Annotated in this window: 49 protein-coding genes; 44 read left to right on the top strand and 5 right to left on the bottom strand. The window is 66.9% G+C overall.

Features of this window, described 5'->3' with window-relative positions; all coding sequences use genetic code 11:
- The 5 genes from AOZ53_RS06990 to AOZ53_RS06970 all read left to right on the top strand — a co-directional run.
- Window positions 1–1395: toprim domain-containing protein (locus tag AOZ53_RS06990; RefSeq protein WP_054487353.1), on the top strand; the 1395-nt coding region annotated here is incomplete at its 5' end.
- The gene (locus tag AOZ53_RS06985) at window positions 1395–2006 is read left to right on the top strand and encodes a YcxB family protein (RefSeq protein ID WP_054487351.1); all 612 of its coding nucleotides are present in this window, start codon (window positions 1395–1397) and stop codon (window positions 2004–2006) included. The genes AOZ53_RS06990 and AOZ53_RS06985, both read left to right, overlap by 1 nt.
- A 35-nt stretch (window positions 2007–2041) precedes the next feature.
- On the top strand, window positions 2042–4363 hold the full coding sequence (gene parC / locus AOZ53_RS06980; protein ID WP_054434238.1) for a DNA topoisomerase IV subunit A: 2322 nt from the start codon (window positions 2042–2044) through the stop codon (window positions 4361–4363).
- Window positions 4364–4504: 141 nt separating this feature from the next.
- A complete protein-coding gene (locus AOZ53_RS06975) occupies window positions 4505–5128 on the top strand; it encodes a TetR/AcrR family transcriptional regulator (RefSeq protein WP_054434240.1) in 624 nt (207 codons plus the stop codon).
- Window positions 5125–6375, top strand: a complete 1251-nt coding sequence (locus tag AOZ53_RS06970) for a DUF418 domain-containing protein (RefSeq protein ID WP_054487349.1) — start codon at window positions 5125–5127, stop codon at window positions 6373–6375. The genes AOZ53_RS06975 and AOZ53_RS06970 overlap by 4 nt, the downstream gene beginning before the upstream one ends.
- 16 nt (window positions 6376–6391) lie before the next feature.
- On the opposite strand, the gene AOZ53_RS06965 is transcribed toward AOZ53_RS06970, so the two are convergent.
- Both AOZ53_RS06965 and AOZ53_RS06960 read right to left on the bottom strand, forming a co-directional pair.
- Window positions 6392–7732, bottom strand: a complete 1341-nt coding sequence (locus tag AOZ53_RS06965; protein WP_054487347.1) for an aspartate aminotransferase family protein — start codon at window positions 7730–7732, stop codon at window positions 6392–6394.
- 58 nt (window positions 7733–7790) lie between these two features.
- A complete protein-coding gene (locus AOZ53_RS06960; RefSeq protein WP_054434245.1) occupies window positions 7791–8732 on the bottom strand; it encodes a MurR/RpiR family transcriptional regulator in 942 nt (313 codons plus the stop codon).
- A gap of 255 nt (window positions 8733–8987) precedes the next feature.
- Between AOZ53_RS06960 and AOZ53_RS06955 the strand changes: the two genes are divergently transcribed.
- The 6 genes from AOZ53_RS06955 (at window position 8988) to AOZ53_RS06930 (ending at window position 13864) form a co-directional block, all read left to right on the top strand.
- The gene (locus AOZ53_RS06955) at window positions 8988–9536 is read left to right on the top strand and encodes a MarR family winged helix-turn-helix transcriptional regulator (protein ID WP_006387826.1); all 549 of its coding nucleotides are present in this window, start codon (window positions 8988–8990) and stop codon (window positions 9534–9536) included.
- On the top strand, window positions 9533–10096 hold the full coding sequence (gene ectA / locus AOZ53_RS06950; protein ID WP_054434247.1) for a diaminobutyrate acetyltransferase: 564 nt from the start codon (window positions 9533–9535) through the stop codon (window positions 10094–10096). The genes AOZ53_RS06955 and ectA overlap by 4 nt, the downstream gene beginning before the upstream one ends.
- A 120-nt stretch (window positions 10097–10216) precedes the next feature.
- Window positions 10217–11524, top strand: coding sequence for a diaminobutyrate--2-oxoglutarate transaminase (gene ectB / locus AOZ53_RS06945; RefSeq protein ID WP_054474651.1), 1308 nt, complete (start codon window positions 10217–10219; stop codon window positions 11522–11524).
- Window positions 11521–11925, top strand: a complete 405-nt coding sequence (locus AOZ53_RS06940; RefSeq protein WP_006387829.1) for an ectoine synthase — start codon at window positions 11521–11523, stop codon at window positions 11923–11925. The genes ectB and AOZ53_RS06940 overlap by 4 nt, the downstream gene beginning before the upstream one ends.
- A gap of 15 nt (window positions 11926–11940) precedes the next feature.
- Window positions 11941–12867 (top strand): ectoine hydroxylase, encoded by a 927-nt coding sequence (gene thpD / locus AOZ53_RS06935; protein ID WP_054434250.1) that lies wholly within the window; start codon window positions 11941–11943, stop codon window positions 12865–12867.
- 124 nt (window positions 12868–12991) lie between these two features.
- A complete protein-coding gene (locus AOZ53_RS06930; RefSeq protein ID WP_054474650.1) occupies window positions 12992–13864 on the top strand; it encodes an MOSC domain-containing protein in 873 nt (290 codons plus the stop codon).
- 52 nt (window positions 13865–13916) lie between these two features.
- Here the strand turns inward: AOZ53_RS06930 and sugE are convergent, their stop codons facing one another.
- On the bottom strand, window positions 13917–14234 hold the full coding sequence (gene sugE, locus AOZ53_RS06925) for a quaternary ammonium compound efflux SMR transporter SugE (protein WP_054434254.1): 318 nt from the start codon (window positions 14232–14234) through the stop codon (window positions 13917–13919).
- Window positions 14235–14502: 268 nt separating this feature from the next.
- On the opposite strand from sugE, the gene panD reads away from it, so the two are divergent.
- The 7 genes from panD to AOZ53_RS06890 all read left to right on the top strand — a co-directional run bounded on the left by panD (window position 14503) and on the right by AOZ53_RS06890 (window position 22367).
- Entirely contained in the window at window positions 14503–14871 is a 369-nt protein-coding gene (panD, locus tag AOZ53_RS06920) for an aspartate 1-decarboxylase (protein WP_006393954.1), read from the top strand.
- A 55-nt stretch (window positions 14872–14926) separates the two neighbouring features.
- On the top strand, window positions 14927–15973 hold the full coding sequence (locus AOZ53_RS06915; protein WP_054487345.1) for a CDP-6-deoxy-delta-3,4-glucoseen reductase: 1047 nt from the start codon (window positions 14927–14929) through the stop codon (window positions 15971–15973).
- Window positions 15974–16168: 195 nt separating this feature from the next.
- Window positions 16169–17425 carry a D-amino acid dehydrogenase gene (locus AOZ53_RS06910; protein WP_006393956.1) on the top strand — a complete coding sequence of 419 codons (1257 nt, stop codon included), beginning with the start codon at window positions 16169–16171 and terminating at the stop codon, window positions 17423–17425.
- A gap of 4 nt (window positions 17426–17429) precedes the next feature.
- A complete protein-coding gene (locus AOZ53_RS06905) occupies window positions 17430–18770 on the top strand; it encodes an extracellular solute-binding protein (protein ID WP_054434257.1) in 1341 nt (446 codons plus the stop codon).
- A 245-nt stretch (window positions 18771–19015) separates the two neighbouring features.
- On the top strand, window positions 19016–19453 hold the full coding sequence (locus AOZ53_RS06900; protein ID WP_054487396.1) for a TrbG/VirB9 family P-type conjugative transfer protein: 438 nt from the start codon (window positions 19016–19018) through the stop codon (window positions 19451–19453).
- Window positions 19454–19486: 33 nt separating this feature from the next.
- Window positions 19487–22111, top strand: coding sequence for an alanine--tRNA ligase (gene alaS / locus AOZ53_RS06895; RefSeq protein WP_054487343.1), 2625 nt, complete (start codon window positions 19487–19489; stop codon window positions 22109–22111).
- The gene (locus tag AOZ53_RS06890; RefSeq protein ID WP_054478963.1) at window positions 22098–22367 is read left to right on the top strand and encodes a sulfurtransferase TusA family protein; all 270 of its coding nucleotides are present in this window, start codon (window positions 22098–22100) and stop codon (window positions 22365–22367) included. The genes alaS and AOZ53_RS06890 overlap by 14 nt, the downstream gene beginning before the upstream one ends.
- Window positions 22368–22450: 83 nt before the next feature.
- Here AOZ53_RS06890 and AOZ53_RS06885 read toward each other — a convergent pair whose 3' ends face one another.
- A complete protein-coding gene (locus tag AOZ53_RS06885) occupies window positions 22451–23032 on the bottom strand; it encodes a hypothetical protein (protein WP_054434262.1) in 582 nt (193 codons plus the stop codon).
- 491 nt (window positions 23033–23523) lie between these two features.
- On the opposite strand from AOZ53_RS06885, the gene rpsP reads away from it, so the two are divergent.
- The 8 genes from rpsP to AOZ53_RS06845 all read left to right on the top strand — a co-directional run bounded on the left by rpsP (window position 23524) and on the right by AOZ53_RS06845 (window position 29859).
- Window positions 23524–23784 carry a 30S ribosomal protein S16 gene (rpsP, locus tag AOZ53_RS06880; protein ID WP_006387841.1) on the top strand — a complete coding sequence of 87 codons (261 nt, stop codon included), beginning with the start codon at window positions 23524–23526 and terminating at the stop codon, window positions 23782–23784.
- Between the two features lie 67 nt (window positions 23785–23851).
- Entirely contained in the window at window positions 23852–24469 is a 618-nt protein-coding gene (gene rimM / locus AOZ53_RS06875) for a ribosome maturation factor RimM (protein ID WP_054434264.1), read from the top strand.
- The gene (gene trmD / locus AOZ53_RS06870; protein WP_054434266.1) at window positions 24469–25287 is read left to right on the top strand and encodes a tRNA (guanosine(37)-N1)-methyltransferase TrmD; all 819 of its coding nucleotides are present in this window, start codon (window positions 24469–24471) and stop codon (window positions 25285–25287) included. The genes rimM and trmD overlap by 1 nt, the downstream gene beginning before the upstream one ends.
- A 254-nt stretch (window positions 25288–25541) precedes the next feature.
- Window positions 25542–26216: a helix-turn-helix domain-containing protein gene (locus AOZ53_RS06865; protein ID WP_054434268.1), complete on the top strand. Its 675-nt coding sequence runs from the start codon at window positions 25542–25544 to the stop codon at window positions 26214–26216.
- A gap of 90 nt (window positions 26217–26306) precedes the next feature.
- The gene (locus tag AOZ53_RS06860) at window positions 26307–27059 is read left to right on the top strand and encodes an ABC transporter substrate-binding protein (protein ID WP_049075200.1); all 753 of its coding nucleotides are present in this window, start codon (window positions 26307–26309) and stop codon (window positions 27057–27059) included.
- A 119-nt stretch (window positions 27060–27178) separates the two neighbouring features.
- Window positions 27179–27832, top strand: a complete 654-nt coding sequence (locus tag AOZ53_RS06855; RefSeq protein ID WP_054417795.1) for an amino acid ABC transporter permease — start codon at window positions 27179–27181, stop codon at window positions 27830–27832.
- Window positions 27829–28560, top strand: coding sequence for an amino acid ABC transporter ATP-binding protein (locus AOZ53_RS06850; RefSeq protein ID WP_054434270.1), 732 nt, complete (start codon window positions 27829–27831; stop codon window positions 28558–28560). The genes AOZ53_RS06855 and AOZ53_RS06850 overlap by 4 nt, the downstream gene beginning before the upstream one ends.
- 9 nt (window positions 28561–28569) lie before the next feature.
- Window positions 28570–29859 carry an NAD(P)/FAD-dependent oxidoreductase gene (locus AOZ53_RS06845; RefSeq protein WP_054487342.1) on the top strand — a complete coding sequence of 430 codons (1290 nt, stop codon included), beginning with the start codon at window positions 28570–28572 and terminating at the stop codon, window positions 29857–29859.
- Between the two features lie 100 nt (window positions 29860–29959).
- Here AOZ53_RS06845 and AOZ53_RS06840 read toward each other — a convergent pair whose 3' ends face one another.
- Window positions 29960–32854 carry a valine--tRNA ligase gene (locus AOZ53_RS06840; protein ID WP_054434274.1) on the bottom strand — a complete coding sequence of 965 codons (2895 nt, stop codon included), beginning with the start codon at window positions 32852–32854 and terminating at the stop codon, window positions 29960–29962.
- A gap of 435 nt (window positions 32855–33289) precedes the next feature.
- On the opposite strand from AOZ53_RS06840, the gene ndk reads away from it, so the two are divergent.
- The 18 genes from ndk (at window position 33290) to dnaG (ending at window position 52251) form a co-directional block, all read left to right on the top strand.
- Window positions 33290–33715, top strand: coding sequence for a nucleoside-diphosphate kinase (ndk, locus tag AOZ53_RS06835; protein ID WP_006393972.1), 426 nt, complete (start codon window positions 33290–33292; stop codon window positions 33713–33715).
- Between the two features lie 40 nt (window positions 33716–33755).
- Window positions 33756–34910 (top strand): dual-specificity RNA methyltransferase RlmN, encoded by a 1155-nt coding sequence (rlmN, locus tag AOZ53_RS06830; protein WP_054434278.1) that lies wholly within the window; start codon window positions 33756–33758, stop codon window positions 34908–34910.
- Window positions 34907–35407 (top strand): helix-turn-helix domain-containing protein, encoded by a 501-nt coding sequence (locus AOZ53_RS06825; protein WP_054434280.1) that lies wholly within the window; start codon window positions 34907–34909, stop codon window positions 35405–35407. Before rlmN ends, AOZ53_RS06825 begins: the two co-directional genes overlap by 4 nt.
- A gap of 15 nt (window positions 35408–35422) precedes the next feature.
- A complete protein-coding gene (gene ispG / locus AOZ53_RS06820) occupies window positions 35423–36709 on the top strand; it encodes a flavodoxin-dependent (E)-4-hydroxy-3-methylbut-2-enyl-diphosphate synthase (protein ID WP_054434282.1) in 1287 nt (428 codons plus the stop codon).
- Between the two features lie 55 nt (window positions 36710–36764).
- Entirely contained in the window at window positions 36765–38054 is a 1290-nt protein-coding gene (hisS, locus tag AOZ53_RS06815; RefSeq protein ID WP_156333298.1) for a histidine--tRNA ligase, read from the top strand.
- A gap of 3 nt (window positions 38055–38057) precedes the next feature.
- Window positions 38058–38696: a YfgM family protein gene (locus tag AOZ53_RS06810; RefSeq protein WP_006393977.1), complete on the top strand. Its 639-nt coding sequence runs from the start codon at window positions 38058–38060 to the stop codon at window positions 38694–38696.
- Between the two features lie 5 nt (window positions 38697–38701).
- Entirely contained in the window at window positions 38702–39859 is a 1158-nt protein-coding gene (gene bamB, locus AOZ53_RS06805) for an outer membrane protein assembly factor BamB (protein ID WP_054434285.1), read from the top strand.
- Window positions 39860–39884: 25 nt separating this feature from the next.
- Window positions 39885–41240, top strand: coding sequence for a ribosome biogenesis GTPase Der (gene der, locus AOZ53_RS06800; RefSeq protein WP_054434286.1), 1356 nt, complete (start codon window positions 39885–39887; stop codon window positions 41238–41240).
- A 3-nt stretch (window positions 41241–41243) separates the two neighbouring features.
- The gene (gene hisC / locus AOZ53_RS06795; protein WP_054434289.1) at window positions 41244–42311 is read left to right on the top strand and encodes a histidinol-phosphate transaminase; all 1068 of its coding nucleotides are present in this window, start codon (window positions 41244–41246) and stop codon (window positions 42309–42311) included.
- Window positions 42312–42472: 161 nt separating this feature from the next.
- Window positions 42473–42709 (top strand): RNA chaperone Hfq, encoded by a 237-nt coding sequence (gene hfq, locus AOZ53_RS06790; protein ID WP_006218585.1) that lies wholly within the window; start codon window positions 42473–42475, stop codon window positions 42707–42709.
- A gap of 84 nt (window positions 42710–42793) precedes the next feature.
- Window positions 42794–43900, top strand: a complete 1107-nt coding sequence (gene hflX / locus AOZ53_RS06785) for a GTPase HflX (RefSeq protein WP_006387860.1) — start codon at window positions 42794–42796, stop codon at window positions 43898–43900.
- Window positions 43866–45170 (top strand): FtsH protease activity modulator HflK, encoded by a 1305-nt coding sequence (gene hflK, locus AOZ53_RS06780; RefSeq protein WP_054434315.1) that lies wholly within the window; start codon window positions 43866–43868, stop codon window positions 45168–45170. Before hflX ends, hflK begins: the two co-directional genes overlap by 35 nt.
- A gap of 18 nt (window positions 45171–45188) precedes the next feature.
- Window positions 45189–46091, top strand: coding sequence for a protease modulator HflC (gene hflC, locus AOZ53_RS06775; protein ID WP_054434291.1), 903 nt, complete (start codon window positions 45189–45191; stop codon window positions 46089–46091).
- 258 nt (window positions 46092–46349) lie between these two features.
- A complete protein-coding gene (locus AOZ53_RS06770) occupies window positions 46350–47507 on the top strand; it encodes an ATP phosphoribosyltransferase regulatory subunit (protein ID WP_054434294.1) in 1158 nt (385 codons plus the stop codon).
- 76 nt (window positions 47508–47583) lie between these two features.
- A complete protein-coding gene (locus AOZ53_RS06765; RefSeq protein WP_054434296.1) occupies window positions 47584–48879 on the top strand; it encodes an adenylosuccinate synthase in 1296 nt (431 codons plus the stop codon).
- Between the two features lie 83 nt (window positions 48880–48962).
- A complete protein-coding gene (locus AOZ53_RS06760; RefSeq protein WP_054434298.1) occupies window positions 48963–49505 on the top strand; it encodes a phosphoribosyltransferase in 543 nt (180 codons plus the stop codon).
- Window positions 49506–49946: 441 nt separating this feature from the next.
- Window positions 49947–50159 carry a 30S ribosomal protein S21 gene (rpsU, locus tag AOZ53_RS06755; RefSeq protein ID WP_006218592.1) on the top strand — a complete coding sequence of 71 codons (213 nt, stop codon included), beginning with the start codon at window positions 49947–49949 and terminating at the stop codon, window positions 50157–50159.
- A 19-nt stretch (window positions 50160–50178) separates the two neighbouring features.
- Window positions 50179–52251 (top strand): DNA primase, encoded by a 2073-nt coding sequence (gene dnaG, locus AOZ53_RS06750; protein WP_054434300.1) that lies wholly within the window; start codon window positions 50179–50181, stop codon window positions 52249–52251.
- The last annotated feature ends 552 nt before the right edge of the window (window positions 52252–52803 follow it).

The following is a 52803-nucleotide window of genomic DNA, read 5'->3' as shown; positions in this document are numbered from 1 at the left end:
CACCTGCTGCGCAGCAAGGCCGTGCTGCTGCCGGGCGTGAAGGTTTCGCTGGTCAACGAAAAGACCGGCGACACCAAGACCTGGCAGTACCAGGACGGCCTGCGTGGCTACCTGTCCGAAGCCCTGGCCGGCGCCGAACTGATGGTGCCGTTCTTCGAGGGCGAGCAATACGCCGGCGCCGACCATGAAACCTTCGCCGAAGGCGAGGGCGCCCAATGGGTGGTGGCCTGGACCGAGGACGGCAACGCCGTGCGCGAGTCGTATGTGAACCTGATTCCGACGCCGGCCGGCGGCACCCACGAATCGGGCCTGCGCGAAGGCCTGTTCGGCGCGGTCAAGGGTTTCGCCGAACTGCACAGCCTGCTGCCCAAGGGCGTGAAGCTGCTGCCCGAGGACGTGTTCGCCCGCGCCAGCTTCGTGCTGTCGGCCAAGGTGCTGGATCCGCAATTCCAGGGCCAGATCAAGGAGCGCCTGAACAGCCGCGACGCGGTGCGCCTGGTGGGCGGTTTCTCCAAGAGCGCGCTCGACCTGTGGCTGCACAGCAATGTCGAATACGGCAAGAAGCTGGCCGAGCTGGCCATCCGCCAGGCGCAGGCGCGCCAGCGCTCGGCCCAGAAGGTCGAGAAGCGCAAGAGCTCCGGCGTGGCGGTGCTGCCCGGCAAGCTGACCGACTGCGAATCCAGCGACGCCACCCGCACCGAGGTCTTCCTGGTCGAGGGCGACTCGGCCGGCGGCTCGGCCAAGATGGGCCGCGACAAGGAATTCCAGGCCATCCTGCCGCTGCGCGGCAAGGTGCTGAACTCCTGGGAGGTCGATCGCGACCGCCTGTTCGCCAACAACGAAATCCACGACATCTCGGTTGCCATCGGCGTCGATCCGCACGGCCCGGGCGATTCGCCCGACCTGTCGGGGCTGCGCTACGGCCGCATCTGCATCCTGTCGGACGCCGACGTCGACGGCTCGCACATCCAGGTGCTGCTGCTGACGCTGTTCTACAAGCACTTCCCCAAGCTGGTCGAGGCCGGCAACGTCTACGTCGCCAAGCCGCCGCTGTTCCGCCTGGACGTGCCGGCGCAGGGCAAGCGCCCGGCGCGCAAGATCTACTGCCTGGACGAGGGCGAGCTGGAAGCCGCGCAGGACAAGCTGCGCAAGGAAGGCTCGCGCGAAAGCGCCTGGTCGGTCAGCCGCTTCAAGGGCCTGGGCGAAATGAACCCCGAGCAGCTGTGGGAAACCACCATGAATCCGGACACGCGCCGGCTGCTGCCGGTGGGCTATGGCGACCAGACGCCTGAAGACACCACCCGCATGTTCGACATGCTGATGGGCAAGGGCGAGTCCTCGCAACGCCGCGCCTGGATCGAAGAGAAGGGCAACCTGGCGGAGCTGGACATCTGATGACGCCGTCCGCGTCCCCGTCGCCGGCCGCCGCCATGGCGGTCGACCTCACCGCCGACGACTACGCCGAGTTCGCGGCGTACGTGTACAAGCGGCCGGAACTGCGGCGCCGCCGCTATCTGTCGCACCTGCGCTTCGCGGTGCTGATGGTGGTGGTGCTGCTGGGCTACCTGGTTTGGCAGACCTGGGACGGGCACGGCCCCAACTGGAGCCTGCTGCTGCCGGTGTACTTCGAGGGGCTGGCGGTGGGCCTGGGCATCCTGGCGCTGCTGGCGCTGGCCTACGAGTTCGTGCTGCCGGGGCTGGTGCGCATGAACACGCGCCGCATGCTGGCCAAGCGGCCCGACGGCCTGTTCCTGGGGCGTCACCAGCTGGTCTTCGGCGCCGGAGGCATCGACGACCGTGTCGCCGACGCCTCCGGCCGCATCGACTGGAACGACGTGCGGCGGGTCGAGGAAACGCCGCAGCATCTGTATGTCATCCTGGGGACGCTGCAAGGCGTGATCATTCCCAAGCGCGGGCAGGACGCCGCCACGCTGGACGCGGTGCGCGCCCAGTTGCGCGAGCACGTGGCCGATGCCCAGCTGCTGGGCGCCGCGGCTCCCCGATGACGCCGTTTCAATGAATCTATCTACCTGAAACCATCATGACCGACAGCAATCAACACGGTTTGTTCGACGCCGCGCCCGACGAGGGCGGCGATGCCGCCATCACCCTGGCGCGCTATGCCGAACAGGCCTATCTGGACTATGCCGTGTCCGTGGTGCGGGGCCGGGCCCTGCCCGACGTCGGCGACGGGCAGAAGCCCGTGCAGCGCCGCATCCTGTTCGCGATGCAGGCCATGGGGCTTGCGGCCGGCGCCAAGCCGGTGAAGTCCGCGCGCGTCGTCGGCGACGTGCTGGGCAAATACCACCCGCACGGCGACCAGGCCGCCTATGACGCCATGGTGCGCATGGCGCAGGACTTCTCCCTGCGCTACCCGCTCATCGACGGCCAGGGCAACTTCGGTTCGCGCGACGGCGACAACGCCGCCGCCATGCGCTACACCGAAGCGCGCCTGACGCCGATCGCCAAGCTGCTGCTGGACGAGCTCGACGAAGGCACGGTCGATTTCGTGCCCAACTACGACGGCAGCCAGCAGGAGCCGCAGATGCTGCCGGCGCGCCTGCCGGTGATGCTGCTGAACGGCGCGTCCGGCATCGCGGTCGGCATGGCCACCGAAATCCCGCCGCACAACCTGCGCGAAGTGGCGCAGGCCTGCGTGGCGCTGATCAAGCAGCCGCAACTGCCGGACGCCGAGCTGTTCGGCATGATCCCCGGTCCGGACTTCGCCGGCGGCGGCCAGATCATCACGCCGGCCGCCGACATCGCCCAGATCTACGCGGGCGGGCGCGGCTCGCTCAAGGTGCGGGCGCGCTGGCAGTTCGAGGAAATGGCGCGCGGCCAGTGGCAGCTGGTGGTCACCGAGCTGCCGCCGGGCACCTCGTGCCAGAAGGTGCTCGAAGAGATCGAGGAAATCACCAACCCCAAGGTCAAGAGCGGCAAGAAGAGCCTGACGCCCGAGCAGACGCAGGCCAAGGCCGTGATGCTGAACCTGCTGGACGCGGTGCGCGACGAATCCGGCAAGGACGCCGCCGTGCGCCTGGTGTTCGAGCCCAAGACCTCGCGCGTCGACCGCGACGAATTCGTCAACACCCTGCTGGCGCAGACCAGCATGGAAAGCAGCGCCTCGGTCAACCTGGTCTGCATCGGCACCGACGGCCGTCCGCGCCAGAAGGGCCTGCGCGACGTGCTGGTCGAGTGGCTGGCGTTCCGCACCCACACCGTGCTGCGCCGCACCCGGTTCCGTTTGGACAAGGTGATAGACCGCATCCACGTGCTGGAAGGCCGCATGGTGGTCTACCTGAAGGTGGACGAGGTCATCCAGACCATCCGCGAATCCGACGAGCCGCGCGTGGCCCTGATGGAGCGTTTCAACCTGTCCGAGCGGCAGGCCGAGGACATCCTCGAAATGCGCCTGCGCCAGCTGGCGCGCCTGGAAGGCTTCAAGATCGAGCAGGAGCTCGCGGACAAGCGCAAGGAGCAGGTCTCGTTGCAGGAACTGCTGGACAATCCCAACACCCTCAAGCGCCTGCTCATCAAGGAAATCGAGGCCGACGCCAAGCAGTATGGCGACGATCGCCGCACCCTGATCGAGACCGCCGAGCGCGCCGTGCTCGAAACCAAGGTGCTGGACGAGCCGGTCACCGTGGTCGTGTCGCAGAAGGGCTGGCTGCGCGCCCGTCAGGGCCACGGCCACGACGCCTCGCAATTCGGCTTCAAGCAGGGCGACGACCTCTATGGCGCGTTTGAATGCCGCACCACCGACACGCTGATCGCCATGGGCGACAACGGCCGCGTCTATTCGGTGCCGGTGTCCGGCCTGCCTTCGGCGCGCGGCGACGGCCAGCCGGTCACCACCATGATCGACCTGGAAAGCGGCACCCGCATCGTCCACACCATCGCGGCCGCGGCCGACAGCCGCTGGCTGCTGGCCACGCGCGGCGGTTATGGCTTTGCCGCCAAGCTGTCGGACATGACCAGCCGCCAGCGCGCCGGCAAGCAGTTCATCACGCTGGAGGCGGGCGACGAGCTGCTGCGCCCGGTGCCGCTGTTCGAGGGCGCCACGCAACTGGCGCTGCTGTCGCAGAAGGGCAAGTTCCTGGTGTTCGGGCTGGACGAACTCAAGTCGCTGTCCGGCGGCGGACGCGGCACCATCCTGATGGGGCTGGATGGCGCCGACAAGCTCGACCAGACCGTGCCGATCGGCGCGCTCGGCCTGCGCGCGGCCGGCATCTACCGCAACAAGCACACCGAGGACATCCTGGTGGGCGCGGCGCTGGCGGTGTACGTCGGCAAGCGCGCGCGCAAGGGGCGGGCGCTGGACGTGCGGCCCAAGCAGCCGCTGCTGTCGCCGGTGCTGGGCTGATCGCGGTCCGGTTGACGATACCGATGAACGGCGGACCTCGCGGGGTCCGCCGTTTTGTTTCCGGGGTTGGACTTGACCAACGCCGGGGGCGCGATATTTAATAGATAGATCAATCAGTCTATTAATTTTCCCCGCTGCACCATGCGCAAAATCGACCCCGCCCGACAGCAGGAGCGGCGCCGCCAGATCCTGGCCGCCGCCGCCGAGTGCTTCGCCGAAAACGGCTTTCATGCCACCTCGACCGCGCAGATCTGCGCGCGCGCGGCGATGAGCCCCGGCAACCTGTTCCACTATTACGCCAGCAAGGCCGAGATCATCGAGGCGCTGATCGCGTCCGACACCGACACGCTGCGCGAACACCGCCAGGCCGGCGGCGGCGCCGGCGATGCGCGCGCCGCCCTGGTCGGCTGGGTCGACCAGAACCTGGCACAGTACCGCGATCCGGGCTTTGTCCGCCTGGGCATGGAGATCCTGGCCGAGGCGGTGCGCAATCCGCGGGTGCACGCGCTGGTCATGGCCAACGAAAGCGAACGCAAGGCGTCGCTGACGGCGCTGCTGGCGGCGGTCTGGCAGGGCCTGCCGCCGGACGCCATGCCGCGGCCCGTGGCGGAAATGGCCGACCTGCTGTTGTTGCTGCTGGACGGCATCTACAGCCGGTCGGTGGTGGATCCGCGGTTCGACGCGGCCGCCGGCGGGCGGCTGCTCGACGCGGCGTTGCAGGGCTGCCTGCCGCCCGCGCCCGGCGCGGCGGGAGCGCGGCCATGAACGCCGCCGAAAACGCCTTCGTCGGCGCCGCCACGGCCGCGCCGCCGCGCCTGGCCCAGGTCGACGCGCTGCGCGGCTTCGCGCTGTTCGGCATCCTGGTCGTCAACATCGGCGTGTTCGCTTCGCCGTTCTACGCCAACGGCATCACCGACCCCGCCTATTCGGGACCGTGGGACGTGGCGGTGCGCTGGCTGGTGGCGTGGCTGTTCGAGACCAAGTTCTACCTGCTGTTCTCGTTCCTGTTCGGCTATAGCTTCACCTTGCAGATGAGCGCGGCCGAACGCGGCGGCGCCGCCTTCGGGCCGCGCTTCCTGCGGCGCCTGGCCGGCCTGGCGCTGCTGGGGCTGGCGCACGCGGTGCTGTTCTACCAGGGCGACATCCTGCTGACTTATGCCTTGCTGGGGTTGGCGCTGATGGCCTGCCGCCGCATGGAGCCGGGCCGCGCCTTGCGCCGCGCGCTCTGGCTGATCGGGCTGGCCTCGCTGGCGTGGGCCCTGCTGGCGGCGTTGAGCCTGCTGGACCCCGTCGGCACCGTCGAGTTGAGCCGCGCCGCCAGCGTGGTCTCCGCGGCCGATTCGCAGGCCGCCATCGACGCCTATCACGGCACGATCGCCAGCACCATCGCCCGCCACTGGTACGAACTTACCAGCAGCATCTGGGGCGTGATCCTGCTGGTGCAGGGACCGTTCGTCTTCGCCATGTTCCTGGTTGGCTATGCGCTGGGCCGGCGTCAGGCGCTGGCCGATCCGTGGTGCCAGCCGCGGGCGCTGTGGCTGCTGTGCGCGCTGGGAGCGTTGCCCGGGCTGGCCGGGTCCGCCGCCTATGCGACCACCGCCTTGCCGTCGATGTCCCCGTTGTGGGAAACCCCGGGCCTGGCCATGGATCTGTTCACGGCGCCGCTGTTGAGCATGTCGTACGCCGCGGCCTTGCTGTTGGCGATGCGCACGCGGCCGGGCGCCGCGCTGGCGCGCACGCTGGCGCCGGCCGGCCGCATGGCCCTGAGCAACTACCTGATGCAATCGGCGCTGTGCGCCTTCCTCTTCACCGGCTGGGGCCTGCGCCTGACGGGCAGCGTGTCGCCGGGCGCGGCGCTGGTGATCGCCGTGGCGATCTTCCTGGCGCAGTTGCCGTTGTCGGCGTGGTGGTTGCGCCGCCACGCCTACGGCCCGGTCGAATGGCTGCTGCGCGCCCTGACCATCGGCGCCTGGCCCGCGTGGCGCCGTCCGTCGCCGGGGCAGGCCGGCTAGCGCCGGCCGCGGCGGTTCAGCGGCCGCTGTCGGCGATGGCGGCGTCGATGGCGCCGGCCAGGCGGTCGGTCAACTGGTCCAGCTCGTCGTCCGTGATGATGAAGGGCGGGGCCAGCAGCACGTGGTCGCCCTGGCGGCCATCGATGGTGCCGCCCATCGGATAGACCATCAGGCCGCGCGCCATGGCTTCGCGCTTGATGCGCGCATGCAGCGACAGGGCCGGGTCGAAGGTCGCCTTGCTGGCGCGGTCCTGCACCAGCTCCACGCCCATGAACAGCCCGCGGCCGCGGATATCGCCGACGTGCGGATGGTCGCCCAGCGCCTGCCGCAGGCGCTGGCGCAGCCCGTCGCCCTGGGCGCGCACGCGCGCCAGCAGGTTGTCGCGCTTGATCACCTGCTGCACCGCCAGCGAGGCCGCGCACGCGGTGGCGTGGCCCAGGTAGGTGTGGCCGTGCTGGAAGAAGCCGCTGCCTTGCTGCATCGCCTGCACGATGCGTTCCTGCGCCATGACCGCGCCGATCGGCTGGTAGCCGCCGCCCAGGCCCTTGGCGATGGTGATCAGGTCGGGTGTGATGCCTTCCTGCTCGACGGCGTACACGGTGCCGGTGCGGCCCATGCCGCACATGACCTCGTCGGCGATCAGCAGCACGCCGTGGCGGTCGCAGACCTCGCGGATGCGGCGGAAGTAGCCCGGCACCGCGGTCACCGCGCCCGAGGTCGCGCCCACCACCGGCTCGGCGACGAAGGCCATCACGCTGTCGGGGCCGAGGCGCTGGAAGGTCTGCTCCAGTTCCTGCGCCAGGCGTTCGGCGTATTGCTCATCGGTTTCGCCAGCCGCCTGGTCGCGGTAGGCATAGCAGGGTGACACGTGCGCCACGTCGATCAGCAGCGGCGCGAACTGCGCCCGGCGCCAGGCGTTGCCGCCCACCGCCAGCGCGCCCAGGGTGTTGCCGTGATAGCTCTGGCGCCGCGCCACGATGTGGCGGCGCTGCGGCTGGCCGATCTCGACGTAGTACTGGCGCGCCATCTTCAGCGCGGCCTCGATCGCCTCCGAGCCGCCCGAGACGAAGTACGCATGCGAAGTGCCGGCCGGCGCGTCGGCGACCAGCGTCGCGGCCAGTTGCTCGGCGACCTCGGTGGTGAAGAAGCTGGTGTGGGCATACGCCAGCGCGTCGATCTGCGCGTGCATCGCCGCCTGCACGTCCGGATGGTTGTGCCCCAGGCACGAGACCGCGGCGCCGCCGGAGCCATCCAGGTAGGCGCGGCCCGCCTGGTCGTAGAGCCAGGCGCCCTGGCCGCGGACCGCGACCGGGGGCGTGCTGCGCAGGGAGCGGTGGAGAACGTGGGTACTGGTCATGGCGTGGAACTCCGCGGAAGGCGTGGGGAAGGGGAAAGGGCGATTCAACCGGGGTGATTCATTCGGATCGCGGCGCGCGGCCGCGCTTGGGCGGCGCGTCCTGCCAGTAGGCGCCGTCCGCCTGCAGGCGGGCATCGATTTCGGCCAAGCGCTGCAGCACCTCGTCGCCGCCGCGGGCCGCCAGCCGCGCGATCAGGTGTTCGGCCAGTCCCAGCAGGCCCGCGGTGCTGTGGAAGAACGATCCGGGGCCGCGCAGCGCCGGCGCGTCCGGGCCGGGCTCGTCGGCGCGGGCGAAGCGCAGCACGTGGCCGGCCGTCCGCGCCACGGGATTGTCGGCGCTGTCGGTCAGCGCCAGCACGGTGACGCCGCGCGCGGCGATCTGACGGGTCAGGCGCACCGTGGCCGTGGGGTAGGGGGCTTGCGACACCACCACCAGCGCATCGCCTGGCTGCAGGCTGTCGGCGTCTTCGGCCGCGGCCCCGCCCAGGCCGTCGATCAACAGGCCGTTGCGGCGTATGAGGTGGTAGGCGTAGCGCATCTGGAAGGCGATGCCGAAGGCCGAGCGCGTGCCCAGGAAGCCGACCTGGCGGGCGCGCAGCAGCGCGTCGACGGCCGCGTCGAAGGCGGCGGCGTCATTGGCCTGCCAGATCGAGGCCAGCGCCGCGGTCTGCAGGTCGGTGAGCGCGTCGTGTCCGTCGCCGCCGGCCTGGCGCGCGTGCGAGGCCTGCAAGCGCGCGGCGCGCTGCCGCAGGCCGTCCTCGGCGCCGCCGGCCAGCGCGCGCTGGAACGGGGCGCGGAACGCCTCGTAGCTGTCATGGCCGGCGGCGCGGGCCAGCCGCAGCATGGTGGCGGGCGACACGCCCACCGCCTGCGCCTGGCGCCGCATCGACCACAGCCCCACTTCGGCCGGATGGGCCAATACCCAATGCGCGGCGCGCTGCAGTTCGGCGGGCAACGTCGCGCTGAGATGGCGCAGGTGGTCTTGCAGGGGAGCGATCACGGTGGCGGAGCGGGCAAGTCATTTTCTATAAAACAAATGCTACATCTATATTGAATGGAAAAACAGTTGTTTTATTTGCGGATCGTAGGGCAACTCCGACATATCGTAACGACGCCGCCCTCCTGGGAAGCCCCTGGCGACATGACGGCGGATAGCGCGGAAATGATTACAAAATGGCCGGTGATCGGGTTTGACACAGGGATAGGTCACCCATATCATTCGTATAGAAATCAATTTAGCTGAACTAATTCAGTCATGAATAAACAGACCGTAACCGACCCCGCGCAGCAATATGACCTGCGCATCCTGCGGGCACTGCGCCGGATCACGCGATCCATCGCGTTGCATTCGCGCCAGCTGTCCGCCGTGAGCCACATCACCGCGCCGCAGCTGATGTGCCTGCGCACGGTCATCGCCAACGGTCCGCTGACGGCCACGGCGATCAGCCGCGAGATCCATGTCAGCCCCAGCACGGTCGTCGGCATTCTCGACCGCCTGGAAGACAAGGGCCTGATCCGCCGCGAGCGCGGCCGCGAAGACCGCCGCATCGTCTTCGTGACCGCCACCGACGCCGGCCGCGAGGTCGCGCAGCAGGCGCCGTCGCCGCTGCAAAAGCATCTGGCCGACGCGCTCAACGCGTTGCCGGAGCTGGAGCAGGCCACCATCACCCTGTCGCTGGAGCGCATCGTGGCGCTCATGGAAGAAGAGAGCGGGGTCGCGACGGAAACCCAGGGCGACGTATCGTCGCCCATCCTCGAGGTGCCCACGGGTGGCGCGCCTCCCGAATCAGGATTGGTTGTATGAGAGCAAACGAACTGAACGACACCACTACGAACTCAAGTGCCGTGGCGCCGGCGGCGGGCAGCAAAACGCATCTGTTGCGTGAGCCCCGCCGCAAGGACGGCGCCGCGATCCACCAGCTCATTGCCGAGTGCCCGCCACTCGACCTCAATTCCCTATACGCGTACCTGCTCCTGTGCGAGCACAACCGCGGCACCTGCGTCCTGGCCGAAAGCGCCGGAGGACGCATCGATGGATTTATCTCCGCTTACGTGCTTGCCGACCGGCCCGACGTGTTGTTCGTCTGGCAGGTCGCCGTGCACACCCGCGCACGCGGCCAACGGTTAGGCCGCGCCATGCTTCGGGCGCTCTTGCAACGCGAGGGGCTCGCGCATGTTCGTCATCTTGAAACCACGGTGGCGCCTGACAACCAGGCATCGCGCCGCACCTTTGCCGGCCTCGCCGGCGAGCTGGGCGCCCACGTCTCCGAGCAGCCGTTCTTCGACCGGCAGCTTTTCGGCGGCGCGGACCATGACGACGAGATGTTGTTGAGGATAGGCCCGTTCACCTTGCCCGCCCCGTAGGCGGCAACGCGGTCCTGTCGAAAACCGGGATGGCTTTGACGCATCCGGATGCGCCCGGCGCGCATGCGGAAGGGATCTGGCCGTCTGTCAACTTATGAGATGAAAGGGAGGATTAATCACATGGACTTGAAAATCTTCGACCGGATGGAGTCGGAAGTACGGGGCTATATCCGGTCGTTTCCCGTGATATTCAGCCAGGCCAGGGGATCGACGCTGGTGGATGAGGACGGTGGCGAATACATCGACTTCTTCAGCGGCGCCGGCACGTTGAACTACGGCCACAACAATCCCATCCTCAAGGAAAAGCTGCTCGAGTACGTGCAGGCCGACGGCGTGGTGCATGGCCTGGACATGGCCACCAGCGCCAAGAAAAGCTTCCTCGAGGCGGTCGACCGCGTGCTGCTCAAGCCGCGCAACTGGCAATACACCCTGCAGTTCACCGGCCCCACCGGCACCAACGCGGTCGAGGCGGCGCTCAAGATCGCGCGCCAGGTGAAGGGGCGCCCCAATGTGATTTCCTTCACGCATGGCTTTCACGGCGTCAGCGGCGGCTCGCTGGCGGTGACCGCCAACATGAAGTTCCGCGATGCCTCCGGCTACCCGCTGGCCAACACCACCTTCATGCCCTATGACGGCTACTTCGGCCCGGACGTGGACACCATGGCCTACCTGGAGCGCATGCTGGAAGATCCCAGCAGCGGCATGGACAAGCCCGCCGCCGTCATCGTCGAGACGGTGCAGGGCGAGGGCGGCGTCAACGTCGCCACGCTGCGCTGGCTCAAGGAACTGGACAAGCTCTGCAAGCGCCACGACATGCTACTGATCGTGGACGACATCCAGGTCGGCTGCGGCCGCACCGGCACCTTCTTCAGCTTCGAGGCCGCGGGCATCCGCCCTGACATCATCACGCTGTCCAAGTCGCTGTCGGGCTTCGGCCTGCCGATGTCGCTGGTGCTGATGAAGCCCGAGCTCGACGTCTGGAAACCCGGCGCCCACAGCGGCACCTTCCGCGGCAACAACCTGGCGTTCGTCACCGCCACCCAGGCGCTGGAAACCTACTGGGCCAACACCGCGTTCACCGCCGAGATCCAGCGCAAGGAGCGCCTGGTGCGCGACTGGCTGGAAAACCTGGTGCACAGCTATCCCAACGCCGGCCTGTCGGTGCGCGGCCGCGGCCTGATCCAGGGCCTGGTCAGCAACGCCGCCCCGGCGCTGTCCAACCGCATCGCCGCCAACGCCTTCAAGCGCGGCGTGGTCATCGAGACCTCGGGCGCGCACGACGAAGTGCTCAAGCTGCTGCCGGCCCTGACCATCGAGGAAGACCTGCTGTCCAAGGGCCTGGACGTGATCGAGGCGAGCGTGGCCGACGCGCTGGCCGAAGAGGGGCAGTCCGCCCGCATCCTGAAATTTGGAGGAAAACGTCAATGATCGTACGCAATGTCAAAGATGTGATCGGCACCGCCGACGAAGTCCGCACCGACACCTGGGTCAGCCGCCGCGTGCTGCTCAAGAAGGACGGGATGGGCTTTTCCTTCCACGAGACCACCATCTTCCCGGGCGGCCGTACCCACATCCACTACAAGAATCACCTGGAAGCGGTGTGGTGCATCGAGGGCGACGGCTCCATCGAGACGATTGCCGACGGCAAGAAGTACGAACTGGGCCCCGGCGTGGTCTACGCCCTGAACGAGCATGACGAGCACTGGCTGTGCGGCGGCAAGGAGCCGCTGCGCGTCATCTGCGTCTTCAACCCGCCGCTGACCGGCCAGGAAGTGCACGACAAAGAGGGCGTCTACGCCCTGCCTGAAGCCGAAGCCCAAGCGGCCTGATACAAGGAGGTTCGCATGATCTCACCTGCGCAGGATCCGTACGCCTCCCGTACGGATCGAAGTTCCGCCATCATTTCCCGCCAGGATCCGGTGGTCTATGAAGAAGGCAACTACGCCAACGCCCTGAGCGGCGAGCAGATCGGCAGCTACGAGCGCGATGGCTTCCTGCTGCTGGAGGACCTGTTCTCCGACGCCGAAGTGCGGGCGCTGTCGGCCGAGGTCGAGCGCATGACGCGCGACCCGTCGATCATCCGCCGCGAAGAGTCGATCACCGAGCCCGGCAGCAACGCCGTGCGCTCCATTTTCATGGTGCACGTGCTGAACCCCGTGCTGGCGCGCCTGGTGCGTGATCCGCGGCTGGTCAACGTGGCGCGCCAGATCCTGGGGTCCGAGGTCTACATCCACCAGTCCCGCGCCAACATGAAGCCCGGCTTCAAGGGCAAGGAGTTCTACTGGCACTCGGATTTCGAGACCTGGCACGTGGAAGACGGCATGCCGTCGATGCGCGCGCTGAGCTGCTCGGTGCTGCTGACCGAGAACAATGACTGCAACGGCCCGCTGATGCTGGTGCCGGGGTCGCACCGACAGTTCATCTCGTGCGTCGGCGAAACGCCCAACGACCACTACAAGCAGTCGCTCAAGAAGCAGGAGTACGGCGTGCCGGATCCGGTCAGCCTGCAACTGCTGGTCGAGCAGGGCGGCATCCGCACCATGACCGCCAAGGCGGGCTCGGTGGTGTTCTTCGACTGCAACACCATGCACGGCTCCAACAGCAACATCTCGCCGTGGCCGCGCGCCAATGTGTTCATGGTCTACAACAGCATGGAAAACACGCTGGAGCCGCCCAAGTACGGCCTGACCCCGCGTCCCGAGCACATCGCCACGCGCAAGGCGTTCAAGGCGGTGACGCCGCTGGATACGCTCAAGCTGGTCGGCGGCTGACGCGTCACGGCGGGGGCGGTGTGGCGCCGTCCCTCGCACGCCACTCAAGCCCAGGCCCCCGGCCTGGGCTTTTCGCTGGCCATCCGCTATGCTCTGGCTCCCCGCCACGCCCGCATCCGCCGCCATGTCCGCCCGCATCCTCAGCCTGCATATCTACCCGGTCAAATCCTGCGCCGGCATCGACCTGGCCGAATCGCCGGTGGACCGCGCCGGGCTGGCGCACGATCGCCGCTGGATGCTGGTGTCGGCCGACGGCCAGTTCATGACGCAGCGCCAGTGGTCCGCCATGGCGCTGATCCGCACGGCGCTCTCCGCCGACGCGCTGCGTCTGTCGGCGCCCGGCATGCCCGACCTGGAGGTGCCGCTGGATGGATCGGCCCTGCAGCCGGGCGTGGAGACGGTCGGCGTCTGGAAGGACACGCTCGACGCGCGCCGCGAAAGCGAGGCCGCGGCGCAATGGTGTTCCGATTTTCTCAAGACGCCTTGCCGCCTGTACAAGGTGGATGCCGCGGCGGCGCGGCCCGCCAAGCCCGAATGGGTGGACAAGTGGACCGCCGGCCATCCCGACCTGGCCGACGTGTTCGGGGGCGATCATTTCTTCGGCTTCGCCGACGGCTTTCCGCTGCTGGTGGCGAACCAGGCCTCGCTGGACGACCTGAACGCCCGCCTGCGGGCCAAGGGCGTGGCGCCGGTGCCGATGGACCGTTTCCGGCCCAACATCGTGGTGCAGGGCGAGTGGGAGGCCTTCGAGGAAGACCACACCGCCATGATCACGACCGGCGCGGTCAGCATGGCGTTCGTCAAGCCGTGCACGCGCTGCTCGATTCCCGACATCGACCAGCGCACCGCCGTGCAGCACGACGAGCCCGGCCGCACGCTGGCGGGCTACCGCAATCTGGATATCGGCGTGGTGTTCGGCCAGAACGCCATTGTCGACGCGCCGGCCGGCGCGCGCCTGAAGGTGGGCGACGGGGTCGAGATCGAACTGGATTTCTAGCCCGCCGCGCCCCGGCGCGAGGCCGGGGCCGTGGGAATCAGGCGTCCAACCCTCAGGCCGACGACAGCTTCAGGCCGACCAGGCCCAGCACGATCAGCGTGACGCTGGCGATGCGCAGCCAGCTGATGGATTCCCCGAACAGGATGATGCCGGCCACGAAGGCGCCGACGGTGCCGATGCCGACCCACACCGCGTAGGCGGTGCCCAGCGGCAGCGTCTTCATGGCCAGCGCCAGCAGCCAGAAGCTGATGAGCATGCCGCCCACCGTCACCAGGGACGGCATCAGGCGCGTGAAGCCATGGGTGTATTTGAGGCCGACGGCCCAGACGATTTCGAACAGGCCGGCCAGCACAAGGATGATCCAGGTCATGACGACTCCTACTTGAGAGGGGTCGTCCCCGGATTGATGCGTTGCCGGCAATGGCCAATGCCGCCGTTGCCGATGGCAAATGCCGCCATGTGGCGGCGGACGCAGCAACGGGCCGTCCCGTCGCGGCAAAAATTATAGAATACCGGCTTCCGACGGCAAAACCGGGTGTCGTCGGGCTGCATGCCCGCAGGTGCGCGCCATCCGCGGGTGTTTTCACATTTATCGCATCACTTCGCGTTCCGGCACGCGAAACCAGGATATTCCCATCATGCAACGCATCATGCTGCGGGCAAAGCTGCACCGCGTCACGGTCACCGAAGCCGACCTCCACTACGAGGGTTCTTGCGGCATCGACGAAGACCTGCTGGACGCTGCCGGCATGCGCGAGTTCGAACGCATCGAGCTCTACAACATCAACAATGGCGAACGCTTCGATACCTACATCATCAAGGCGGCCCGCGGCAGCGGCATCATCTCGCTCAATGGCGCGGCCGCGCGCCGGGCGCAGGTCGGCGACCTGATGATCATCTGCACCTACGGTCCGATGTCGGAAGAGCAATCCGCCACCCACAAGCCGCAGGTCGTGCTGGTGGACGACGCCAACCGCGTCAAGGAAATCCGCAAGTTCCCGGCCTGAGGCCGGGCCGGGCGGCGCGCCGCGTGGCGCGCCGTCAACCCTGATCCGTTTCATCATGAGCTTCCAGGTCATCATTCAACCCAGCAAGCATCAATTCCCGGTCGAGCCCGGCCAGACCGTGCTCGACGGCGCCCTGGCCGCGGGCATCGTGCTGCCCTACAGCTGCCGCAACGGCGCCTGCTCCACTTGCAAGGGCAAAGTGGTGTCCGGGGAGTTCGACGCCGGCCAGTACCCCGCGCAGATCCTCTCGCCCGAGGAACTGGCCGACGGCTACACCCTGTTCTGTCAGGCCCGGCCCGCGTCCGACCTGGTGGTCGAGTCCACCGAAGTGCGCCTGGCCAGCGACATCCAGATCCGCAAGCTGCCTTCGCGCGTGCAGACCATGGAGCGCGCGGCGCCGGACGTGACCGTGCTCAAGCTGCAATTGCCCGCCTCGGAGCAGTTCCGCTATTACGCCGGCCAGTACATCGAGGTCATCCTCAAGGACGGCCGCCGCCGCAGCTATTCCATGGCAGGCGCGCCGCACACCGGCAGCCCGCTGGAACTGCACATCCGTCACATGCCGGGCGGCGTCTTCACCGACCACGTGTTCGGCGCCGGCGACACCCAGATGAAAGAGCGCGAGATCCTGCGCCTGGAAGGCCCGTTCGGTTCGTTCTTCCTGCGTGAAGACAGCGACAAGCCGGTCATCCTGCTGGCCAGCGGCACCGGCTTCGCGCCGGTCAAGGCCATCGTCGAGCACATGATCCACAAGAACATCCGCCGTCCGGTCTCGCTGTACTGGGGCGGCCGCCGCCCGCGCGACCTGTACATGGATGAACTGGCGCAGTCGTGGGCCCGCGACCTGCCGGACTTCCGCTACGTGCCGGTGGTGTCGAACGCGCTCGAGGAAGACGGCTGGAACGGCCGCGACGGCTTCGTCCACGAGGCCGTGCTGCAGGACATCCCCGACATGTCGGGCCACCAGGTCTACGCCTGCGGCGCGCCTCCCATGGTCGACGCCGCGCGGCGCGAATTCAGCGCCCAGCGCGGCCTGCCGCCGGAAGAGTTCTACGCCGACGCCTTCACGTCCGAGGCCGACCTGGCGAAGGCCGCGACCTGAATCCAGCAGGGCGGCGCATGATCCGAAAGGGAAGGAATCCGGCCACGGCGGGTTCCTTCCCTTTTTTTGATGGAGTCGGCCGTAGGCGGGGGCGGGGCGGCGGGGTAAACTGCGGTGTCATCTTGGCAGCGGCTTGCCACGGGACGCGGGCATCGTGTCCGCGGGCTCAGTGGGCCGGCAGGGAGCAATGCGGGCATGAAAGTAGCGGTATTGGGTAGCGGCATCATCGGAATCTCCAGCGCCTGGTGGCTCAGCCAGGCGGGCCACGACGTCGTGGTCATCGACCGCTGCACCGGACCCGCCCAGGAAACCAGCCTGGCCAACGGCGCGCAGATCTCCGTCTCCTACGCCGAGCCGTGGGCCAATCCTCAGGCGCCCCTGAAACTGCTCAAGTGGATGTTCCAGGACAACGCGCCGCTGCTGTTCCGCCCGCAGCTGGACTGGCGCCAGTGGATGTGGGGCCTGGCCTTCCTGCGCGAATGCCTGCCGGGCCGGCTGGCGCCGAACATCCGCGCCATGGTCCGCATGGCCGAATACAGCCGCGCCACGCTGCGCGGCATGCGCGCCGAGCTGGGCATCGAATACGACCACCTCGAGCGCGGCATCCTGAATTTCTACCGCGACCAGCACGAATTCGAGAACTCGCAGCGCGCCGCGGGCCTGATGCGCGACTTCGGCGTCGAGCGCCGCGTCGTGTCCACGGACGAGGTCATCGCCATCGAGCCGGCCCTGGCGCCGCATCGCAACACCATCGTCGGCGGCGACTACACCCCCGAGGACGAAAGCGGCGACGTGCACCTGTTCACCGTCGCGCTGGCCGAGCGCTGCGCGCGCGCCGGCGTCGAATTCCGCTACAGCACCCGCGTCACCCGGCTCATCACCCAGGCCGGCGCCGTCAGCGGCGTCGAACTGATCGAGCCCGACGGCCGCTACGGCACCCTGGCGGCCGACGCCTACGTGGTGGCCATGGGCAGCTTCAGCCCGTCGCTGCTGCGTCCGCTCGGCATCCCGTGCAACGTCTATCCGGCCAAGGGCTATTCGGCCACCTTCCCGGTCCTGAACCCCGGCGGCGCGCCCACGGTCAGCCTGACCGACAGCAGCCACAAGGTGGTGTTCTCGCGCCTGGGCGATCGCCTGCGCATGGCCGGCACGGCCGAGCTGTCCGGCTATTCGCGCGGCCTGAACACCGGCCGCTGCGAAGCCATGACGCGGCTGGCCCGCGAACTCTTTCCCGACGCGCTCGATTTCGAGCGCGTCAGCTATTGGTCGGGCCTGCGCCCGTCCACTCCCTCGAACGTGCCCATCATCGGCCGCAGTCACATTCCCAATTTGTATATCAATACCGGACACGGTACTCTCGGCTGGACGATGGGCGTCGGCTCGGGCCGGGCACTGGCCGACCTGCTGAGCGGACGTCGTCCAGAACCGGAATTCCCTTTTCTTGGTCTATGAACCTATGAAGAAATTGCAATTGGCGGGCATTGCCCGCGCGATGTTCGCCAGCCGGCGCACATGGGTCTTTGGCGCCGCCATGGCGGTCGCGGGCGCGGTCCATGCCGCGCCCGTCGAAATCCAGGTCTGGCACACGCTGCCGGACGCCAACAAGGCCGAATTCGAAAAGCTGGCCAAGCAGTACAACAAGGAGCAGGACCAGGTCAAAGTGACCCTGCGCGCCTTCGCCTCGCAGGCGCAACTGCAGCAGGAAGCCACCGCCGCGGTCAAGGCCAAGAAGGCCCCCAACCTGGTGCAGCTGAACGACAACCACTCGCCGGAAGTCGTGGCCGAACACAAGGCCATCCTGCCGATGTACGAATTGCTGGCCAAGTATCCGATCAAGGACCTGAACTGGTTCGTGCCGGCCACCAGCAGCTTCATCCGCGACGGCAAGGGCCGCCTGCTGGCCTTCCCGTGGATGGCCGAAGTGCCGGTGATGTTCTACAACACCGCCGCCTACAAGAAAGCCGGCCTCGATCCCAACAAGCCCGCCCGCACCTGGACCGGCCTGCAGGCCGAGCTGCTGAAGCTGCGCGACGTCGCCGACCTCGACTGTCCCTACGCCTCCAGCGACCAGGTCTCGGTCCACCTGGAAAACCTGGCGCCGGTGAACAACCAGCTGTACACCAGCAACAACAACGGCCTGGACGCGGTCACCAAGAAGAGCGCGGCGCCGGCGATGCAGTTCGACACGCTCTACATGCGCCACATCTCGCTGATGGTCAGCTGGAAGCGTTCGCTGCTGTTCATGGCGCACACCGCCGACAACAGCGCCGACAAGCTGTTCGCCAAGGGCGAGTGCGCGGTGCTGACCGGCAACTCGGGTTCGTTCGGCCAGTTCCTGAACACCAAGTCGCTGGCCTTCGGCGTGGCGCCGCTGCCTTACTACGACCAGGCCACCCAGACCGGCGGCCAGCCGTTCGTGAGCGGCTCGGCCCTGTGGGCGCTGGATGGCCGTCCGAAGGACGAGGAAAAGGCCACGGCGCAGTTCCTGGCCTGGCTGTCCAAGCCCGTGATCGCGGCGGAATGGCACCAGCGCACCGGCTACCTGCCGCTGACCGAAGCCGCGTTCCGCGCCTCGGACGTGTCGTTCTACAAGAGCATCCCCGGCGCGCAAGCCGTGGTGGCCTCGATGAGCACCCGCCCGGTCGCCAACAGCCGTGGCTTCCGCATGGCCAACTACGACCGCATCGAGCCCGTGTTCAACCAGCAGCTCAACGACGCGCTGGAAGGCAAGACGCCACCGGTGTCGGCCCTGAACAACGCCGCCAACCAGGCCCGCGCCATCGCCACGCAGCGCTGATCGCAGGCCTCGCCAGGCAGGCGCCGCGGCGCCGCCTGGCTCCCCGAAAGCCCGGTTTCCGAACCGGGCTTTTTTTCATGGGCGCGGCCGGCGGGGAGGGGTGCCGGCGCGGTTGCGTGGCGCCGGCGTGAGCGGGATCGATTGCTCCCTGCGTACATGCCGATCTGTGAGGATTGCCCGCGCGCCTGCACCATGATGGCGTTGCGGCCCGCTTCCGGGTCGCCGTCTTTGCGAAGGTGGCGCGGATGATACGAAGATTCTTCCTGGCGGCGGGGCTGGCGGGCCTGGCCGGATGCGCGGCGTGGCCGTCCGCGCGGCCGGCCGCCGGCGCGTCCTGGCGGGCGGCCGGGGCCGCGTCGCGGGCGTACGATTTCGATTGGCGGCTGTCCGGCGATCCGGCGGTGGCGCCGATGCAGGTGTTCGACGACGGCCGCGAAACCTGGCTGCAATTCGCGCCGGGCCAGCCGGTGCCGGCCATTTTTGGCGTCGATGCCGCCGGCGAGCGGGTCCTGCCTTATGCGCGGCGCGATCCCTACGTGGTGTTGGCCGGCCGCTGGGACGGCCTGGCGTTCCGTGGCGGCCGCCTGGCGGCGCGGGCGCGCCGCGCGTCGTGCCTGCCCCGGGAAGGCCGCGGCGCCTGCGGGTCGTCCCCGACGGTGCAAGGCGCCGACAACCCTCTATAATCAAAGATTCGCCTAAATTCTGCTTCATCCACGATGAAATCCTCCGAGATTCGCCAGCAGTTCCTGCAATTCTTCAAGTCCAAGGGACACACCATCGTCCCTTCGTCGTCGCTCGTGCCGGGCAACGATCCGACCCTGCTTTTCACCAATTCGGGCATGGTCCAGTTCAAGGACGTCTTCACGGGCAAGGAATCGCGGTCGTACACGCGCGCCACGTCGTCGCAGCGCAGCGTGCGCGCCGGCGGCAAGCACAACGACCTGGAGAACGTGGGCTACACCGCCCGCCACCATACGTTCTTCGAAATGCTGGGCAATTTCAGCTTCGGCGACTACTTCAAGCGCGACGCCATCCAGTACGCCTGGGAACTGCTGACGCAGGTCTACAAGCTGCCCGCCGACAAGCTCTGGGTCACCGTCTACCAGGAAGACGACGAGGCCTATGACATCTGGGCCAAGGAAGTCGGCGTGCCGACCGAGCGCATCATCCGCATCGGCGACAACAAGGGCGCCCGCTACGCGTCGGACAACTTCTGGCAGATGGCCGACACCGGTCCCTGCGGCCCGTGCTCGGAAATCTTCTACGACCACGGCCCCGAGATCTGGGGCGGCCCCCCGGGATCGCCCGAGGAAGACGGCGACCGCTACATCGAGATCTGGAACCTGGTGTTCATGCAGTTCGAGCGCGACGCCGCCGGCAACATGCCGCGCCTGCCGCGCCCCTGTGTCGATACCGGCATGGGCCTGGAGCGCATCGCGGCCGTGCTGCAGCACGTCCACTCCAACTACGAAATCGACCTGTTCCAGCACCTGATCGCCGCCGCCGCGCGCGAAACCGGCATCAAGGACCTGGAAAACAATTCGCTCAAGGTCATCGCCGACCACATCCGCGCCTGCTCGTTCCTGATCGTCGACGGCGTCATCCCCAGCAACGAAGGCCGCGGCTACGTGCTGCGCCGCATCGTGCGCCGCGCGCTGCGCCATGGCTACAAGCTGGGCCAGACCAAGCCGTTCTTCCACCGCCTGGTGCCCGACCTGGTCGCCGAGATGGGCGAGGCCTATCCCGAGCTGGCCGCCACCGCCGAGCGCGTGGCGCAGGTGCTCAAGCAGGAAGAAGAACGCTTCGGCGAAACGCTGGAACACGGCATGCGCATCCTCGACGGCGCGCTGGCCAACGTGCCCAAGGGCGGCCTGCTGGACGGCACCACGCTGTTCACGCTGTACGACACCTACGGCTTCCCGGTCGACCTGACCGCCGACATCTGCCGCGAACGCGAAGTCGACGTCGACATGGCCGGCTTCGAAGTCGCCATGGAACGCCAACGCGACCAGGCGCGCGCCGCCGGCAAGTTCAAGATGGCCGAGGGCCTGAGCTACGAAGGCGCGGAAACGCGCTTCGAGGGCTACGAGAAGCTCGAACTCGACAACGTCAAGGTCACGGCCCTGTACGTCGACGGCACCCAGGTGCAACAGGTGCAGGCCGGCCAGAGCGCCGTGGTGGTGCTGGACGCCACCCCGTTCTACGCCGAGTCCGGCGGCCAGGTCGGCGACACCGGCCTGCTCGAGGCCGCCGGCGTGCGCTTCGCCGTGGGCGACACGCTCAAGATCCAATCGGGCGTGTTCGGCCATCACGGCACGCTCGAAGAGGGCAAGCTGGCGGTGGGCGACACCGTGCTGGCGCGCGTGGACGCGGTGCGCCGCGCCCGCACCGTGCGCAACCACTCGGCCACCCACCTGATGCACAAGGCCCTGCGCCAGGTGCTGGGCGCGCACGTGCAGCAGCGCGGCTCGCTGGTCGATCCCGACAAGACCCGTTTCGACTTCGCGCAGGACGCGCCCCTGACGGCCGAGCAGATCGCCCGCGTCGAGGCCATCGTCAACGCCGAGATCCTCGCCAACCAGCCCACCGTGGCCCAGGTCATGGCCTACGATGACGCCGTCAAGGGCGGCGCCATGGCGCTGTTCGGCGAAAAGTACGGCGACACCGTGCGCGTGCTCGACATCGGCTTCTCGCGCGAACTGTGCGGCGGCACCCACGTCGGCCGCACCGGCGACATCGGCCTGTTCAAGATCGTGTCCGAAGGCGGCGTGGCCGCCGGCGTGCGCCGTATCGAAGCCATCACGGGCGACAACGCCCTGGCCTGGGTGCAGAACCAGAGCGCCTTGCTGGCCCAGGTGGCCGGCATGCTGCGCAGCACGCCCGCCGACCTGCCGGCCCGCATCTCGCAGGTGCAGGACCAGGTCAAGCTGCTCGAAAAAGACCTGGAGCAGTCGCGCAGCAAGCTCGCCGCCAGCGCCGGCAACGACCTGGCCAGCTCCGCGGCCGTCGAGGTCAAGGGCATCAAGCTGCTGGCCGCCAGCATCGGCGACGTCGATCCCAAGGCCCTGCGCGGCATGGTCGACAACCTGAAGGACCGCCTCAAGCCCGCCGTGGTGCTGCTGGCCACCGGCTCGGCCGATGGCAAGATCAGCGTCGTCGGCGGCGTCACGGCCGACCTGACCAACCGCATCAAGGCCGGCGACCTAGTGGGCTTCGTCGCCAGCCAGGTGGGCGGCAAGGGCGGCGGCCGTCCGGACATGGCCATGGGCGGCGGCACCGATCTGGCGGCATTGCCCGCCGCGATCGCCAGCGTGCAGAAGTGGGTCGATGAGCGCCTCTGATCTGGACACCGCGCCGGCCGTGCCGGCGCCGTCCTTCGACCAGGACGTCGACGCCAGCGGCCTGACCTGCCCGTTGCCGATCCTGCGCGCCAAGAAGGCCCTGGCGCAGATGGAAAGCGGCCAGGTGCTGCGCGTCCTGACCACCGACCGCAACGCCATCCGCGACTTCCAGGCGTTCGCCCGCCAGACCGGCAACGTGCTGGTCGCGCAACACGAGGCCGATGGCCGCGGCGTGCATTACCTGCGCCGCCGCTGATCCGGCGCTCCATGAAAAAGGCCAGCCTTTCCGGGCTGGCCTTTTTGTTTGGCGCGATGGCGCGCGTCTGCGCGCCGCGCCGTCTATTTATGGATGGCCGCCGCCACCGCCTGCGTGATGGTGAAGTCCACCAGATCGCCTTCCTTCAGTTTCGCCAGGCGCGCCTGCATTGCCGGATCCTGCACCTGGATCGTGCGCAGCGCGCCCTGCGGGCCCTTCAGGGTGACGAGATTGGCGCTCTTGTTGATGTGCCAGATCTCGGCGGTGATGGTGGTCTGCCGCCCGACCGCGCCGCCCGGCTTGGCTCCCTTGGCGCTGCGCGTGCCAGCGGTCTGGGTGACCACTTCGGGGGCGCCCGAGCCGGCCGGGCGCACATCGACGGCCACCGACTCGTAATAGTCCAGCGTCAGCGAGTCGCCCGGCTTGATCTGCTTGAAATTGCGCACTTCCGGGCCCGCCTGGACATCCACCACATTGCCGTTGGCGCCCTGCAGGGTGATGGTGCGGGTGGCGGGGTCCACCGCGGTGACCTTGCCGGTGGCGGTGGTCAGCGCGGCGCCGACCACCCGGGCCTGGGCTGCCATCGGCAGCGCCAGCATGCCCGCCAGCAGCCCTGTTGCCGCCAGGCGCGCGACAGGGGTGAAGACAGTTTTACGGTTCTTCATGGTGCAGCACCCTCCGGTAGAGGAAGTTGGGGGAAAACGCGGGAAAAAAGGGGTGCGATCAGTCGCCGAGAAACCGGGGACGTTTGCGCAGGCGCGGGGGACGCGAGGGCGGAGAAGGGCGGCGCCGTTGCGGCGCGGCCAGGGGAGGCGGGCTTGCGGATGTGGCGCAGGATGACATTCCGATCTCTCCAATCGGGGAAATGCTTCACACGCACTTGCCAAGGGCGCCGGTCCGGCGGCGCGTTCCGGATGGAAACGCCACCGGGCGATCTTCCTGCGCCTCGGCGCGGCACAGCGGCCCGTGACGGGCTACACTCTGTCTGCGGCGGGCTCCGGCCCGGATTTTGTAGAATACCCGTATGTGGTGCATATGTGGTGTTTTCGCGTATAAATCACGCCGCGTCTCCCGATATTCAGCACGGGCATTTGCCAGCCGGCTTGTTTAAGTGCTAGAATTTCCCGTTTTTCACAACTAATTCAAGGGATTACCTATGGTGGTGATTCGCCTGGCCCGCGGTGGGTCCAAGAAGCGTCCGTTCTACAACCTGGTGGCCACCGATTCGCGTAACCGTCGCGACGGCCGTTTCATCGAGCGCGTGGGTTTCTACAACCCCGTCGGCAACGAAGGCGCGGAAAACCTGCGCATCGCGCTGGATCGCGTGCAACACTGGACCAGCAACGGCGCCCAGCTGTCGCCGGCCGTCGAGCGCCTGGTCAAGGACTACTCGGCCAAGGTTTCCGCCGCGGCTTAATGCCCGCGTCGCACGCCTGAACCCTGCTAGTTTCTAGCTACGCTGTACGAAACCGATAGCCCGATACATGTCTGATGCCGCACATTCCAACGCGGCGCCTGCGGACTTGATCGAGCTGGGTCGCATCAGTGCGGCCTACGGTGTGAAAGGCTGGGTCAAGGTGCAGCCGCATTCGGCCAATGCCGAAGTGCTGCTCTCAGCTTCTCAATGGTGGTTGACTCGCCCTGTGCCTGAATTGGCGCGGGGCGCTGTCGCGTCTGCGCCTGTCGCATACAAGGTCGTGCAAGTCCGTTCGCAGGGGGCCACCGTGGTGGCCCAGCTGGCCGGCATCGCCGACCGTGACCAGGCCGAAGCGCTGCGCGGTTTTTCCGTGCAGGCGCCGCGGGGTTCCTTCCCCGCGCCCGAAGAAGACGAATACTACTGGGTCGATCTCATTGGCTGTTCGCTGTATACCACGGCGAATGGCGATGCCGCGCTCATCGGCGTGGTGGACGAGGTCCTGGATAACGGCGCTCACGCCGTCTTGAAAGTCTTGTGCCAGAAGGTCGGAGCCGACGGCCCCGAACCTCTCCTGAACGCCAAGGGAAAGCCCGCCGAAATGCTCGTTCCGTTCGTGCGCGCGCACATCCAAGCCGTCGATCTGGCCGCGCGCCGCATCGATAGCGACTGGCCCGCGGATCTCTGATGCGCATCGATGTCGTGACACTCTTTCCCGAGATGTTCGGGGTGGTGCGCGACCTGGGCGTCACCGGCCGGGCCCATGCCCAGGGCCGGTGGGCCCTGCATGCCTGGAATCCGCGTGATTTCACCAGTGATCCCCACCGTACCGTGGACGACCGCCCTTATGGCGGCGGCCCCGGCATGGTGATGATGGCGGCTCCGCTGGAAGCCGCCGTCAATGCCGCCCAGGCGGCGCGCGCGGCCCAAGGCCTGGGGCCGGCCCCGGTGGCGCTGCTCGCGCCCGTGGGCAAGCGTTACGACCAGGCCGGCGCCGAGGCGCTGGCCGCCAGCGACGGCCTGATTCTCATCTGCGGTCGCTACGAAGGCGTCGACCAGCGCTTCATCGAGCGCTGCGTCACGCACGAAATCTCGCTGGGCGACTTCGTGTTGTCCGGCGGTGAGATCGCGGCGCTCGCCGTGATCGACGCCGCGGTGCGCCTGTTGCCGGGCGTGCTGAACGACGGCGACTCCGCGTTGCAGGACTCCTTCAACGACACGCTGTCCGGCCTGCTGGACAGCCCGCATTACACGCGCCCCGAAGTCTACGAGGGCGCGCCCGTGCCGGCGCCGCTGCTCAGCGGCCACCATGCCAACATCTCGCGCTGGCGCCGGGAACGCTCGCTGGCATTGACCGTTGCGCGGCGTCCCGAGCTGATCGAATCGGCCCGCGCCCAGGGCTGGCTGTCGCTGGCCGACGAGCGCTTCCTGGCCGAGCTGGCCGGCGAGCCGTTGCCGCCGCTGCCCGCCAAGCGCCGCCGCGGATCCAAACCCAAGGCTTCCTGAGCCGGCCGGCGCATCTGCCGGCTTCGCGCCAGGCCGCAAATCCCGCGCTTCGATCCGGCGCGCGATAGTCCGCGACCGCCCCTATCTGTCCAGGTTCCAAGAGCGCCTCCCGCCGTCTTGCCATCCGTCGTGCGGACCTTGTCCGCAAGTCTTTTCCCTTTTTCCAGGACCCAGGCGGCCTAGGGATGCTCCTAGGTTGTAGCGGCTCGCCTCGCTCCTTAGTATTGAAAATTACATAAAAATGAAATTTTCATATGAGCCGATCCTCTCCCGTGCCGCGTGATGCCGACGCGCTGTCCAGGCCAGCGCTGGCGGCGGGCCGTCCCGAATCCGCCGTCGACATGTGGCTGGGCCAGCAACTGCGCCAATTGCGCAAGCAGCACGGCCGCTCACTGGCGGACGTGGCGCAGGCCTGCGCCATGTCGGTGGGCCTGCTAAGCCAGATCGAGCGCGGCCTGAGCTCGGCGTCGGTCAAGACGCTGCACCAGCTGGCGCGCGAGTTCGGGGTGTCGGTCAACGCCTTGCTGCGCAACGCCGAACACACCGAAGGCGAGGACGGCGGCCGCGTCGCCCGCGCCGGCACGCACCGCTACATCGACCTGCGCGAGAAGGGCATCGTCAAGGAGATGTACACGCCGCCCGCGTGCCGCAGCATGGACCTGTGCCGCGCCACCATCGAGCCTGGCGGCTCGACCGGCAACGAGCTGTTCGTGACCGGGCAGGGCGAGCAGATCGGCGTGGTGCTCAAGGGCACGCTCGAACTCTGGGTGGGCGACCGCGTCGTGCTGCTCAAGGAAGGCGACAGCTTCTGCTATGCCAGCAGCACGCCGCGGCGCTGGCGCAATCCCGGCTTGCAGGCGACCGAGGTCATCTGGGCCATCTCGAATATCAATCAAGCCGCGGGGGATGTGACGCAACCGCCGCCTTGAGCGCGCGGGCAGTGAATGGGCGCGATGACACTGGGGATCATCCGCCTTCCGGGCACGTTCCGGAACTCTTTGCCTAGATGAGGAAATGTCATGAAATTCAAGACTCTGGTTGTCTCTGTATTCGCAGCATTGTCCACGGCCACGGCCGCGCAGGCCCAGACGGTGTTGAAGGTGGGGTCCACGCCCACCGGCAGTCCGTTCACCTTTCTCGACACCAAGACCAATTCCATCGAGGGGGTGATGGTCGACATCGTCAAGGCGGTCGGCAAGGAGGCCGGTTTCGAGGTGCAGATCGAACCCATGGCGTTTTCAGCGCTGATCGGCTCGCTGACCTCCAAGCGCATCGACATCGTCTCGGCGGCCATGTTCATCACGCCGCAGCGCCAGCAGGTAGTGAGTTTCTCGGAGCCGGTCTATCGCTATGGCGAAGGCCTGATGGTGCTCAAGAGCGACAACAAGGAATACAAGTCCTTCGCCGACATGCAGGGCATGACGGTCGGCGTGCAGGTCGGCACCGCCTTCGTCGAGCCGATCCAGAAGAGCGGCGTGTTCAAGGAAGTGAAGCTCTACGACAACCCGCCGGACATGATGCGCGACGCCAATGCCGGCCGCATCCAGGGCGGCTTCATGGACTACCCGATCGCCGCGTACATCCTGACCCAGGGCAATTATCCCAACCTGAAGATGGCGCAGTCCTACCAGCCTACCGTCATGGGCAGCCTGGGCCTGGCCACGCGCAAGGACGATACCGCCTTGCTCGAACGCATCAACAAGGCGCTGGCCAAGCTGAAGGCCGATGGCGCCATCGACCAGATCCTGAAGAAGTGGGGGCTGGGCGGCTGACGCCCGTTTGATGGCGGGCGCGGCGCCGCGACAGGCGTCCGCCCGGACTGCGCGCCCTGGCGCGCGGACCGGCCGCGACCCGGGTTTCCGGAGGCGGCCCAGTTGGGGTGAATCGAGTCATGACGGAATTCTTCAAAGACGCGGCGGAATACCTGCCGATCCTGTTGCAGGGGGCCAAGCTCACCATCCTGGTGACGCTCGGGTCGCTGGTCCTGTCCACGGTGTTGGGACTGGTGTGGGCGCTGATGCGGGTCTCCGGCAACAAATACCTGTCCAAGTTCAGCGCGGGCGTGATCAACCTGCTGCGCGGCATCCCGATCATCGTGCTGCTGTTCTACATCTACTTCGTGATGCCGGACATGGGCATCGCGCTGACGGCGGTGCAGGCCGCGATCATCGGCCTGGGCATTGCCTACTCGGCCTACCAGGCCGAGAACTTCCGCGCCGGCATCGAGGCCATCGACCGCGGCCAGATCGAGGCGGCCATGGCGATGGGCATGAGCTGGAGCATGACCATGCGCCGCGTGGTGCTGCCGCAGGCCGTCAAGATCGTGCTGCCGCCCTACGGCAACATCATGATCATGATGCTCAAGGACTCGTCGCAGGCCTCCACCATCACGGTGGCCGAGCTCGCCCTGCAGGGCAAGCTGATCGCCGTGTCGACGTTCAAGAATGCCACCGTGTTCTCGCTGGTGGCGCTGATGTATCTGGTGATGTGCGTGCCGCTGATCCTGCTGGTGCGGCATCTGGAAAAGAGGAGTGCCGCCAAATGATCGAACTCAAGGGCGTGCGCAAGAGCTTCGGGTCGCTGGAGGTGCTCAAGGGCATCGATGCCGAGGTCAGCAAGGGCGAGGTCGTGTGCGTGATCGGGCCGTCCGGCTCGGGCAAGTCCACCATCCTGCGCTGCATCAACGGGCTGGAACGCTACAACGCCGGCCGCATCACCGTGGATGGCGAGCTGGTGGACTGCGATGCGGCCTCCATCGTTTCCATCCGCACGCAGGTGGCGATGGTGTTCCAGCGCTTCAACCTGTTCCCGCACCGCACCGCGCTGGAAAACGTGGTGGAAGGGCCGATCTACGTGAAGGGCGAGCCGCGCGCGCAAGCGTTCGAACGCGGCCGTGAATTGCTCGCCAGCGTCGGCCTGGCCGACAAGGCCGACGCCCATCCGCCGCAGCTGTCCGGCGGCCAGCAGCAGCGCGTGGCGATCGCTCGGGCGCTGGCGATGCAGCCGAAGGCGATCCTGTTCGACGAACCGACCTCGGCGCTCGACCCCGAACTGGTGGGCGACGTGCTGGGCGTGATGCGCAAGCTGGCCGAGGCCGGCATGACCATGGTCGTCGTGACGCACGAGATGAGCTTCGCGCGCGAGGTCGCCGATCGCGTCATGTTCTTTGACGGTGGCGTGATGGTGGAGCAGGGCGCCGCCCGTGAAGTGCTGAATCACCCGCAGCACCCGCGCACGCAGGATTTCCTGCGCCGCGTGCTGCATCCCATGTGAGGAACCATCATGTCGCAGACGCCGTTTCCGCTTTCCCCGTCGCTCTGGGCCGCCACCGCGGCGCCGCCGCCGGACACGCAGCCGCTGACGCAGTCCGCGCAGGCCGACGTGCTGGTGGTGGGCGGCGGCTATGCCGGCCTGAGCACCGCGCTGCACCTGGCCGAGCAGGGCGTGCGGGTGGTGCTGCTGGAGGCGCGCGAGATCGGCTTCGGCGGCTCGGGTCGCAACGGCGGCCAGGTCATTCCCGGCCTCAAATACGATCCCGATGCGCTGGTGTCGATGTTCGGCGGCGAGCGCGGTGAGCGCCTGGTGCGCTTCGCCGGCGCCACCGCCGATTCGGTGTTCAACCTGATCGAGCGGCACGCAATGGACGTGCCGCACGTGCGCAGCGGCTGGATCCAGGGCGCACACACCCCCGCGGCGCTGGAACTGGCGCACGCCCGCGCCGCGCAATGGGCGCGCCATGGCGCCGACGCGCAACCGCTGGACAAGGCGGAGGTGGCGCGCCTGATCGGCACCGATCGCTATCTGGGCGGCTGGATCGACCGGCGCGCGGGCGCGGTGCAGCCGCTGAGCTATGCGCGCGGCCTGGCGCGGGCCGCCTTGAACGCGGGGGCGGTGATCCACACCGACACGCCCGTCACCGGGCTCAAGCGCGACGGCGGCAAGTGGACCGCCACCACCGCCGGCGGCGCCAGCGTGACCGCCGACCGCGTGGTGATGTGCACCAATGCCTACGGCGCCGACCTGCTGCCAGGTCTGAAGACCTCGATCATCGACGCCAACACCTTCCAGGTCGCCACCACGCCGCTGCCGGAGCGCCTGCGCGCGGGCATCTTTCCGGAAGGACAGGTCACCTCCGACACCCGCAACCTGCTGCTCTATTTCCGGCTGGACCACCAGGGCCGCCTGCTGATGGGCGGGCGCGGGCCGTTCCGCGAGCCCAAGGGGCCGCAGGACTGGGCTCACCTGGAGCGCGTCATGGTGAAGATGTTCCCGCAGGTGGCCGGCACGCCGTTCGAGTATCGCTGGTGCGGCCGCGTGGCCATCACCCGCGACTACCTGCCGCACCTGCACGAGCCGCAGCCCGGCCTGCTGGTGGACATCGGCTGCCAGGGGCGCGGCGTGGGCCTGCAGACCAGCATGGGCCGCGCCATGGCGCAATACCTCGTCAGCGGCGACGCCAAGGCGCTGCCGGTGCCGCTGTCGCCGGTGAGGTCGTTCCCGCTGTATGGGTTGCGGCGCCTGTACGTCAATGCGGTGGTCACGTGGTACCGCATGACGGACGGCGGCGTGTAGGCCGGCGCGATACCCGCCGACGCGATGCGCATCGGCAAGATGCCCGCGAAAAAAAGCCCCGGACCTGTCCGGGGCTTTTTGCGTGCGGCGGGTCAGGCGATCAATTGCCCAGCTTGCCGCGCTGTTCGCGCACCTTCTGCAGCGTCTCGCCGAACTGCGCCACGCGGGCCTTTTCCTGCTCGACCACGGCGGCCGGGGCGCGTTCGACGAAGCTGGCGTTGGACAGCTTGCCGTTGGCCTTGGCGATCTCGCCTTCCAGGCGCGCGATTTCCTTGTCCAGGCGCACGCGTTCGGCGGCGACGTCGATCTCGACGTGCAGCATCAGGCGGCTGGCGCCGACCACCTGCACCGGCGCGCCGGCGTCGGGCAGGACGTCCAGCACGTCGACCTGGCTGAGCTTGGCCAGCGCGGCCAGGTAGGGGGCGTTGCGCGTCAGCGTGGGCGCATCGCCCTGGGCGCACAGCGGCACCTTCTGGGCCGGCGACAGGTTCATCTCGCCGCGCAGGGCGCGCACGGCCTCGACCTGGGCCTTGAGCTCGGCCACGTCGGCTTCGGCTGCGGTGTCCACGGCGGCCGGGTTGGCCTGCGGGAACGGCTGCACGCTGACGCTGTCGGCCACGCCTTCCTGGCGCTTGCCGGCCACCACCGAGACCTTCTGCCACAGTTCTTCCGTGATGAACGGAATGATCGGGTGGGCCAGGCGCAGCACGCCTTCGAGCACGCGGATCAGCGTGCGGCGCGTGCCCAGTTGCTGGGCCGGCGTGCCGGTCTGGATCTGCACCTTGGCCAGTTCCAGGTACCAGTCGCAGTATTCATCCCAGACGTAGCGGTACAGCGCGTTGGCGATGTTGTCGAAGCGGTAGTCGGCAAAGCCGCGCGCCACGTCGGCTTCCAGCGCCTGCAGCTGGCTGACGATCCAGCGGTCGACGAACGAGGTTTCGCCCGCGTCCGGACCGGTCAGGTCGTGGCCTTCGGTGTTCATCAGCACGAAACGGGTGGCGTTCCAGAGCTTGTTGCAGAAGTTGCGGTAGCCCTCGCAACGCTTCAGGTCGAAGTTGATGTTGCGGCCCAGGGTCGCGTAGGCGGCCATGGTGAAGCGCAGCGCGTCGGCGCCGAAGGCGGGGATGCCGTCCGGGTACTGGCGGCGCGTGGCCTTCTCGATGGCGCCGGCCTGCTTGGGGTTCATCAGGCCGTAGGTGCGCTTGGCCACCAGGCCTTCCAGGTCGATGCCGTCGATCAGGTCGATCGGATCGAGCGTGTTGCCCTTGGACTTGCTCATCTTCTGGCCGTCGGCGTCGCGGATCAGACCGTGCATGTAGACGTGCTTGAACGGGATCTGGCCGGTCAGGTGCGTGGTCAGCATGACCATGCGCGCGACCCAGAAGAAGATGATGTCGAAACCGGTGACCAGCACGCTGGACGGCAGGTAACGTTCCAGGTCGGGCGTCTTGTCGGGCCAGCCGAGCGTGGTGAAGGGCGCCAGGCCCGACGAGAACCAGGTGTCGAGCACGTCCGGATCGCGCTTGAGCTCGCCGGTGACGCCGGCGGCGCGGGCCTGCTGGATGGCTTCGGCTTCGTCGTGGGCGACGAACACCTGGCCGTCTTCCGCGTACCACGCGGGAATCTGGTGGCCCCACCACAGCTGGCGCGAAATGCACCAGTCCTGGATGTTGTTGAGCCACTGGTTGTAGATGGTGGTCCAGTTGTCCGGGTAGAACTGGATGCGGCCGTCGGCCACGACTTCCAGCGCCACTTCGGTGATGCTCTTGCCCGGGTTGAGCGTGCCTTCGGGGGCCGGCTTGCTCATGGCGACGAACCACTGGTCGGTCAGCATGGGCTCGAGCACGACGCCGGTGCGGTCGCCCTTGGGCTGCATCATCTTGTGCGGCTCGACCTTGACCAGGTAGCCCTCGGCTTCCAGCTGGGCGACCACGGCCTTGCGGGCCTCGTAGCGCTCCATGCCCTGGAACTGCTTGGGGCCGTTCTCGTTGATGTGCGCGTCGAGCGTGAAGATCACGATCAGCGGCAGGTCGTGGCGCATCGCGCAGGCGTAGTCGTTGAAGTCGTGCGCGCCGGTGATCTTGACGCAGCCGGTGCCGAATTCGGGGTCGACGAAGTCATCCGCGATGATGGGGATGTTGCGGTCGCACAGCGGCAGTTCGACTTCCTTGCCGACCAGGTGCTTGTAGCGCGGGTCTTCGGGGTGCACGCACAGCGCGCCGTCGGCCAGCATGGTCTCGGGGCGGGTGGTGGCGATGGTCATGCCGCGCAGGGTGACCGTCTGGCCGTCCTTGTCGACGATGGTCTGCGGACCGTCGACGAAGGGGTAGAGGATGTGCCACATGTGGCCGTCGGTCTCTTCCGACAGGACTTCCAGGTCGGACACCGCCGTCAGCAGCTTGGGGTCCCAGTTGACCAGGCGCTTGCCGCGGTAGATCAGGCCCTGTTTATGCAGGCGCACGAAGGTCTCAACCACGCCGCGCGACATGCGTTCGTCCATGGTGAAGTATTCGCGCGGCCAGTCGGCCGAGGCGCCCAGCCGGCGCACCTGGCCGGTGATGGCGCTGCCCGACTTTTCCTTCCATTCCCACACTTTCTCGAGGAATTTCTCGCGGCCGAGGTCGTGGCGCGAAACCTTCTGGGCGTCGAGCTGTCTTTCAACCACGATCTGCGTGGCGATGCCGGCGTGGTCCGTCCCCGGAATGAAGACGGTGTCGTCGCCCAGCATGCGGTGGTAGCGGATCAGGCCATCCATGATGGTCTGGTTGAACGCGTGGCCCATGTGCAGCGTGCCCGTCACGTTGGGCGGCGGGAACTGGATGACGTAGGGTTGCGATTCCGTCCCCGTTTTTACGTGCGACCCCGCGGCGAAGTAGCCGCGCTTGTCCCACTCGGCGTACCAGCGGGATTCGAGTTCGGCGGGTTCGAAGCTCTTGGAGAGTTCCGGGGAGTCGGTCGCGGCGGGCGCGGCGTTCGGGGGAGCGGCTTGAGTCATTACAGGGTTCCGGCAGACAGGGCGCCCGGTCGATGAAAACGGGCAAGCAAACCGCTCATTTTAAGATGTAATGCGGTCGTATCGGCGTGTTAGAATACCGGGTTACTGTAAACCTTTTAGAAGTCCCTGAATTCATTGAGGTTTCGCCAAAAGTTCATTGAAAAAACGCTGCGAATTTCAGCACAATGAACCGAGCGAAGCACTCGAGGCGGGACGGCCCCGGGGGCAACCCCGGGATCACTCCGAAGGGTAGGCAGTGTCGAATCCCCGCCTTGGCACAGGCGGCCGGGACGGCCCGGAACGCGCTGTCAACGCAGCTGTTCCGAGCCGCTTGCGCGCCCATGGCGCGATGCCGCTTGAAGGGTGACACCAACGAGCGCAGGCCACGCCAGGCAATCATAGAAACCAGTCAGCAATCCGTTTTCGGAGTTTTTCATGTCCATCCAACGTACCCTCTCGATCATCAAGCCCGACGCCGTCGCCAAGAACGTCATCGGCCAGATCGTCGGCCGTTTCGAACAAGCCGGCCTGAAGGTCATCGCCGCCCGCCTGGCCCAGCTGTCGCGCGCCGACGCCGAGCGTTTCTACGCCGTGCACAAGGAACGCCCCTTCTTCAAGGACCTGGTTGACTTCATGATCTCCGGTCCCGTGTTCGTGCAAGTGCTGGAAGGCGAGGACGCCATCCTGAAGAACCGCGACCTGATGGGCGCCACCGACCCCAAGAAGGCCGCCCCGGGCACGATCCGCGCCGACTTCGCCGACAGCATCGACGCCAACGCCGTGCACGGCTCGGACGCGCCGGAAACGGCCGCTGTCGAAGTGGCTTTCTTCTTCCCCGAAATCAACATCCACAGCCGTTGATTTTCCGGAAATCGTTTTAGCGTCATAGCAATACCAGGTCATGGAATCCGTCGAACGAATCAATCTGCTGGGGCTGGATGGCTCCGCCCTGTCCGAACTCGTCGGGCAGTGGGGCGGCAAGCCGTTTCGCGCCCGTCAGCTGCAGCGCTGGATGCACCAGCGCGGCGCCGATTCGTTCGACGCCATGACCGACCTGGCCCGCGATTTCCGCGGCCAGCTGGCGTCGCGTTGCGTCATCGAGGCGCTGGCCGTCAACACCGAGCAACGCTCGTCGGACGGCACCCGCAAGTGGCTGTTCGACGTGGGGCAGGGCAACGCCATCGAAACCGTCTTCATCCCCGAAGACGACCGCGGCACGTTGTGCATCTCCAGCCAGGCCGGCTGCGTGGTGAACTGCCGTTTCTGCTCGACCGGGCACCAGGGGTTCAACCGCAACCTCAAGACCAGCGAGATCATCGGCCAGCTGTGGTGGGCCAAGCGCGTGCTGGAGGCCGACATCGGCACCGCGCGCCTGGAAAGCGCCCGCGCCACCGAAGACACCCGCGTCATCAGCAACGTGGTCATGATGGGCATGGGCGAGCCCCTGCTCAACTACGACCAGGTCCTGCCGGCCCTGCGTCTGATGCTCGACGACAACGCCTACGGCCTGTCGCGGCGCCGCGTCACGGTGTCGACCTCGGGCGTGGTGCCCATGATGGACCGTCTGTCGCAGGACTGTCCGGTGGCACTGGCCGTGTCGCTGCACGCGCCCAATGACGCGCTGCGCGACGAGCTGGTGCCGCTGAACAAGAAGTACCCGTTGAAGGAGTTGCTGGCCGCGTGCGAACGCTACCTGGCTTTCGCGCCGCGCGACTTCATCACGTTTGAATACTGCATGCTGGACGGCATCAACGATACCGACCAGCACGCCAAGGAACTGATAAACATCGCACGCCAGATCCGCTGCAAGCTCAATCTGATCCCGTTCAATCCCTTCCCCGCGTCCGGTCTGAAGCGTTCGCCCACGGCCCGCGTCAAGGTGTTCGCCCAGCGTCTGATGGACGCCGGCATCATCACGACGGTCCGCAAGACCCGGGGGGACGATATCGATGCCGCTTGTGGTCAACTGGCCGGAGAAGTGCGCGACCGTACCCGGATTACCGAACGGAACGCCGCGCAGCGCCAGACCATACCAATTAGACAGGTGCATGCATGACGCAGGATATCGCTTCTGCAGTTTCAGAAACGCCCGCGGGCGCAGGGGGTTCGGGCAAGGTGGGCTCGGCGCTGCGCACGCTGCGCCAGTCCAAGGGCTGGTCGCTCGAGGAAGTGTCCAGCCGCATCAAGTTTTCGGCCAAGCAGATCGAGGCCCTCGAGAACGAACAGTGGGGCGAGCTGCCCACCGGCGTCTCGCTGCGCGGTCTGATCCGCAATTACGCCCGCATGCTGGGCGCCGATTCCCAGGCCATCGTCGATTCGCTCGATCCCAAGGCCCGCGTCACCGGCCCGGTCAAGCTGAGCCCGGGCGCGCTGCATTCCGCGCACTCCATTCCCCAGTCGAGCGCGGATGACGATCGCGCGTCCTCGACCTCCTGGGGCTGGCTGATCGCCATCGTGCTGGTGCTGGCCGCCGGCGTCGCCTACGCCTTCTGGCAGGGCTGGCTGCCGCAGCAATGGCTGGCGTTCGACTGGCTCCCCAAGCTGTCCAAGTAAATACCGGTTTAGCCGATGCAAGATTCCTCTCTGCCTTGCCAGGATGCGCCGCCGCCCTCAGTGGGCGCGGCTTCCCGCCGCGTCACGCGTTCGGTGGCGGTGAAGTGGGGCGACCGCACGGTCATGATCGGCGGCGACGCGCCGGTGGTGGTCCAGTCCATGACCAACACCGACACCGCCGACGCCATCGCCACGGCGATCCAGGTCAAGGAACTGGCGCTGGCCGGTTCCGAGATGGTGCGCATCACCGTCAATACGCCCGAGGCCGCCAAGGAAGTCATGGCGATCCGCGAGCAGCTCGACCGCATGGGCGTGGATGTGCCGCTGGTGGGCGACTTCCACTACAACGGCCACAAGCTGCTGACGCAATTCCCGGACTGCGCCCAGGCGCTGTCCAAGTACCGCATCAACCCCGGCAACATGGGCGGCGGCAAGCGTCGTGACGACAACTTCGCCCAGATGATCGAGGTGGCTTGTCGCTACGACAAGCCGGTGCGCATCGGCGTGAACTGGGGCAGCCTGGATCACGAGCTGATGGCGCGCAAGATGGACGAGAACAGCCGCCGCGCCCAGCCCTGGGAAGCGCAGGCGGTGATGCGCGACGCGCTGGTGGTGTCCGCCATCACCAACGCCCAGCGCGCCGAGGAACTCGGCCTGCGCCGCGACGCCATCATCCTGTCGTGCAAGGTCAGCCACGTGCAGGACCTGATCACGGTCTACCGCGACCTGTCGGCGCGTTGCGACTATCCGCTGCATCTGGGCCTGACCGAGGCCGGCATGGGCAGCAAGGGCATCGTCGCCTCGACCGCCGCGCTGGCCGTGCTGCTGCAGCAGGGCATCGGCGACACCATCCGCATTTCGCTGACGCCGGAACCCGGCGGCGACCGCGGCCGCGAAGCCGTGGTGGCGCAGGAAATCCTGCAGACCATGGGCCTGCGCGCGTTCACGCCCATGGTGGTGGCCTGCCCCGGTTGCGGCCGCACCAGCAGCACGTTCTTCCAGGAACTGGCCGATAGCATCCAGTCCTACCTGCGCCGGCAGATGCCGGTGTGGCGCGCCCAGTACCCCGGCGTCGAAAGCATGAACGTCGCGGTCATGGGCTGTGTGGTCAACGGGCCTGGCGAAAGCCGCCACGCGGATATCGGCATCAGCCTGCCGGGCACCGGCGAGGTGCCGGCCGCGCCGGTGTTCGTCGACGGTGAGCGCACGGTCACCCTGAAGGGCGACCATATCGCCGAAGAATTCCAGGCCATCGTTGAAGACTACGTGGCGCGCCGCTATGGCGCGCTCGCCTCTCATTAAAGAAAGGGTGTGGCCGCGAGGCGCGCTTGCCAGCGCGCGGGGCGGCATGATCAAGATGACTCAAGCTTTCCAGAAAGTCGCCGCCATCCGCGGCATGAATGACCTGCTGCCAGGGCCCAGCGCCCGCTGGGAGCAATTCGAGGAAATCGTGCGCGGCTGGCTGCGCGGCTATGGCTATCGCAATGTGCGTACGCCCGTGCTTGAGCATACGCGCCTGTTCACGCGCGGCATCGGCGAAGTGACCGACATCGTCGAAAAAGAGATGTACACGTTCACCGATGCGCTCAACGGCGAATCGCTGACCATGCGGCCCGAGATGACCGCCGGCATCGTGCGCGCCTCGATCGAGCACAATCTGCTGTACGACCGCCCGCAGCGCGTCTACTCGATCGGTCCGGTGTTCCGCCACGAGCGCCCGCAGCGCGGCCGTTACCGCCAGTTCCACCAGATCGACGTCGAGGCCCTGGGCTTCGCCGGTCCCGACGTGGATGCCGAGCTGATCGTCATGCTGGCCCGCCTGTGGAAGCTGCTGGGCCTGACCGACGTGCGTCTCGAACTGAACTCGCTGGGCCAGCCGGCCGAGCGCGCCGCGCACCGCGCCGCCCTGATCGCGCACCTGGAAAAGCACGTCGACATCCTCGACGAGGACGGCAAGCGCCGCCTGTACACCAACCCGCTGCGCGTGCTCGACACCAAGAACCCCGCCATGCAGGAAATGGCCGACAGCGCGCCGCGCCTGTTCGACTTCCTGGGCGAGGAGTCGCGCGCCCACTTCGACGGCGTGTGCCAGCGCCTGACCGACGCCGGCATCGAATACCGGCTCAACCCGCGCCTGGTGCGCGGGCTCGACTACTACAACCTGACCGTCTTCGAATGGGTCACCGACCGCCTGGGTTCCCAGGGCACGGTGTGCGGCGGCGGCCGCTACGACGGCTTGATCGAACTGCTGGGCGGCAAGGCCGCGCCGGCCGTCGGTTTCGCCATCGGCATGGAGCGCCTGCTGGACCTGTGGGAACAGAGCGTGCAGGTCGACGCCCCGGCCGAGTGCGACGTCTACGTCGTGCACCAGGGCGAGGACGCGCAACGCCTGGCCGCCCGGGTCGGCGAAGACCTGCGCGATGCCGGCCTGTCGGTGGTGGTGCACGCCGGCGCCGCCAGCTTCAAGTCCCAATTCAAGCGCGCGGACGCCAGCGGCGCCCGCGTTGCGGTTATCCTTGGCGCCGATGAAGTGGCTTCGCAGACCGCCAGCATCAAATTCCTGCGCGCCGACGCCCAAGGCGATGCCGCGCAGCAGCAAGTCCCGTTGGCGGGCTTGGCCGACGTATTGAAGAATCTCAAGGGTTAGGGCATGGCATACGATCTGGAAGAACAGGAAAAACTCGACGCAATCAAGGCGTGGTGGGCCCGCTACGGCACGCTGGTGCTGTCGCTGGTGGCCGCCGTGGCGGTGGCCTGGGGCGGCTGGTGGGGCTCGAAGGCCTACCAGTCGCACAAGGCGAACCAGGCCATGGGTTATTTCGAGGCGCTCGAAGACGCGGCCCGCCTGGGCGGCGCCGATTCGTCGGTGCGCATCAAGGCCGCCGCGGCGACCCTGCGCGACCAGTACGGCTCGACCGGCTACGCCACCCGTGGCGCGCTGGTGGCGGCCCAGGCGCTGCAGGCCCAGAAGGACGTCGACGGCGCCCGCCAGCAGCTTGAATGGCTGGCCGGCCAGACCAAGAACCCGTCCATGCAGGCCGTCGCCCGGCTGCGCCTGGCGGGCCTCTTGCTCGACCAGAAGCAATACGATGCCGCGCTGGGGCAGCTGAACAACGCCCCGGCCGCGTTCGCCGCCTTGTTCGCCGACCGCCGTGGCGATATCCTCGCGGCGCAAGGCAAGCGCGAGGACGCGCGTGCGGCATGGCAAAGCGCCATTGATGGCCTGGGCACGGCGAATCCGCTGACCCAGGTTGTGCAACTGAAACTGGATGCCCTGAGCGGAGCGTGACTGTAATGCGTAAATTTGCCTTTGGCCGGACGTGGCGTGGCGCGGTTTGCCTGACGGGCGTGCTCGCCCTCGGCGGTTGCGGCCTGTTTTCCCATGACGACGGCCGTTACGACCCCGCTCCCCTGACCGAGTACAAGGCCGGCATGTCGGTGCGCCAGGTCTGGTCGACCTCGATCGGCAGCGGTTCCGGCCTGGGCTTTGCGCCCACGGTGCTGGAAAACGCCATCTACGCCGCCACGCCCGATGGCTCGGTCGGCAAGTTCGACCTGCAAAGCGGCCGCCCCATCTGGAAGTCGCAGGCCGGCGTCAAGCTGACCGCGGGCGCGGGCAGCGACGGCACCACCACGGCCGTGGCCTCGCCCGATGGCGACGTGGTCGCCTTCGATGACAGCGGCAAGGTCAAATGGAAGGTGCGCGCCACCAGCGACGTCAACATCCCGCCGGTGGTGGGCTATGGCATCGTCGTGGTCCGCAGCGGCGACTACCGCATCCAGGCCTTCGACGCCAACAACGGCGAGCGTCTCTGGAGCGTGCAGCGCCCCGGCCCGGCGCTGGCCCTGCGCAGCGCCGCGCAGATGGTGCTGGCCGAAGGTCTCGTCATCACCGGCCTGCCTGGCGGCAAGATGATGGCCATCGCCTCCGACAGCGGCAACGTGCAATGGGAAGGCACCGTCGCCACCCCGCGCGGCGCCAGCGACCTGGAACGCCTGACCGACGTGGTCGGCGCGCCCCGCATCGCCGGTAACCTGCTTTGCGCGGTGGCCTACCAAGGGCGTATCGTGTGCTTTGACGTCACGGCCGGCGGCCGTCCGATCTGGGCCAAGGACTTCTCCAGCGTCAGCGGCATGACCCTGGACCAGCGCTTTGCCTACTCGGCCGACCAGAACAGCGTGGTCAACGCCTTCGCGCTGGACAACGGCGGCAACGTCTGGAAGCAGGCTGCGCTGAAGAACCGCCAGCTCACCGTGCCGGCCCTGCTGGGCGGCGCGCTCGCGGTCGGCGACCTGGATGGCTATGTGCATTTCCTGTCGCGCAGCGACGGCAGCCTGATGGCGCGCCTGTCGGTGGGCGGCGGTGCCATCGTTTCGCCGCCGCAGACGACTTCCCAAGGTGTGCTGGTCCAGACGGGCAATGGCAATCTCGTCCTGATCGGCACCAACTAAACCCTCAAGAACAAAGCCTTACACCGTGTCTTTCAAGCCTGTCGTTGCCCTGGTCGGCCGCCCCAACGTGGGGAAATCGACCCTATTCAATCGCCTGACGCGATCGCGCGCCGCGCTGGTGGCCGATTTTTCCGGCCTGACCCGCGATCGCCATTACGGCGAGGGCAGGGTGGGCGATATCCCCTTCATCGCCATCGACACGGGCGGTTTCGAGCCGGTCGCCAAGGATGGCATCCTGCTGGAAATGGCGCGCCAGACCCGCCAGGCCATCGCCGAGGCCGATGTCGTCGTGTTCCTGGTGGACGCGCGCGCCGGGCTCAACGCCCATGACCACGAAATCGCCACGCTGCTGCGCAAGTCGGGGCAGCAGCGCGTGCTGCTGGCGGTGAACAAGGCCGAAGGCATGGGGGCGGGCGCCGCCATCGCCGAATTCCACGAGCTGGGCCTGGGGCAACCCTATCCCATCTCGGCGGCGCACGGCGACGGCATCGTCGACCTGATCGAACTCGCGCTCCAGGACCTGGCCGAGCCGCCCGCCGAGGACGAAGAGCCGGCCGAAGAGGGCGAGCACGACCATCGCATCAAGCTGGCCATCGTGGGCCGTCCCAACGTCGGCAAGTCCACGCTGATCAACACGCTGATGGGCGAAGAGCGCGTGATCGCGTTCGACATGCCCGGCACCACCCGCGACGCCATCGAGATCGACTTCGAGCGCGATGGCCGCCGCTACACGCTGATCGACACCGCCGGCCTGCGCAAGCGCGGCAAGGTGTTCGAGGCGGTCGAGAAGTTCTCCGTCATCAAGACGCTGCAGGCCATCGAGGCCAGCAACGTCGTGCTGCTGATGCTGGACGCGCAGACCGAAATCTCCGAGCAGGACGCCCACATCGCCGGCTTCGTGCTGGAAACCGGGCGCGCCGTGGTCGTGGCCGTCAACAAGTGGGATGGCCTGGACGGCGAGGAAAAGGAACGCATCGAGCGCGAATTCATGCGCAAGCTGCGCTTCCTGTCGTTCGCCCGCGTGCACACCATTTCGGCCTTGCGCGGCCAGGGCATCAAGCCGCTGCTCAAGTCGGTCAATGCCGCTCACGCCGCCGCGTTCGCCAAGCTCTCCACGCCCAAGCTGACGCGCGAGCTGCAGGCCGCCGTCGAGCAGCAGCCGCCGCCCCGCAAGGGCATTTTCCGTCCCAAGATGCGCTATGCGCACCAGGGCGGGCAGAATCCCCCGCTGGTGGTCATCCACGGCAACGCGCTCGATTCGGTGCCCGATTCGTACCGCCGCTACCTGGAAACCCGTTTCCGCAACGCCTTCGATCTGGCCGGCACGCCGCTGCGGATCGAATTCAAGTCTTCGCACAACCCCTACGCGCAGGAAAGCTGATCCATGAGCCGTTTCTGGAGTCCCGTGGTCGGGACGCTCAGTCCGTATGTGCCGGGCGAGCAGCCCAAGCTTCAGAACCTGGTCAAGCTGAACACCAACGAGCATCCCTACGGGCCGTCGCCCAGGGTGCTCGAGGCGATCCGCGCGGCGTGCGATGACACGCTCAAGCTCTATCCCGATCCGTCGTCCGACCGCCTGCGCCAGGCGGTGGCGACGGCCGTCGGCGTGGCGCCGGCCAGCGTCTTCGTCGGCAACGGCTCGGATGAAGTGCTGGCGCACGCCTTCCTGGCGCTGCTCAAGCACGAGCGCCCGCTGCGCTTTCCGGACATCACCTACAGCTTCTATCCCGTCTATTGCGGCCTGTACGGCATCGATTACGAGACCCTGCCGCTGACCGATGATTTCCGCATCGACGTCGACGACTACCTGCCGGGCCGCCATGGCCAGGCCGGCGCCATCATCTTCCCCAACCCCAACGCGCCCACTGGCCGCGCGCTGACGCTGGCCGAGATCGAGCGCGTGCTGGCGGGCAATCCGGATTGCGTGGTGGTGGTGGACGAGGCCTATGTCGATTTCGGCGCTGAGTCGGCCATCCCGCTGACCACGCGCTACGACAACCTGCTGGTCATCCAGACGCTGTCCAAATCGCGTTCGCTGGCGGGCCTGCGGGTCGGCTTCGCGGTCGGCAGCCCGGCGCTGATCGACGGCCTGGAGCGCGTCAAGAACAGCTTCAATTCCTACCCGGTGGATCGCCTCGCCTCGGCCGGCGCGGTCGCGGCGCTCGAGGACGTGGAATATTTCGAGCAGACCCGCCAGGCGGTGATCCAGACCCGCGGTCGGATGACGGCCGGCCTGGAGGCCCTGGGCTTCGATGTGCTGCCGTCCAGCGCCAATTTCGTGTTCGCCCGCCACCCGTCGCGCGATGCCGCCGCGCTGGCCGCCGGCCTGCGCGAACGCAGCATCATCGTGCGCCATTTCCGCCTGCCGCGCATAGACCAGTTTCTGCGTATTACAGTGGGCACGGATGCGCAGTGCGAATTGCTTCTGAAAGCGCTCGCCGAGCTCGTCTGACCCCCGGCTGAAGGGCCTTTCCGGCGGAAAACTCTGGTGTCAACTTTTGCATCCGACACAAGTAGCACGGGCCGGGAAAACCCTGTAGAGTACATGTTTCGGCGTGCCCCACCTGTAAAAAGCGCGTCATCACTCAATAACAAACAAATGGAGCCTGGCCAATGAGCAATAAAGGGCAAACTCTGCAAGATCCGTTCCTGAACACGCTGCGCAAGGATCATGTGCCGGTGTCGATCTACCTGGTGAACGGTATCAAGCTTCAAGGGCAAATCGAATCTTTCGACCAATACGTGGTGCTGCTGCGTAACACGGTCACGCAAATGGTCTACAAGCACGCCATTTCCACCGTGGTTCCCGCTCGCGCCGTGAATTTCCAGGTGGAAGTCCCTGCTGAGTAATCTCGCTCCCGCAGTACCTTTTATTGCCCGCCGGACGGTCGACGTCGGCGGGCATTTTCGCTTTGGCTCCAAAATGGTGCATGTATGCGCGCACTGATCATCAGCGTGGATCTGGGTGATCCCGACTTCACGGCCCATGCCGAGGAATTCGCCATGCTGGCCAAGGGCGCCGGCGCGGAAATCGTCGGCACGCTCACGGCCCGCCGCGACCGTCCCGACGCCAAGTTCTTCATCGGTTCCGGCAAGGCCGACGAAGGCGTGGGCATGGCCCAGGCGCTGCTGGCCGACATCGTCCTGTTCGACCAGCCGCTGTCGCCGGCCCAGCAGCGCAACCTGGAACGGGTCTTCAACCTGCGCGTGGTGGATCGCGTGGCGTTGATCCTGGACATCTTCGCGCTGCGCGCCAAGAGCCACGAGGGCAAGCTGCAGGTCGAGCTGGCGCAGCTGCAGCATCTGGCCACGCGGCTGACGCGCATGTGGAGCCACCTGGAGCGTCAGCGCGGCGGTATCGGCATGCGCGGTCCCGGCGAATCGCAACTCGAAATGGACCGCCGCATGATCGGCGCCAAGGTCAAGACGCTGCGCGAGCGCCTGGACCGGGTCGAGCGCCAGCGCGTCACGCAGCGCCGCGCGCGGGCCCGTGGCGGCGCGCTGTCGGTGTCGCTGGTGGGGTACACCAACGCCGGCAAGTCGACGCTGTTCAACGCCTTGACCCGCGCCGATACCTACGCGGCGGACCAGTTGTTCGCCACGCTCGATACGACCACCCGCCGCATCTGGATCGAAGGGGCGGGCAATGTGGTGGTGTCGGATACCGTGGGCTTCATCCGCGACCTGCCTCACGACCTGATCGCGGCGTTCCGCGCCACGCTCGAGGAAACCGTGCACGCCGACCTGCTGCTGCACGTGGTCGATGCCGCCAGCCCGCAGCGCGACGAACAGATCTTCGAGGTCAACAAGGTGCTGGCGGAAATCGGGGCTGCCGCGATTCCCACCATTCTGGTATACAACAAGATCGACCGTGCTGGCCTGGAACCCCGGGCGGAGCGCGACGCCCATGGTACGATTGCGCGAGTATTTGTAAGCGCCACCGAGCGCGCCGGTTTGGACGCGTTGCGCGGGGCAATTGCGGAGACCGGACAGATTGTGGGAAACAATGCCTCGAATTATCAAACTCTTCAATCTGAATGACCCCGGCTGGGGTCGTGGAAACAATAATGGCTCCGAGCCGCCGCCCAAGCGGCCCCAAGGCAACGGAGACGGTCCGCCCGACCTCGACGAGGTCTGGCGCGATTTCAATAATCGCATCGGATCGTTATTCGGCCGCAAGGGCGGGGGCGGCAACAACCGCCCCGGTGGCAATCGCGGCGGCATGACGCCGCCGTCGCCGCGCGGTGCCCGCATCGGACTGGGAGTGATCGCCCTGGTCGCGGTCGGCATCTGGGCGGCCAGCGGCTTCTATATTGTCCAGGAAGGCCAGGTCGCGGTCGTCACGCAGTTCGGCAAATACAAGAGCACTTCACAAGCCGGCTTCCAGTGGCGCCTGCCGTATCCCATCCAGAGCCACGAAATGGTCAACGTGTCGCAACTGCGCACGTTCGAGGTCGGTTTCCGTGGCGGCGCCCGCAACAAGGTGCTGCCCGAGGCGCTGATGCTCACGACGGACGAGAACATCGTCGACATGCAGTTCGTCGTGCAATACCGCCTGCGCGCCGATGGCGCGCCCGATTACCTGTTCATGACCCGCGATCCGGACGACTCCGTGCGCCAGGCGTCTGAAACCGCCATGCGCGAAGTGGTCGGCAAGCAGTCCATGGACTTCGTGCTGTACGAGGGCCGTACCACGGTCGCCACGCAGGTCCAGGCGCTGATGCAGCAGATCCTCGATCGCTACCAGACCGGCGTCCAGGTCAGCACCGTCGCCATCCAGAACGTGCAGCCGCCCGAACAGGTCCAGGCCGCGTTCGACGATGCCGTCAAGGCCGGCCAGGATCGCGAACGCCAGATCAACGAAGGCCAGGCCTACGCCAACCAGGTTGTGCCGCTGGCCAGCGGCCAGGCCTCGCGCATGCTGGAGCAGGCCGAAGGCTACCGCGCCAAGGTGACGGGCGATGCGCAGGGTAATACCGCGCGCTTCACCAGCATCCTGGGCGAATACGAGAAGTCGCCGCAGGTCATGCGCCAGCGCATGTACCTGGAGAGCATGCAGGACATCTTCACGCGTGCCAGCAAGGTCATGGTCGACACCAAGAGCAACAACAACATGTTGTACCTGCCCTTGGACAAGATCATGCATCTGGCCGCCCAGGATGCCAGCAAGTCCGCGGTAGGCAACCCCGGATCGCCCGCATTGGTCAGCCCGCCGCTGCAAGCGCCACTGCGTGGCGGCGCGGCGCCGGCCCCGCAACCCTCCGGCAGCAGCAATAGCAATGCGCTGCCCCGCGATCGTCAGTCGCGCTAACCCGGAGGATTCCTGATCATGCAACGTCTTATGCCTATCCTGGTCGGCCTGCTCATCGTGCTGGCCGCCCTTTCTTCCTGCGTGTTCGTGGTGCGCGAGCGCGACTACGCCCTGGTGTTCTCGCTGGGTGAAGTGCGCAAGGTCATCAACGAGCCCGGCCTGTACTTCAAGGCGCCGCCGCCGTTCCAGAACGTGGTGACGCTGGACAAGCGCATCCTGACCATCGAAACCAACGAAGCCGAGCGCATCCAGACTTCCGAAAAGAAGAACCTGCTGATCGACTCGTACGTCAAGTGGCGCATCGCGGATCCCCGCCTGTACTACGTGACCTTCGGCGGCAACGAACGCGCCGCGCAGGAACGCCTGCAGGCGCAGATCCGCGACGCGCTCAACGCCTCGGTCAACGTGCGCACGGTGCGCGACGTGGTCTCGACCGAACGCGACAAGATCATGGCCGAAATCCTGACCAACGTCGCCAAGCGCGCCGAGCCGTTGGGCGTGCAGATCGTCGATGTGCGCCTGCGCCGCATCGAGTTCGCGCCCGAGATCTCGGAATCGGTGTACCGCCGCATGGAAGCCGAGCGTACCCGCGTCGCCAACGAGCTGCGCTCGATCGGCGCCGCCGAGGGCGAGAAGATCCGCGCCGAAGCCGATCGCCAGCGCGAAGTGATCGTGGCCCAGGCCTACGCCAAGGCCCAGACGATCATGGGCGAGGGCGATGCCGCGGCCGCCGCGATCTACTCGCAGGCCTACGGCAAGAACCCGCAGTTCTACACGTACTACAAGAGCCTGGAAGCCTACCGCGCTTCGTTCTCGAAGCCGGGCGACGTGCTGGTGGTCGACCCCAGCTCCAGTTTCTTCCAGTTCATGAAGGACCCCGCCGGCCAGGCCCTGGCCCCGGTGACCGTGCCCGCCAAGTAAAAGGCGGCGCCGCGGACGGCATGCGAAGCCCCCAGGTTTTTCCTGGGGGCTTTTTTCTGGCCGGTTGCGCCGGCGGCCCGTGCGGCGGGGCAATGGGGGACGTGTTGCGCCACGGGCTGGCGCTGCTGGCTGAACCATGTACAATACCCCGTAAGCTAGAAAACATTCCGCAGCGGCTGAGCGGGCTTACGCCCCCTCAGCCGCTTTTTCGTTTGGGCGACGCCCACGCATCTCTAGGCGTTATTCAGGTAAACATTCATGGGTAACTGGTTGCTGCCCGAGAGCCTTGCCGACGTACTTCCGGCAGAGGCCCGGCGCATCGAGGAAGTGCGCCGCGAACTTCTCGATCTGTACCGTACTTACGGCTTCGAGTTGGTCGCGCCGCCCCTGGTCGAGTACATCGATTCATTGCTGTCCGGCACCGGTAGCGATCTGGATCTGCGCACCTGCAAGCTGGTCGACCAGCTGTCGGGCCGCACGCTGGGCGTTCGCGCCGACATGACTCCCCAGGTCACGCGCATCGACGCGCACTTGTTGAACCGCGCCGGCGTGACCCGCCTGTGCTACTGCGGCAACGTGCTGCATGCCCGCCCGGCGGATCTGCTGTCCAGCCGCGAGCTGCTGCAGATCGGCGCCGAAATCTACGGCCATGCCGGTTTCGAGGCCGACCTCGAGATCATCCAGCTGGTGCTGGAAACGGTGGCCATCGCCGGTGTGCGCAATCCGCGCCTGGTGCTGTGCCATCCCGGCGTGCTGCGCGGCATCGTCGAAGCCGATCCGGCCGCGGCCGCGGTCTCGCAGGACGTCATCCGCCTGATGCGCGAGAAAGACGTGCCGGGCCTGACGGAACTGGCCGAGCGCACGCCCGGCATGCGCGCTGAAACGCTCAAGGCGTTGCAGCTGCTGCCCAAGCTTTATGGCGGCCCCGAAGTGCTGAAGCGGGCCCGCCACGACCTGCCGCTGTTGCCCGGCGTCGTCGCCGCGCTGGATGCGCTGCAGGTGTTGCTGGACGGTCAGCCGAACGTCGACTTTGGCGTCGACCTGGCGGACGTGGACGGCTACGGCTACCACTCCGGCATCAAGTTCGCGCTGTACGCCGAGGGCTGGCGCGACGCGCTGGTGCGCGGCGGCCGCTACGACGACGTCAGCCTGGCATTCGGGCGCGCGCGTCCGGCCACCGGCTTCAGTCTGGATTTACGCAAGCTGGCGGCGGGTTTGCCGCCGGCGGAACGGGCGCGTGCGGTTCGCGCGCCCTGGGGGCAAGCCCCCGCCCTGGTCGAGGCGGTCCGCCGCCTGCGCCGGTCAGGGGAAATCGTCGTTCAGGTATTGCCCGGTCACGAGCAGGATCAGGACGAATTCGTTTGCGATCGCGAGCTGGCGCTGCAGGATGGCGCCTGGACGGTCAGAACGCTGTGACTAACTCCCTCTCGGCAACGAGAGGGCCGCGGGGAGATTTCCGGATTTCCCGAGAAACTCGATATTGATTCGTAACATGAGCAAGAACGTAGTCGTAATCGGCACCCAGTGGGGTGACGAGGGCAAGGGCAAGATCGTCGATTGGCTGGCGGAATCCGTCCAGGGCGTGGTCCGCTTCCAGGGCGGCCACAACGCCGGCCACACGCTGTGGATCAATGGCAAGAAGACGATTCTTCGCCTGATCCCGTCGGGCATCATGCATCCCGGCGTCACCTGCTTCATCGGCAACGGCGTGGTGCTGTCGCCCGAGGCCCTGCTCAAGGAAATCGAAGAGCTCGAGGCTGCCGGCCTGGACGTGCGTTCGCGTCTGCGCATCTCCGAGATCTGCCCGCTGATCCTGCCGTACCACGTGGCCGTCGACAAGGCCCGTGAAGCGCGCAAGGGCGATGGCAAGATCGGCACGACCGGTCGCGGCATCGGCCCGGCCTACGAAGACAAGGTCGCCCGCCGCGCGCTGCGCGTGCAGGACCTGTTCAACCCCGCGCTGTTCGACGAAAAGCTCGCCGAAGTGCTGGATTATCACAACTTCGTGCTGACCAAGTACCTCGGCGCCGAAGCCGTGTCGGCCAACGAAGTGCGCGACCAGGCCATGGCGCTGGCGCCGGCGATCGCCCCGATGGTCGCGGACGTCTCCAGCATGCTGTACACCATGCAGCAGGAAGGCAAGCGCCTGCTGTTCGAAGGCGCGCAGGGCGCGCTGCTGGACGTCGATCACGGCACCTATCCGTTCGTCACCAGCAGCAACTGCGTCGCCGGCGCCGCTTCGGCGGGCGCGGGCGTCGGTCCCCAGTCGCTGGACTACGTCCTGGGCATCACCAAGGCCTACACGACGCGCGTCGGCTCGGGCCCGTTCCCCACGGAACTGGTCGACGAGATCGGCACCCGCCTGGCCACCATCGGCAAGGAATTCGGCTCGGTCACCGGCCGTCCGCGCCGCTGCGGCTGGTTCGATGGCGCCGCGCTCAAGCGCTCGGTCCGCCTGAACGGCATCACCGGCCTGTGCATCACCAAGCTGGACGTGCTCGACGGCCTGGAAACCATCCAGCTGGGCGTCGGCTACCGCGTCAATGGTGAATTCCGCGACGTGCTGCCCTACGGCGCCCACGCCGTGGCGCAAGCCCAGCCGGTGCTGGAAGAGCTGCCGGGCTGGAGCGAATCCACCGTCGGCATCACCGAGTACGACAAGCTGCCCGAGGCCGCCCGTCGCTACCTGGAGCGCGTGGCCGAAGTCTGCGGCGTGCCGATCGACCTGGTGTCCACCGGTCCCGACCGCAACGAAACCATTGTGCTGCGTCATCCCCTGAAGGGCTGACATCGGGTTATTATTCGCAAGGCCGCCGCCGGTCTCATACCGGCGGCGGCCTTTTCGTATTTTCACGCAGGAGATCCTTGCCTATGAGCGCGCCAACCAGTGACGATAGCCATCTGTGGGTGACGTGGGACGATTACAACCGCTTGATCGAGCGCCTGGCCTTGCAGGTGCACCAGTCCGGTTGGGAGTTCGACAAGATTTTGTGCCTGGCGCGCGGCGGCATGCGCGTCGGCGACGTCATGTCCCGTATTTTTGATGTGCCGTTGGGCATTCTGGCGACCAGCAGCTACCGCGAAGCCGCGGGCACCAAGCAGGGCGATATGGATATCGCGCAGTTCATCACCATCACGCGCGGCACGCTGTCCGGGCGGGTGTTGCTGGTGGACGACATGGTGGATACCGGCAAGACCTTCATGAAGGTGTACGACCACCTCAAGAGCCAGTTCGCCGACATCACCGAATTGCGCAGCGCCGTGCTGTGGTGGAAAGGGCATTCCCTGGCGCAGCCCGACTATTACGTCGACAAGCTGCCGACCAACCCCTGGATCCACCAGCCCTTCGAAGACTACGACAGCCTGCGTCCGCACCAGCTGGAAGCCTGGATCCGCAAGGGCTCGAAGGCCTGAGGCCTTTCGGGGACGGATAGTCCGGCGATCCCTGCCGCCCGCGCGCGACAGGGGCGGCAAGCGCCGGGGCATTGCGCCGGACTGTTCTCCCGGTAGTCAAAATAGCCATGACCATGCTAGAATCGCTGGTTATCGCTAAACCGAACTTGGCTTGTTACTCTCTGGGTAGTCTTTGGGTAACGGAAACAGCCAGCGAATTTAGCGCTGCAAGGCTCTTGGCGCTCGCGCCTGGAAGCGGAAAATGAGAGGTCGGTGGCCTGGGTCGTCCAGGTGCGCGGATCTCTTGGCCCGGATGGGCATGCCCGATTACTATATTCGCGTATGCATGGTCTGCGGCCTGGGCTGACAGGCGGTTTGCCGCCGGGAACCCCGTGGCGTTGCTGGTAAGCAAGCCAGGTTTGTCATCAACTTTTGTTACCCTACAAGCAGGCCAATCACTTTATGCCTATCGTTCGACTGAAGGAAAACGAACCGTTTGAAGCCGCTCTGCGCCGCTTCAAGCGCACCATCGAAAAGACCGGTTTGCTCACCGAACTGCGCTCGCGCGAGTTCTATGAGAAGCCCACGGCCGAGCGCAAGCGCAAGCACGCCGCCGCCGTGAAGCGCCACTACAAGCGCATCCGTAGCCAGCAACTGCCCCCGCGCCTGTATTGATTTCTGATTCCAGAATCTATTGATTCCAGAATCATTCATCCAGGAACTACTCGCCCGGGTCGACGTTGTCGATGTCGTCGGGCGGTACGTGCAGTTGCGAAAGGGTGGGGCCAACTTGCTTGGCCTGTGCCCCTTTCATAACGAAAAAAGTCCGTCGTTCACTGTCAGCCCCACCAAGCAGTTCTATCACTGCTTCGGTTGCGGAGCGCATGGCAGTGCCATCACCTTCCTGATGGAGCACACGGGCGCCAGTTTCCCCGAAGCCGTGCGCACGCTCGCGGCTTCGGCGGGAATGACGGTCCCCGAAGAAAACCGCAGCCCCCGCCAGCAGCAGGAAACCGCGCGCCGCAAGGCCGAGGAGTCCCGCCACACGCAAGTGCTGGACGCCGCCCAGGCCCATTACCTGAAGCAGTTGCGCGCATCGCCCGCGGCGATCCGCTATCTGAAGCAGCGTGGCCTGACCGGCGAGATTGCCGCGCATTTCGGTCTGGGCTGGTCCGGCACGGACCGGCACGGGCTGTCGCAGGTTTTTCCCAATTACGAAGATCCCACGCTGGTGGAATCAGGTCTCGTCATCGAGTCCGAGGACGGCCGCCGCTACGACCGCTTCCGCGAACGGGTCATGTTCCCGATCCGCAATGCGCGCGGCAGCCTGATCGGCTTTGGCGGCCGCATCATCGGCAAGGGCGAGCCCAAGTACCTGAATTCGCCGGAAACCCCGCTGTTCTCCAAGGGCCAGGAGCTGTACGGCCTGTGGGAAGCGCGCCAGGCGATCCGCCAGGAAGGCCAGGTCATCGTGGTCGAAGGCTATATGGACGTGGTCGGGCTGGCGCAGCAGGGCATCGCCAATGCCGTCGCCACGCTTGGCACCGCGACCACGCCGGATCACGTCAAGAAGCTGCTGCGCACCAGCGACAAGGTCATCTTCAGTTTCGACGGCGACGGCGCCGGCCGCCGCGCCGCGTGGCGCGCGCTGCAGGCGTGCCTGCCGGTGCTGCGCGACGACATCGCCATCCGCTTCCTGTTCCTGCCGACCGAGCACGATCCGGATTCGTATGTGCGCGAACTGGGCGCGGAGGCCTTCCGCGCCTGCCTGGGCGAGGCGGTGGCGCTGTCGCGCTTTCTGCTGGACGAGCTGGCCTCGCGCCACAACATGGAAGAGGCCGAGGGCCGCGCCAGTTGCCTGCACGAGGCCAAGCCGCTGCTGGCGTCGATTCCGGAATGCGCGCTGCGCGTGCAGATCGAACGCGAGATGGCCAAGCTGGTGCAGCTGACGCCCGAGGAAATGGCGCAGGTGCTGGCGCAGCAGCCCGCCAAGCCGTTCGGCGCGCCCGCCAAGCCGAACGCCGGTGAGGCGGGCATCGTGGCCGCCTCCGGTACGGCGGCGCCGCACGACGGCGCCCCGCACGATGGCGGCTACGACTTCGCCGGCCACGATTTCCACGACATTCCCGCCGACGATGGCGAGTATGCCGACTATGGCCAGTTTTCGTCGCAGGGCGGCGAATCAGGCGGTGGCTGGAATGGCGGCGCCGGCAAGCAGGACTGGAAAGGCAAGGGCGATTGGAAGGGCAAGAGCGACTGGAAGGGCAAGGGCGACTGGAAAGGCGGCAAGGGCAACTGGAAGGGCAAGCGCGATGACGTTGGCGGCTTCGAAGGACGCCGCACCATGCCGTCGCTGGCCAAACGCCTGCTGAGCCTGTTGCTGGCCCATCCGGAACTGGTCGACTCCATGGGCGACCAGCAGCTTGAAGTCATCGACCACGGCCCCCATCTAGGATTGGTGAGGGACCTGATCATGCTGGCGCAGGCCAGCGGCGCGCGCCATGTGGGCGCCTTGCTGGAGGCAGCCGAGCCGGACTCGGACCTCGCCACGGTGCTCAAGGGATTGCGGGTCGACATCCTGTCGCAAGAGGATCTGCCCGATCCGCAGACCGAGTGGGATGACGCGCTGCGCCGCATCGAATTCGATTCGGCGAAGGCGGAAATGTCCAAGCTGGCGGCGGCGGGCCTGGCCACCGAGGAGGCGCGCAAGCGCTACTTGGAGCTGTCCAGCCGGATGTTGGTGCTCAAAGGTGCCGGCATACGCTAAATGCGGTAAAATCAAGGGTTTTCCCGCCGCGACATTGCCACGAACGCCGTATGGCGACGAGGTGGTGACGAGAGAGGGGGCAGGACTCTCAGTGCCGCGGGAAAACGATTACAGAAGCCGATTACAGAAGCTGCAGGAAAAAGAACGGCGGGCGGAATCTATTTTCGCCGCCGGAATCTAATTGTTTTAGGGTTTGATGGGCAGGTCGGCTGAAGATGCGCCGGGCTGGCGGACAGGACCGATACCGGTTGAGCGGGTCGGTCCGGGGCGGGTAAGCCCCAGGCGCCAGCACGAAAAAAAAGCGGACGTGTGCGTCAAACTTGTTACATAGTTAATTACTATAGCTGAGCGGTGAATCACGCAGTCCGGCGACGGTTATCTTCGCGCCGCGTTTGAGGTTTGGGTGCTGTGTCTATCCAGCTGCCAAGGGCAAGGCCCGACAGGCAAGCAACGCCTATTTATAGGCAGACAGCCCCCCCTCGACGCCCGAAGTCCATCGCGGGATGAAGCCATGCACGCCAGGCGCCCAGCCGGTCACGGACCGCAACGACG

This window comes from Achromobacter sp. 2789STDY5608621 (assembly GCF_001299375.1).
Taxonomy (GTDB): Bacteria; Pseudomonadota; Gammaproteobacteria; order Burkholderiales; family Burkholderiaceae_B; genus Achromobacter; species Achromobacter insuavis.
The sequence above is the reverse complement of the archived record's forward strand: the minus strand, read 5'-3'. Positions and strand labels throughout refer to the sequence as shown.

Excerpts from the sequence above, each read along its gene's own strand:
- ndk (WP_006393972.1), top strand. The coding sequence starts at position 33,290 with ATGTCCATCCAACGTACCCTCTCGATCATCAAGCCCGACGCCGTCGCC.
- panD (WP_006393954.1), top strand. The coding sequence starts at position 14,503 with ATGCAACGCATCATGCTGCGGGCAAAGCTGCACCGCGTCACGGTCACC.
- AOZ53_RS06760 (WP_054434298.1), top strand. The coding sequence starts at position 48,963 with ATGAGCGCGCCAACCAGTGACGATAGCCATCTGTGGGTGACGTGGGAC.
- hfq (WP_006218585.1), top strand. The coding sequence starts at position 42,473 with ATGAGCAATAAAGGGCAAACTCTGCAAGATCCGTTCCTGAACACGCTG.
- ectB (WP_054474651.1), top strand. The coding sequence starts at position 10,217 with ATGGACTTGAAAATCTTCGACCGGATGGAGTCGGAAGTACGGGGCTAT.
- AOZ53_RS06765 (WP_054434296.1), top strand. The coding sequence starts at position 47,584 with ATGAGCAAGAACGTAGTCGTAATCGGCACCCAGTGGGGTGACGAGGGC.
- AOZ53_RS06840 (WP_054434274.1), bottom strand. The coding sequence starts at position 32,854 with ATGACTCAAGCCGCTCCCCCGAACGCCGCGCCCGCCGCGACCGACTCC.
- rimM (WP_054434264.1), top strand. The coding sequence starts at position 23,852 with ATGTCTGATGCCGCACATTCCAACGCGGCGCCTGCGGACTTGATCGAG.
- bamB (WP_054434285.1), top strand. The coding sequence starts at position 38,702 with ATGCGTAAATTTGCCTTTGGCCGGACGTGGCGTGGCGCGGTTTGCCTG.
- hflK (WP_054434315.1), top strand. The coding sequence starts at position 43,866 with ATGCCTCGAATTATCAAACTCTTCAATCTGAATGACCCCGGCTGGGGT.
- rlmN (WP_054434278.1), top strand. The coding sequence starts at position 33,756 with ATGGAATCCGTCGAACGAATCAATCTGCTGGGGCTGGATGGCTCCGCC.
- ispG (WP_054434282.1), top strand. The coding sequence starts at position 35,423 with ATGCAAGATTCCTCTCTGCCTTGCCAGGATGCGCCGCCGCCCTCAGTG.
- AOZ53_RS06915 (WP_054487345.1), top strand. The coding sequence starts at position 14,927 with ATGAGCTTCCAGGTCATCATTCAACCCAGCAAGCATCAATTCCCGGTC.
- AOZ53_RS06955 (WP_006387826.1), top strand. The coding sequence starts at position 8,988 with ATGAATAAACAGACCGTAACCGACCCCGCGCAGCAATATGACCTGCGC.
- AOZ53_RS06845 (WP_054487342.1), top strand. The coding sequence starts at position 28,570 with ATGTCGCAGACGCCGTTTCCGCTTTCCCCGTCGCTCTGGGCCGCCACC.
- AOZ53_RS06900 (WP_054487396.1), top strand. The coding sequence starts at position 19,016 with ATGATACGAAGATTCTTCCTGGCGGCGGGGCTGGCGGGCCTGGCCGGA.
- AOZ53_RS06885 (WP_054434262.1), bottom strand. The coding sequence starts at position 23,032 with ATGAAGAACCGTAAAACTGTCTTCACCCCTGTCGCGCGCCTGGCGGCA.
- AOZ53_RS06810 (WP_006393977.1), top strand. The coding sequence starts at position 38,058 with ATGGCATACGATCTGGAAGAACAGGAAAAACTCGACGCAATCAAGGCG.
- AOZ53_RS06975 (WP_054434240.1), top strand. The coding sequence starts at position 4,505 with ATGCGCAAAATCGACCCCGCCCGACAGCAGGAGCGGCGCCGCCAGATC.
- AOZ53_RS06865 (WP_054434268.1), top strand. The coding sequence starts at position 25,542 with ATGAGCCGATCCTCTCCCGTGCCGCGTGATGCCGACGCGCTGTCCAGG.
- AOZ53_RS06850 (WP_054434270.1), top strand. The coding sequence starts at position 27,829 with ATGATCGAACTCAAGGGCGTGCGCAAGAGCTTCGGGTCGCTGGAGGTG.
- hisS (WP_156333298.1), top strand. The coding sequence starts at position 36,765 with ATGACTCAAGCTTTCCAGAAAGTCGCCGCCATCCGCGGCATGAATGAC.
- AOZ53_RS06970 (WP_054487349.1), top strand. The coding sequence starts at position 5,125 with ATGAACGCCGCCGAAAACGCCTTCGTCGGCGCCGCCACGGCCGCGCCG.
- AOZ53_RS06940 (WP_006387829.1), top strand. The coding sequence starts at position 11,521 with ATGATCGTACGCAATGTCAAAGATGTGATCGGCACCGCCGACGAAGTC.
- hflC (WP_054434291.1), top strand. The coding sequence starts at position 45,189 with ATGCAACGTCTTATGCCTATCCTGGTCGGCCTGCTCATCGTGCTGGCC.
- AOZ53_RS06860 (WP_049075200.1), top strand. The coding sequence starts at position 26,307 with ATGAAATTCAAGACTCTGGTTGTCTCTGTATTCGCAGCATTGTCCACG.
- AOZ53_RS06930 (WP_054474650.1), top strand. The coding sequence starts at position 12,992 with ATGTCCGCCCGCATCCTCAGCCTGCATATCTACCCGGTCAAATCCTGC.
- alaS (WP_054487343.1), top strand. The coding sequence starts at position 19,487 with ATGAAATCCTCCGAGATTCGCCAGCAGTTCCTGCAATTCTTCAAGTCC.
- ectA (WP_054434247.1), top strand. The coding sequence starts at position 9,533 with ATGAGAGCAAACGAACTGAACGACACCACTACGAACTCAAGTGCCGTG.
- AOZ53_RS06985 (WP_054487351.1), top strand. The coding sequence starts at position 1,395 with ATGACGCCGTCCGCGTCCCCGTCGCCGGCCGCCGCCATGGCGGTCGAC.
- thpD (WP_054434250.1), top strand. The coding sequence starts at position 11,941 with ATGATCTCACCTGCGCAGGATCCGTACGCCTCCCGTACGGATCGAAGT.
- AOZ53_RS06770 (WP_054434294.1), top strand. The coding sequence starts at position 46,350 with ATGGGTAACTGGTTGCTGCCCGAGAGCCTTGCCGACGTACTTCCGGCA.
- AOZ53_RS06890 (WP_054478963.1), top strand. The coding sequence starts at position 22,098 with ATGAGCGCCTCTGATCTGGACACCGCGCCGGCCGTGCCGGCGCCGTCC.
- hflX (WP_006387860.1), top strand. The coding sequence starts at position 42,794 with ATGCGCGCACTGATCATCAGCGTGGATCTGGGTGATCCCGACTTCACG.
- AOZ53_RS06965 (WP_054487347.1), bottom strand. The coding sequence starts at position 7,732 with ATGACCAGTACCCACGTTCTCCACCGCTCCCTGCGCAGCACGCCCCCG.
- hisC (WP_054434289.1), top strand. The coding sequence starts at position 41,244 with ATGAGCCGTTTCTGGAGTCCCGTGGTCGGGACGCTCAGTCCGTATGTG.
- AOZ53_RS06855 (WP_054417795.1), top strand. The coding sequence starts at position 27,179 with ATGACGGAATTCTTCAAAGACGCGGCGGAATACCTGCCGATCCTGTTG.
- AOZ53_RS06825 (WP_054434280.1), top strand. The coding sequence starts at position 34,907 with ATGACGCAGGATATCGCTTCTGCAGTTTCAGAAACGCCCGCGGGCGCA.
- rpsU (WP_006218592.1), top strand. The coding sequence starts at position 49,947 with ATGCCTATCGTTCGACTGAAGGAAAACGAACCGTTTGAAGCCGCTCTG.
- sugE (WP_054434254.1), bottom strand. The coding sequence starts at position 14,234 with ATGACCTGGATCATCCTTGTGCTGGCCGGCCTGTTCGAAATCGTCTGG.
- parC (WP_054434238.1), top strand. The coding sequence starts at position 2,042 with ATGACCGACAGCAATCAACACGGTTTGTTCGACGCCGCGCCCGACGAG.
- AOZ53_RS06910 (WP_006393956.1), top strand. The coding sequence starts at position 16,169 with ATGAAAGTAGCGGTATTGGGTAGCGGCATCATCGGAATCTCCAGCGCC.
- AOZ53_RS06905 (WP_054434257.1), top strand. The coding sequence starts at position 17,430 with ATGAAGAAATTGCAATTGGCGGGCATTGCCCGCGCGATGTTCGCCAGC.
- trmD (WP_054434266.1), top strand. The coding sequence starts at position 24,469 with ATGCGCATCGATGTCGTGACACTCTTTCCCGAGATGTTCGGGGTGGTG.
- rpsP (WP_006387841.1), top strand. The coding sequence starts at position 23,524 with ATGGTGGTGATTCGCCTGGCCCGCGGTGGGTCCAAGAAGCGTCCGTTC.